We start from the raw sequence: 55400 nt of genomic DNA on the forward strand, positions 1-55400 counted from the left end.
CAGGCCGCCGATGGTGGTGGCCTCGCCGATGCCTTCGACGCCGTCGCTGCAGCGCAGGCGCAGCACCACCAGGGTTTGCTGCTGCATCGTGTGCATCGCCAGCTTGTGCGGGCGGATGGTCGGCAGGTCGACGATGATTGCGTCCAGCCGTTCGATGGTCGGGCTTGTCATGCAAAAAGCTCCAGTTCAGTCAGTAGAAGAGTCAGGCCGTCGCCACTTGCGCCTGGCGCCGGCCACTGGCCAGGTGCACGGCCATGGCAAGCGCGGCGATCGCGCCGGGGATGGCGAAGGCGATGAAATTGAGTTGCAGCGGCAGGTTGATGCCCATCAGCGCACCGCCGAGCAGCGGGCCGACGATGGCGCCGTTGCGGCCTATCCCTGAGGCCCAGCCCAGGCCGGTGGAACGCACCGACAGGCCGTAGAGCTGGGCAGCACCGGCATACAGCAGGATCTGCGTGCCGATGGTGGTGGCGCCGGCGATGAAGATCAGCAGGTAGAGAACGGGCATCGGGCTGTTGACGCCGAGCAGGCTGATCGACAGCGCCGCCGCGATGAAGAAGGCCACCTTGACCTTGACCAGGTTGTAACGGTCGCCCAGCCAGCCACCGAGAATCGCCCCGGCCATGCCGCCGAAGTTCAGCGCCAGCAGGAACGACAAGCTCGAGCCCAGGCTGTAGCCCGCGTTGGCCATCAGCTTTGGCAGCCACGAACTCAGTGCGTAGACCATCAGCAGGCAGCAGAAGAACGCCAGCCACAGGGCCAGGGTGCGGATGGCCAGACCATTGCGGAACAATTCCAGTACCGAGGTGCCGCCACCTTTGCGGTCGGTCGCCAGCAGCAGGTCGTCCGCCTGTACGTCGCAGCCCGGGTCCAGGCGCTTGAGCAGCGAGCGGGCCTCTTCGGTACGCCCCTGGCGCACCAGGAAGCCGATGGACTCAGGCAGGTAATACAGGATGACCGGCAACAGCAGCAGCGGTACCGCTGCGGCAAAGAACATCGATTCCCAGCCAAAGCGCGGCAGCATGAAGATGCCGACACCCGCCGAGAGCATGCCGCCCAGGGAATAGCCGCTGAACATGATCGCCACCAGCGTGCTGCGCAGGCGTTTGGGTGCGTATTCGTTCATCAGCGCCACGGCATTGGGCATCAGGCCGCCACAGCCGAGGCCGGCGATGAAGCGGTAGATGCCGAACTCACTGGGGCTGCTGGCAAAGCCGTTGAGGATGGTCGCCCCGGAGAACAAGGCGAAACAGATGGCGATCCCTTTCTTGCGCCCGATGCGGTCGGCCAGGCTGCCGAACGCCAGGGCGCCGAACATCATGCCGAACAGCGCGTAGCTGCCCAGTGCGCCGGCCTGCAACGGGGTCAGGCCCCACGCTTTCATGATCACCGGCAGCACCACGCCGTAGATGAACAGGTCGTAGCCGTCGAAGATCAGCAGCAGGCCACACAGGGCCATGACCAACCAGTGGAAAGGCGTGAAGCGGGCATTGTCGATGATCGGGTGTACGTCAAGGGTTCGCATGGCATCTGTCTCTCTTGTTGTTGTTTTGGAGGAACGCTTTGCATGGGTAGGGTTCAGCCGAGATCACCGCCCCCCACCGGCAGGGTCACGCCGGTGATGTAGGAGGCCTCGTCGGAAGCCAGGAAGAGGATGGCGCCGACCTGCTCGTCGATGCTGCCGTAGCGGTGCATCAGGCTGCTGTCGAGGGTCTGGTCGACGATCTGCTGGTACCAGGCCTTGTCCTGCTCGCTCTGCTCGCTGTTGTTGCGCGGCACCCGCCGCGGTGGCGCCTCGGTGCCACCGGGGGCGGTGGCATTGACGCGGATGCCGCGGCCAGCGGTTTCGAAGGCCAGGCACGCGGTGAGCGCGTTGACCCCGCCCTTGGCCGCGCCGTAGGGCACGCGGTTGACGCCACGGGTGGCGATCGACGAGACGTTGACGATGGCCCCGCTGCCACGTTCGAGCATGTAAGGCAGCGCCGCGTGGCAGCACCACAGGGTCGGGAACAGCGAGCGGCGCACTTCGGCCTCGATCTGGTCCACCTCATAGTGCTCGAAGGGTTTGGCCCAGATGGTGCCGCCGACGTTGTTGACCAGGATGTCGAGGCGGCCGAAGGTGTCCACCGCCGTGGCCATGACCCGGGCGCAATCGGCATGCAGCTCGAGGTCGGCGGTGAGGGTCAGCATGCCCTCCCCGGCCAGTTCGTGGACCAGCTCGGAACGGTCCACCGCCACCACCTGCGCACCTTCGGCCTTGAGCCGCCAACACACGCCGCGGCCAATGCCCTGGGCGGCGCCGGTGACCAATGCGATCTTGCCTTGGAATCTTGAGTTCATGTGCATCTCTCCAGTTCACCACGCCATCTGAGGGAGGGGCTTGTCGGGTCGCCGAACCGCCGCGAATGCGTCCGACCAGGCACAGTTGTTGAACCTGCTGGCCTCTTCGCGGGCATGCCCGCTCCCACAGGGACGGTGTTTCACTTCGGAATAAAAGGAGGCCGCCGTCACCCGCACGATGCCGGCAGCCCCGAGGAAACTCAGGCCGCAGCCGCCGCGAACTTCTCGTAGTAGAAATTCGCCGGGGTGATGCCCTGCTCGCGGATGTACTGGCTCACGGCCTCGACCATCGGCGGCGGCCCGCACAGGTACACATCGACATCGCCGTCGTTGAGGTGCTGCGGCGCAATGTGCTGGGTCACGTAGCCCTTCTGCGGGTACTGGCTGTCGGGGTTGGCCACGCAGGCGCTGAAGGTGAAGTTGGCGATGCGCGCGGCCAGTGCCTGCAGGCGGTCCAGCTCGACCAGGTCGAAATCGTTGGTGACCCCGTAGATCAGGTGCAGTGGGTGCTCGCTGCCCTGTTCGGCGATCTTCTCCAGCATCGCCGTGAACGGCGCCAGGCCCGTACCTCCGGCCAGCAGCAACAGCGGGCGCTGGATCGGCCGCAGGTAGAAGCTGCCCAGCGGGCCGGCCAGGCTCAGGCTGTCGCCGGCCTTGGCCAGGCTGGTAAGGAAGCTGCTCATCAGCCCGCCCGGTACATTGCGGATCAGGAAGCTGACCTCGCCGTCCTTCTGCAGCGAGCTGAAGGAATAGGCACGGCTCTGGTCGCTGCCCGGCACCTTGAGGTTGACGTATTGCCCCGGCAGGAACGCCAGGCGATTCAGTGCCTCGCCCTTGATCGACAAGGCGATGGTGCTGGCCGACAGCTGGCGCACATCGCTGATGGCCGCTTCGAAACTGGCCTGTTCGGTCTTGCACAGTTGCGACGATGCCGGAATGCGCACCACGCAATCGCTTTCGGCGCGCATCTGGCAGGTCAGCACGTAGCCTTCGGCGATCTCGTCTTCGCTCAGGGCGTCTTCGATGAAGTTGTCGCCCAGGTCGTAACGCCCGGACTCGGCCTTGCACTTGCAGGTGCCGCAGGCACCGTCGCGGCAGTCCAGCGGAATGTTGATGCCCTGGCGGTAGGCGGCGTCGGCCACGGTTTCATGGCCGCTGGCCTCGATGAAGCGGGTGACCCCGTCTTCGAAATTAAGTGCGATCTGGAAGCTCATGTTGCACCTCGCGGGCGAGCCTGCCCGCAGCGCGCCAGTTGGCACACCGAGCGGCTCGCGTTACCTCGTATCAGATGTGGTAGATGTCGATGACCTGACGCACGTAGTCGTTCTTCAGCACCACCTTCTTGGCCTTGATCAGCGGCTGCTCACCGCGCAGGTCGAGGGTGTAGATGCTGGTGCCGAAGTAGCTGTCGGTGGTCTTGTAGCGGAAGCTCAGGGTTTGCCAGTTGAAGCGCACCTGGCAGCTGCCTTCGCCCTGTTCGACGATCTCGATGTTGCTGATGTTGTGCGAGGTGCGGGTGTCCGGCACGGTCGCACTGGAGCGCTCGGTCTTGATGCGGAACACGCGGTCTTCGAGGCCGCCACGGTTGCCGTACCAGATCAGCGAGATTTCGCTCTGGGGGTCTTCGGTCAGGGTGTCGTCATCGTCCCAGGACGGCATCCAGAAGGTCGCATCGCTGGCATACAGCTCCAGCCACTGGTCCCACTGGGCATCGTCCAGGTAGCGCGCCTCGCGGTAGAGGAAGTCGCGCACGGTGTCATGCAGGCTCATTGCACGGCCTCCACGGGGATCAGTTGCTGTTCCTGTTCGAGGGCTTTGATCATGGTGTCCTGCCAGTACTTGTGCTGCAGCACGAACAGGCCTTCGTCCTCGGTGCGTACGCCCGACAGCAGCGGCTTGAGTTCGATTTCCTTGGCGGCCTCATCGGCCCCTTCGACCCAGTGCTGCGCGCCACGGGACATGTCGTTCCAGCCGGTGCCGCCGCCGTAGCCGGTCTGGCACGAGCGGAACTCTTCCAGGTCATCCGGGGTGGCCATGCCGCTGACGTTGAAGAAGTCTTCGTACTGGCGGATGCGCTTGGCCCGGGCATCGGCGCTCTCGCCTTTCGGCGCGATGCAGTAGATGGTGATTTCGGTCTTGTTCACCGAAATTGGCCGGGCGATGCGGATCTGCGAGCTGAACTGGTCCATCAGGTAGACGTTGGGGTACAGGCACAGGTTGCGCGAGTTCTCGATCATCCAGTCGGCGCGGGCCTGGCCGAAATCGGCGGCCAGCTGGTCGCGGCGCTCGAAGGCCGGGCGGTCTTCGGGGTTGGCCCAGCGGGTCCACAGCAGCAGGTGGCCGTGGTCGAAGGAATAGAAGCCACCGCCCTGCTTGGCCCAGGCGCCGGCGCTCATGGTCTTGATCTCGTCACCCGCTTCGCGCTGCTTGCGCTGGTTCTGGGTGGCGGCGTAGTTCCAGTGCACGGAGCTGACGTGGTAGCCGTCGGCGCCGTTCTCGGCGGTGAGCTTCCAGTTGCCCTCGTAGATGTACGAGCTGGCACCGCGCAGCACCTCCAGGCCTTCAGGGGACTGGTCGACGATCATGTCGATGATCTTCGCCGACTCGCCAAGGTGCTCGACCAGCGGCTTGACGTCGGCATTCAGGCTGCCGAACAGGAAGCCACGGTACGACTCGAAACGGGCGACCTTGGTCAGGTCGTGGGAGCCGTCACAGTTGAAGCTGTCGGGGTAGCCGGCATTGCTCGGGTCTTTGACCTTGAGCAGCTTGCCGCTGTTGTTGAAGGTCCAGCCGTGGAACGGGCAGGTGTAGCTTGCGCGGTTGCCGCGCTTGTGCCGGCACAGCATGGCGCCGCGGTGGCTGCAGGCATTGAGGAAGGCATTGAGCTCCCCGTCCTTGTTGCGCGCGATGAAGATCGGCTGGCGCCCCATGGTCAGGGTGAGGAAGTCGTTCTTTTCGGGGATCTGGCTTTCATGGGCCAGGTAGATCCAGTTGCCCTCGAAGATGTGCTTCATCTCCAGGTCGAACAGGCGCGGGTCGGTGAACATCTCGCGTTTGCAGCGATAGACGCCGGTTTCACGGTCGTCCTCAAGCATGGCATTGAGGTAGTCGAATCCCAGGGACATGGCCAGGGTCTCCATTGTTATTGTTCAGACCGGGTCAGGTTAGGGGCTGCCCTGGGGCGGCAATATCCATCGTGTGCAGAGTGCTATCCGTTTTGTGCAAATATCGGCTCGATAGCATTTATCCATTGAACAGTGCGCAGTGCCTGAAGTAAGCTCGGGCTCATTCACTGGAGAGCAACATGCCGAACCACACCTGCAACCCCGCCAACCACACCGGTCGCACCCTGCGCCCTGTGCTGGCCGTTGCCGGCTGCCAGGCTGCTGCCAGCTATTACTTTGGGTATTGGTTTAGCCACTAGGCGCCGATACCCACACGGCGCCCACCTTCGAGGGGCCGCCGAACATGAGAATACTCAAACCCCCGGTCGGCTCCCCGACCGGGGGTTTTGCTTTTCAGGCCATTGCACTTTTACCGATTCGAACCGAGGACAGATTCATGAACTACGCCACTTATTACTACGCAAGCACCTATGCCTGGCGATTTAGCCAATCCCGTTCGGGCCAGCCTGCCGCCTCCGATCGGTCCCTTTCCGGTGGCAATGCTGCAGACAATCAATCAACGAATAGTCGAACACCTCGATAGGGCCGACCGCGCGGGCGAGAACCCGCCGTCCGCCCAGGGAACATACGCCATGCAAGCCTCGAACCTCGCCCTGCCCCTGACCCAACCGCACGCTGCCAACACCACCGTCAGCCAGCGCCTGCCCAGCCCGCACCTGCTCAAGCAGCAGATGCCGCTGGCCAGCGAACTCGCCCACCAGGTCCATAGCCACCGCCAGGCCATCCGCGCCATCCTCGAAGGCCGCGATGAGCGCCTGCTGGTGATCGTCGGCCCCTGCTCGATCCACGACCCCCGCTCGGCCCTGGAATACGCCGACCGCCTGGCCGCCCTCAGCCGCGAAGTCGATGACAAGCTGCTGCTGGTGATGCGCGCCTACGTGGAAAAACCCCGTACCACGGTGGGCTGGAAAGGCCTGGCCTACGACCCGCACCTGGACGGCAGCGACGACATGCATGCCGGCATCGCCCTGTCCCGTGGCTTGATGCTGAGCATGATCGAACGCGGCCTGCCGATCGCCACCGAGTTGCTGCAACCGATGGCCGCCGGCTACTTCGACGACCTGCTGGGCTGGGCGGCGATTGGCGCACGCACCACCGAATCGCAGATTCACCGGGAAATGGTCAGCGGCCTGGAACTGCCGGTCGGCTTCAAGAATGGCACCGACGGCGGCGTCGGCATCGCCTGTGACGCCATGCGCAGCGCTGCGGCGCCACACCGCCACTTCGGCATGGATGCGCAGGGCTACCCGGCAATCATCGAAACCCTGGGCAACCCGGACACCCACCTGGTGCTGCGCGGCGGCCACAAGGGCCCGAACTACGATGCCAACAGCATCGCCCAGGCTCGCCAGGGCTTGGCCAAGGCCGGGCTGGCAGCACGCATCATGGTCGACTGCAGCCACGCCAACAGCGGCAAGGACCCAACTCGCCAGCCGGCCGTGTTCGAGGACGTACTCGCCCAGCGCCTTGCCGGTGACCGTTCGATTGTCGGCGTAATGCTCGAAGGCCACCTGTTCGACGGCTGCCAGGCCCTGGGCAAGGGCGCGCTGAAATACGGCGTGTCGATCACCGATGGCTGCCTGGGCTGGAGCGCGACCGAAGCCCTGCTGCGCGAGGCCGCGGCACGTCTGTGAAGTGCCTGCAGCAAGCCTGGCGAGACATGACCCGATCAAGTGCGCTAGGCTTGCCGTTTTCACCCCCCAAGGAGTAGTACCCATGGCACGCGCCACTGCCCGTCACATCCTCGTTGCCAGCGAAGACAAGTGCAACGAACTCAAAGCCCAGATCGAAGCCGGTGCCGACTTCGCTGAAATCGCCAAGGCCAACTCCACCTGCCCGTCCAGCCGCCAGGGCGGTGACCTGGGCTCGTTCGGCCCAGGCCAGATGGTCAAGGAATTCGACACCGTGGTGTTCAGCGCCCCGGTCAACACCGTACAGGGCCCGGTGAAGACCCAGTTCGGCTACCACCTGCTGGAAGTGACCAGCCGCCAGGACTAAGTCATCGCATCCGATGACTATCCCTGTGGGAGCGGGCTTGCCCGCGAATAGGCCTGAGCAGACAACAAGGTTGCCTGGGCGGGCCTATTCGCGGGCAAGCCCGCTCCCACAGTTTATTTCAGGGATCTTGCTTTTTTGTGTGGGCTGGATGGCCCAAGCCGCGCCCACTCACGCGTTGACCGTCTACGGCGAAGCCCCTCGCTACGGCGAAAGCTTCCGCCACTTCGACTATGCCAACCCCGACGCCCCCAAGGGTGGCCTGATGCGCCGCTCGGCCATCGAAATCGGCCAGTTCGACCATATCCTGCCGTACATCGACAAAGGCATCGGCGTCAGTGAGGTCGATGGCTGGCTGTACGCACCGCTGGCGCAACGCTCGTTCGACGAGCCTTATACCGTTTATGGCCTGATTGCCCAGCGTATGGAACGTGGCCCGGATGACGCCTGGCTGCGCTTCGAGATCGACCCGAAGGCGACCTTCGCCGATGGCAAGCCGGTGCGCGCCGAAGACGTGCGTTTCAGCTTCGACAAGCTGATGGCAGAAGGCAGCCTCAAGTACCGCACCCAGTTCGCCGATGTCGCCGGGGTCACGGTCGAAGGCCCACAGCGGGTACGCTTCGACTTCAAGCAGCCCCACGGCCGCACCCTGGCCCTGGACCTGGCCAGCCTGCCGGTACTGCCCGAGCACGACTGGGCCAACCGCGACTTCGTCAACGGCGCCGGCTTCGACAAGCCGGTCGGCAGCGGCCCGTACCGTATCGGGCGCATCGACAACGGGCGCAGCATCACCTTCGAACGCGACCCTAACTGGTGGGCCAAAGACCTGCCCGTCAACCGCGGGCGCTACAACTTCGAACACATCCGCATCGAGTACTTCGGCGACACCGAAGTGGCGCGCCAGGTGCTCAAGGGTGGTGGTTACGACTACAATCGCGAGTTTTCCGCCACCGCCTACACCCTGGGCTACAACGGCGTGCCGCTGGACGATGGCCGCCTGCAGCGCGCGCACCTCGGCCCGGCCAAGCCACAGGCGGCCCAGGGCTTCGTGTTCAACCTGGACAAGCCGCAGTTCAAGGACCGCCGTGTGCGTCAGGCGCTGGCCATGCTCTGGGACTTCGAGTGGAGCAACCGGCAGATGATGCGCAACATGTACATCCGCCAGCAGAGCGTGTTCTCCAACACGCCACTCGCCGCCCGCGCCCTGCCGGATGCAGGCGAACTCAAGCTGCTCGGACCGCTGCGCGGCCGGGTGCCGGACGAAGTCTTCAACCAGGTGTTCACCGCGCCGGTTACCGATGGCTCGGGCATCATCCGCCCACAACAGTTGCAGGCGCTGGCCTTGTTGCAACAGGCCGGTTGGCACCCCGACGGCGATCGCCTGGTCAATGCCCAGGGCGAGCCGCTGGCATTCACCTTCCTCAACGGCCAGTCCGGCATGGAGCGCTTGCTGCTGCCGTGGAAACGCAACCTGGCACAGATAGGCATCACCTTGAACATCCGCAACGTCGACTCGGCGCAGTACGTGAACCGGCTGATGGCCCGCGACTACGACATGATCGTCACTGGCTATTCGGTCACCCTGTCGCCAGGCGCCGAGCTGTACAACTACTTTGGTTCGGCCGCCGCCAACGACCCGGGCTCGAACAACCTGATGGTACTCAAGGACCCGGTGGTGGACCAGTTGATCGATGGCCTGGTACGCGCCGACACCCAGGCCGACATGCTGCACCACGCCCATGCCCTGGACCGGGTACTGCAATGGAACTACTACTGGATCCCCAACTATTACCCACCGGGCAGCTCGACGGTGTGGTGGAACCGCTTCGGCCTGCCGAAAACCCAGCCCGCCTATGACGAAGGCCTGGACAGCTGGTGGGAAGTCAGCCCGACGGCGCTGACCAACGCGCAGATGGCCGAACGGCAGAAGGCCCAGCCATGACGAGTTACATCCTGCGGCGCCTGCTGCTGATCATCCCGACCTTGCTGGCGATCCTGCTGGTCAACTTCGCCATCGTTCAGGCTGCCCCCGGTGGCCCGGTGGAGCAGGCAGTGGCCAAGCTGCAGGGCCTGGGCGGTGGCGCGCCCGGTTCGCGGGTCGAGGTGGTGCACGGCGAGTCCCGTGCCACCCGCGGCCTGGACCCGAAGCTGATCGAGGAAATCAAGCGCCAGTACGGCTTCGACAAGACGGCGCCAGAGCGGCTGTGGCTGATGCTCGGCCAGTACGCCCGGCTGGACTTCGGCCAAAGCTTCTTCCGCGGCGCCAAGGTCACCGACCTGATCCTCGACAAGCTGCCGGTGACCCTGTCGCTGGGCTTCTGGGCCACGCTGATCACCTACCTGGTGTCAATCCCGCTGGGCATCCGCAAGGCGGTACGCCACGGCAGCCGCTTCGATGCCTGGAGCAGCGCGCTGATCGTGGTCGGCTATGCCCTGCCCTCGTTCCTGTTCGCGTTGCTGCTGATCGTATTGTTCGCCGGTGGCACTTCGCTGAACTGGTTCCCGGTACGTGGCCTGGTATCGGACGACTTCGACCAGCTCAGCCTGCTGGGCAAGGTTGCCGACTACTTCTGGCATCTGGTGCTGCCGGTCGGCGCCCTGGTGATCGGCGGCTTTGCCACCCTCACCCTGCTGACCAAGAACGCCTTCCTCGATGAAATCTCCCGCCAGTACGTGGTCACCGCGCGCGCCAAGGGCCTCAGCGAACGCCGCGTGCTTTACGGGCACGTGTTGCGCAACGCCATGCTGCTGGTGCTGGCCGGGCTGCCGCAGGCGTTGATCACCGTGTTCTTCGCAGGTTCCTTGCTGATCGAGGTGATCTTCTCCCTCGACGGCCTTGGCCGCCTGAGCTACGAGGCGGCCGTGTCACGCGACTACCCGGTGGTGTTCGGCACGCTGTTCATCTTCACCCTGGCCGGCCTGCTGTTCCGCCTGATCGGTGACCTGGCCTTCACCGTGCTCGATCCACGCATCGACTTCGACTCGAGGGCGCACTGATGCTGTCGCCAGTCTCGCGTCGTCGCCTGCTGCGCTTTCGCCGCAACCGCCTGGGCTGGGTATCGCTGTGGCTGTTTGCCGGCGTGCTGCTGCTGAGCCTGTGCGCCGAACTGGTGGCCAACGACAAACCCCTGCTGCTGAGCTACAAAGGCGACCTGTACCTGCCGGCGCTCAAGCGCTACAGCGAGCAGCAGTTCGGCGGCCAGCTGCCGTTCCAGCCGGACTACCGCAGCGCCTACGTGCGCCAGCTGATCGAAGGCCAGGGCGGCTGGATGCTGTTCGCCCCCATCCCGTTCAGCGCCGACACCCCCAACTACGACCTGCTGGTGCCGACCCCCAGCCCACCCAGCGCGAGCAACTGGCTAGGCACCGACGATCAGGGCCGCGACGTGCTGGCGCGGGTGCTGTATGGCACCCGCACCTCGCTGCTGTTCGCCTTTGCCCTGACGTTGATCAGCGTGCTGATCGGTGTCGGCGCTGGCGCACTGCAAGGCTATTACGGCGGCTGGGTGGACCTGTTCGGGCAACGCCTGCTGGAGGTGTGGTCGGGGCTGCCGGTGCTGTACCTGCTGATCATCCTCAGCGGCTTCGTCGAGCCGGATTTCTGGTGGCTGCTGGGGATCATGGCGCTGTTTTCGTGGTTGACCCTGGTCGATGTGGTGCGCGCCGAATTTCTCCGTGGGCGCAACCTTGAATACGTGAAGGCGGCCCGCGCACTGGGGCTGCCGGATACCCAGGTGATGCTGCGCCACGTGTTGCCCAACGCGATGAATGCGACGCTGACCTATGTGCCCTTCATGCTGACCGGGGCGATCACCACCTTGACCGCTCTGGACTTCCTCGGCTTCGGCATGCCGGCCGGGAGCGCTTCGCTGGGTGAGCTGGTGACCCAGGGCAAGCAGCACCTGGAGGCGCCCTGGCTGGGCTTTACCGCGTTCTTTGCGCTGGCGGTGATCCTGTCGCTGCTGGTGTTCATCGGGGATGCCCTGCGCGAAGCGTTCGACCCCAGAGGATAGGTTTTCAGGCCCGGCCTCTTCGCGGGCAAGCCCGCTCCCACAGCGTCGCCACAAAGCTGAAAAGTGTGGAATACCTGTGGGAGCGGGCTTGCCCGCGAAAAGGCCGGGCCTGCACTCACAAGATTCAGGTAGAAGAAGATGCACGACAGCGACAGCCTCAAGGACTACCCCCAGGTACGGCAACTGGCGATCCGCTCGCTGTTCGAGATCATCGAGCAGTCCAGCGAAGGCACGGTGATCGTCGACCGCGACGCTCGCATCGTCTGGATGAACGAGCGCTACGCCAGGCGTTTCGGCCTCACCGACGCCGCCAGCGCAATCGGCCAGCCCTGCGAGGCGGTCATCCCCGGCAGCCTGATGCGCCAGGTGGTGAGCAATGGCCGGCCGATCCTGCTGGATATGCTCGACACCCCCAACGAGCCGCTGGTGGTGATGCGCCTGCCGATCCACGATGCCCAGGGCGCACTGATCGGCGCCATCGGCTTTGCCCTGTTCGAGGAGCTGCGCAGCCTGTCGCCCTTGCTCAAGCGCTATTCGAGCATGCAACAGGAATTGGCCAGCACCCGCTCGCAATTGCGCGCCCGCCAGGCCAAGTACAGCTTCGCCCAGTTCGTCGGCAGCAGCCCGGCCAGCCTCGAGGCCAAGCGCCGCGCACGGCGCGGTGCAGGCAGCGATTCGCCGGTGCTGCTGCTGGGCGAGACCGGCACCGGCAAGGAGTTGCTGGCCCATGCCATCCACGCCGCTTCTGCGCGGGCGCACAAGGCCTTCGTCAGTGTCAACAGCGCGGCGATCCCCGAGACCTTGCTGGAAGCCGAATTTTTCGGTACCGCGCCCGGCGCCTTTACCGGTGCCGACCGCAAGGGCCGCAGCGGCAAGCTGCAACTGGCCGAGGGCGGCACGCTGTTCCTCGACGAAATCGGTGATATGCCGTTGGCGCTGCAGAGCAAGCTGCTACGCGTGCTGCAGGAAAAGGAGTACGAACCGGTCGGCTCGAACCAGATGCTGCGCAGCGATGTGCGCATCATTGCCGCCACCTCCATCGACCTGCAGGCCGCCATGGCTCGGGGGGCGTTCCGTGCCGACCTGTACTACCGGCTGAATGTGCTGCCGATCGCGGTACCGCCGCTGCGCGAGCGGGTCGAGGACCTGCCGGCGCTGTGCGAAGCGATCCTGGCCGAACTGGGCAGCCAGTACGAGCTGGAGCTCGATGCCCAGGCCTTGTTGGCGCGGCACGCGTGGCCGGGGAATATTCGCGAGCTGCGCAATGTGCTGGAGCGGGCGACATTGCTGGCTGACCAGCCACGCCTTGGCGTGGCCGAGCTGACGGCGGCGCTGGGGCCGTTGAGCCCGGTTGCGGGTCAGGAACAGCGGATGAGCTATCGTGAGGCGTGTGAACAGTTCGAGCGGCGGCTGATTGCCGGGGCGTTGGCCGAGTATGCGGGGAATGTTCCAGAAGCTGCCAGAGCCCTGGGGTTGGGGCGCTCGACGTTGTACAAGAAGATGGTTGCATTGGGTCTCTAGTTTGAGACATGTGTTTCTTTTTGGAGACAGCTGCGAGGGCTACGCCCTCGATCGCGGCTGAAGCCGCTCCTACAGCGTATCGCGGTCTCCTGTAGGAGCGGCTTCAGCCGCGATGGGCTGCAAAGCAGCCCCATGCAATCTCAAAATGTAGACACCGCTCATCACCAAACTCATTAATTCCTTTAAATTCAACTAGTTACAGATTTGGCACGATTCCCGCTATCTCCCGGTCACCCCATAACAACAAGACTCATCCAGGAGATCCATCCCGATGACCGTGCTCATCGCCCTCGCCGCCTTGGCCCTGCTGATGCTGGCCGCCTACCGCGGTTACAGCGTAATCCTCTTCGCCCCCATCGCCGCGCTCGGCGCCGTCCTGCTCACCGACCCGGCCGCCGTGGCCCCCGCGTTCACCGGGGTGTTCATGGAGAAGATGGTCGGCTTCATCAAGCTCTACTTTCCGGTGTTCTTGCTCGGCGCCGTGTTCGGCAAGCTGATCGAACTGTCCGGCTTCTCGCGCTCGATCGTCGCCGCCGCCATCCGCCTGCTCGGTACCCGCCAGGCGATGCTGGTGATCGTACTGGTCTGCGCCCTGCTCACCTACGGCGGCGTGTCGCTGTTCGTGGTGGTGTTCGCGGTGTACCCGTTCGCCGCCGAAATGTTTCGCCAGAGCAACATCCCCAAGCGCCTGATCCCGGCGACCATCGCCCTGGGCGCATTCTCGTTCACCATGGATGCCCTGCCCGGCACCCCGCAGATCCAGAACATCATCCCCAGCACCTTCTTCAACACCACCGCCTGGGCCGCGCCGTGGCTGGGGCTGATCGGCACGCTGTTCGTGTTCTGCAGCGGCATGCTTTACCTGCAGCGCCAACGCAACAAGGCCCAGCGCGCTGGCGAAGGCTATGGCAACAACCTGCGCAACGAGCCTGAGACGGCTGCCGACCTGACCCTGCCCAACCCTTGGCTGGCCCTGTCGCCGCTCGTGCTGGTGGGCGTGATGAACCTGCTGTTCACCCACTGGATCCCGCAGTGGTACGGCCCAAGCCACACCTTGCAACTGCCGGGCATGAGCGCGCCGGTAAACAGTGACGTGGCCAAGCTCACGGCGATCTGGGCAGTGCAGGCCGCGCTGCTGGTGGGCATCCTGATGGTGCTGGTCTGCGCCTTCGGGGTGATCCGCGAACGCCTGGCCGAAGGCACCAAGAGTGCAGTCGGCGGCGCCCTGCTGGCGGCCATGAACACGGCGTCCGAATATGGCTTTGGCGCGGTGATCGCCTCGCTGCCGGGCTTCCTGGTCCTGGCCGATGCCTTGCGCGGCATCCCCAACCCGTTGGTCAACGAAGCGATCACCGTGACCTTGCTGGCTGGTATCACCGGCTCCGCCTCGGGCGGCATGAGCATCGCCCTGGCGGCCATGAGCGACAGCTTCATCGCCGCAGCCCACGCCGCCAACATTCCCCTCGAAGTGCTGCACCGGGTGGCCGCGATGGCCAGCGGCGGCATGGACACCCTGCCGCACAACGGCGCGGTGATCACCTTGCTGGCGGTGACCGGGCTGACCCACCGCGAAGCCTACAAGGACATTTTCGGTATTACCCTGATCAAGACCCTGGCGGTATTCGTGGTCATCGCCACCTTCTACGCCACCGGCATCGTCTAAGGAGTTTCTGCATGACTTTGAAAGGCAAGACTGCACTCGTCACCGGCTCCACCAGCGGCATCGGCCTAGGCATCGCCCAGGTGCTGGCCCGCGCTGGCGCCAACATCCTGCTCAATGGTTTCGGCGACCCGGCAGCGGCACTGGCGCAAATCACCAGCCATGGCGTCAAGGTTGCGCACCACCCGGCGGACCTGTCCGATGTGGCGCAGATCGAGGCACTGTTCGCGATGGCCGAGCGCGAGTTCGGCGGAGTGGACATCCTGGTCAGCAACGCCGGCATCCAGCACGTGGCGCCGGTGGAGCAGTTCCCGATCGAAAGCTGGGACAAGATCATCGCCCTCAACCTCTCCGCCGTGTTCCATGGCACCCGCCTGGCCCTGCCCGGCATGCGCGCGCGCAACTGGGGGCGGATCATCAATATCGCGTCGGTGCACGGGTTGGTCGGTTCCATCGGCAAGGCGGCCTATGTGGCGGCCAAGCACGGCGTGGTCGGGCTGACCAAGGTGGTCGGGCTGGAAACCGCCACCAGCAACGTCACCTGCAATGCCATCTGCCCCGGCTGGGTGCTGACCCCGCTGGTGCAGAAGCAAATTGACGATCGTGCCGCCAACGGCGTCGAACCGCAGCAAGCACAGCACGATCTGCTGGCCGAGAAACAACCCTCACTGGCCTTCGTCACCCCCGAGCACTTGGGCGAGCTGGTACTATTCCTGTGCAGCGAGGCCGGTAGCCAGGTTCGCGGCGCCGCCTGGAACGTCGATGGTGGCTGGTTGGCCCAGTGACGGGCGGCCTGGGCCTGGCAACGGTCTTGCACTCGTTCATCTGCAAGGAGGCCCTATGCGCCCAAACCCAATGACCGCGATCTTTGCCCTGGCCCTGGCCGCCGCCGCTCCGGCGATGGCTGCCAGCCTCAAGGACGTCGCGCCCTATCCCGAGGCGGAAAAAGGCTTCACCCGGCAGGTCATCCACCTGCCCGCGCAAACCGATGAATCGGCCCACAAGCTGGAAATCCTGGCGGGCAAGACGCTGCAAGTGGACTGCAACCGCCAGCGCCTGGCCGGCAGCCTGGAGGAACACACCCTCGAAGGCTGGGGCTACAGCTACTACCGCCTGGACAAGGTCGGTGGCCCGGCCAGCACCCTGATGGCCTGCCCGGATGGCAAGAAGACCCAGGCCTTCGTGCCGGTGGTCGGTGAAGGCTTCATGCTGCGCTACAACAGCAAGCTGCCGGTCGTGGTGTACGTGCCCCAGGGTGTCGAAGTGCGTTATCGCGTGTGGTCGGCATCGCCTGACGTGCAAAGCGCTAAAGTGGAATAAGTAACCCCGAGGGCCTCGTCGTGGGGCCCTCGACCTCAAGCAGTATCGGGAGGTTCGGCATGAACGACGTGCTCTGGCGCCCCTCCACGGCGCAGATCGAAGCCAGCCGGATGGATGCCTTCCGCCGCCGGGTCAACCTGCGCTACAACTTGCAGCTCAACGACTATGCGGCCTTGCACCGCTGGAGCATCGAGCAGCGCGCGGCCTTCTGGCAAACCCTTGCCGACTATTTCCAGGTGGCCTGGCACACCCCGCCCAGCCAGGTCCTCAGCGAAGGCGCGCAGATGCCTGAAGCCCGCTGGTTCAGCGGGGCCACCCTGAATTTCGCCGAGCACCTGCTGCGCCGGCGCGACGACCGACCTGCACTGGTTTCGGTTCGCGAAGATGGCCAACGGGTAGTCTTCACCCATGCGCAACTGGCCGCCGAAGTCGCGGGCCTGCAGAAGGCGTTCAAGGCCGCCGGCATCGAGCCCGGAGACCGCATCGCCGCAGTCATGCCCAACACCTGGCAAACCCTGGTGGCGATGCTCGCCTGCAGCAGCCTTGGCGCGGTCTGGTCGACGTCTTCGCCAGAGTTCGGCCTGCACGGCATCATCGACCGGTTTGGCCAGATCGAACCGAAACTGCTGCTGGTCTGTGCCGGTTATGAATACGCCGGCAAGTCGATCGACCAGGTCGACAAGATCAACCAGGTCTGCGCCCAGCTCCCTGCGCTGCAGCAGTTGATTGTGGTGCCCCATACCCGCCCGCAGACACAGGCGTCTGAATTCAGCGCCTCCAGGGTCAGCCTGTGGGACAACTTCTACACCGCCGGCGGTGAACCGGTGTTTGCCTCGCTGCCGTTCGACCACCCGCTGTACATCCTCTATTCCAGCGGCACCACCGGTGTGCCCAAGTGCATCGTCCACCGCGCCGGTGGCGTGCTGCTGCAACACCTCAAGGAACACGGCCTGCACAATGACCTGAAGGCCGACGACGTGTTGTTCTACTACACCACCTGTGGCTGGATGATGTGGAACTGGCTGGCCAGCGGCCTGGCCGTCGGCGCCACCCTGGTGCTGTACGACGGCTCCCCCTTCCACCCCGGCCCCGAGCGCCTGCTCGACCTGATCGACGCCGAACGCATCCAGGCCTTCGGCACCAGTGCCAAGTACCTCGCCGCGCTGGAGCAGGAAGGCCTGGTACCGGCGCACAGCCATCGGCTGGACAGCCTGCGGCTGATCCTGTCCACCGGTTCGCCCCTGTCGCCACACAGCTACGACTATATATACGGCAAGATCAAGGCCGACCTGTGCCTGGCGTCGATGTCCGGCGGCACCGATATCGTCTCGTGCTTCGTGCTCGGCAACCCGACCCTGCCGGTGCGCCGCGGCGAGATGGCCTGCAAGGGCCTGGGCATGGCGGTGGAAGTGTGGAACGAACAGGGCCAGCCGGTGCTCGATGAAAAAGGCGAGCTGGTCTGCACCCGCAACTTCCCGTCGATGCCCCTGGGCTTCTGGCACGACGACGACGGCAGCCGCTACCACGATGCTTATTTCAGCCAGTTCCCCGGGGTCTGGGCCCAGGGCGACTATGCCGAGCAGCGCAGCAGCGGCGGCCTGCTGATACATGGCCGCTCCGATGCCGTGCTCAACCCGGGCGGCGTGCGCATCGGCACGGCCGAGATCTACCGCCAGGTGGAAAAGGTCGAAGAGGTGCTGGAAAGCGTGGCCATCGGCCAGGACTGGCACGGCGATGTGCGCGTGGTGCTGTTCGTGCGCCTGCGCGATGGCCTGCACCTGGACGACGCCCTGCGCCAGCGCATTCGCCAGGTGATCCGCCAGTACACCACGCCACGCCATGTGCCGGCGGTGATCGCCCAAGTCAGCGACATCCCGCGCACCCTCAGCGGCAAGCTGGTGGAATTGGCCATCCGCAACGTGGTGCACGGGCTGCCGGTGAAAAATACCGATGCCCTGGCCAACCCCCAGGCGCTGGAGCAGTTTCGTGACCGCACGGAGCTGCGCGATCAGGCATAATGGCGCCCTTTTTTCGCCCCGAAGCACAGGTGTCCCATGAAAGCTCAAGCCCGCCACATCCTGGTCAAGACCGCTGACGAAGCCGAAAAGCTCAAGCAGCGCATCGCCAACGGCGAAGCTTTCGATGTGCTGGCCAAGAAGTTTTCCATCTGCCCTTCGGGCAAACGTGGCGGCGACCTGGGTGAAATCCGCCCCGGGCAGATGGTCGGCGCGATCGACCAGGTGATCTTCAAGAAGCCCCTGCGCGTGGTCCACGGCCCGATCAAGAGCAAGTTCGGCTACCACCTGGTGCAGACCTTCTATCGCGACTGATAGCCACGGGCCACCTGACATTTTTGCCAGTTGTCCCTTGTTCGCACTTTACCTACAAATCTGGCAGGGCCGAAGCGGCAACACTGATACCGCTTCAGGTAGTGGTCCGTTCATGGACACGGAGACCTGCCTATGCGTTGCCCTCTCTTGCTGTTGCCTGCTGCCTTTTCCCTTCTGACCCTGCCACTGCTAGGTCACGCTCAATCGATGACGGTTTCGCCTGGTGACAACCTGGGCCCTAGCGTGCAAACCGCGGGGATTGACGATTTCACTATAAGCGGCGGAACAGTTGAGTCATTGCAACAAGGTGATGGCGAAGACAAATTTACAATGACTGGCGGGACACTGGGCTCATTGAACCAAGGCGGCGATCGCGACACCTTCACAATGCAAGGCGGGCGCATCTTCGGCGCCTTTGAAGATGGTGACGAGGCCTATTTCCAAGGCGGCCGGATTGGCCGGGTGGACCTGAAGCTCGCTGACAACGTGTTCGAAATGTCCCAGGAACTCGGGGTTGAAACCCGCATCGATGGCAATCTGGTCAGCGGCTTCGGCAACGACATCATCACCCTCAAAGGTGGCACTATTGGCGGCAACATCAGCACCAGTGGCGGCGTGGACGTCATCACCATCAGCGGCGGCGTACTGCAAGGCGAGGTTCGGGCAGGCCCCGGTAACGATACCTTCAACTGGTCAGGAGGCACCATTGTCGGAAGAGTCGACCTGAACACCGGCGACGATAAAGCGCAGATAAGCAACCTCACCGCGCAAATACTGACCATCGACATTGACGGGGGCACTGGCAAAGACACCTTGCAGCTCAGCAACAGTGAAGTCACCGGCGGTGCCCCCTACCTGAACTTCGAGACAGTCAACCTGCAGAACAGCCTGCTCATGCTGGACACCCCCCTGACACTGGGAGACACCAACAGCGGCACGGGAATGCTGAGCATTGATGCCAGCAGCAGGTTGACCTCCCTGCAGGGCAGGGTCTCGCCATTCACTGCGGGGCAACCTGCAACCGTGAGCAACAGCGGTACCATCGACCTCTCTTCTGGCAATGACGCCCAAGGCCGACTGACCATCGATGGCAATTACTTGGGTAACAATGGCAAGCTGCAGGTGAACAGCGTGCTCGCCGGCGACGACGGGCCATCCGACAAGCTGGTGGTCAGCCGAGGCAGCCTCACCGGAATCACGCGCCTGGAGGTCAATAACCTGGGTGGCACCGGTGCCGCCACGCACCAGGACGGCATCCAGGTCGTCGAAGCCCGCGATGGCGCCACCAGCACTGCCACGGCTTTTGTGCAGACCCAGACACTGTCGGTCGGTGCCTACGATTACCGGCTGTTCAAAGGCGGTGTGACCGCTGGTAGCGAGAACAGCTGGTACCTGCGCTCGACACTGGTGGCCGCACCTGCCCCGAATGCCCAAGCGCCAGAAACACCTGGTGAGCCCCCGGTCGAGCCTGCGGCAACCCCGCCCGTGGCCGCCCCGGCCCCCGGCCAGGCCGAGCTGCCAGCCCCTGTGGCAGGTGTCAGCGTGCCCCTGTATCGCCCAGAAGTTCCGGTGTATGCCGCTGCCCCACGGGGAGCGGCGATCATTGCCCGTCAGGCCTTGGGCACCTTCCACCAACGCCAGGGTGACCAGCAGCTGCTGACCGGCCAAGGCGGCTTGTCGGCCAGCTGGGGCCAGGCCTACGGCGGCGCGCTGCGCCAGCAGTGGAGCGGCACCGTCAGCCCGAGCCTGGACGGCAATCTGTCTGGGTTCAAGGTGGGCCAGGACCTGTATGCCAAGGTAAGCGATAACGGCTATCGCCAGCACCTGGGCCTGTATGTCAGCCACAGCCGGCTGGATGCCGACGTCAATGGCTTTGCGTTGGCCATGGAGGACCGCAGCGTTGGTGACCTCAAACTCGATGGCGACAGTGTCGGCGGCTACTGGACGCTGGTTGGCCCACAAGGCGGGTACCTCGACAGCGTGCTGCAGTATACGAAACTCGATGGCCGCGCCCGTTCCGACCGGGGCGACAAGCTGAACATCGACGGTCACGCCTGGACCGCTTCGCTGGAAACCGGCTACCCGTTCAACGTGTCCGAACGCTGGACCCTGGAGCCTCAAGCGCAGCTGATTGCCCAGAAAGTTTCGCTGGACAGCGCCAACGACAGTGTCTCGCACGTCAGCCACAAGGCCCAGGTCGAGCTGACCGGCCGGCTCGGCGTGCGCCTTGAAGGTGCCTTCAGCGGCAGCGGCGGCCGTCTGATGCAACCTTATGCGCAGCTCAACCTGTGGCACGCCGACGGCGGCCGCGACACCGTGACGTTCGATGGAGTGGATAAGATCAAGACCAACTACCGCTACACCTCGCTGCAACTAGAAACCGGCTTGGTCGCCCAGGTAAGCGAGGCGCTGAGCCTGCACGGTGGCGTGCAGTACACGAGCAATCTGGACAGCCGCCAGCAGGAAAGCAGCGCCGCCAACGTGGGCCTGCGCTTCAATTTCTAACGGCGCGCTGCCAGCAGGCCGAGGCCGGCGCAACCGAGCAGCGAGGCGCTGACCCGGTTGAACAGCCGGCGCGGCCCTGGCTGGCTGAACCAGCGTTGCATATAGGCACCCAGGCCCGAATAGATGGCGATCGCCGCCCACTCCAGCAGCAGGAACAGCACGCCGAGCCAGAGGAACTGCTCGCTTACCGGGGTGGCACTGCCGACCGTCACGAACTGCGGCAGGAAAGCGGTAAAGATCAGGATGGCTTTCGGGTTGCCCGCCGCGACCCAGAATTCCTGGCGCGCCAGGCGCCAGGTGCCGCGCGGGTGATCGCTGGCCACCACGGCCTCGCCGACCGGGGCGCGCCACAGCTGCCAGGCGATGTAGAACAGGTAGGCCGCACCCACCACCTTGATCGCCAGGAACAGGTATTCGCTGGTGTGCAGCACCACCGCCAGGCCCATGGCGGCCAGGGCGATCATGCCGCTGAAGGCGAGAATCCGCCCGCCACCGGCCACGCAGGCGGTGCGCAGGCCGTAGCGGCTGGCGTTGTGCAGCGACAACAGGTTGTTCGGCCCCGGCGCCATGTTCAGGGCAAAGCAGGCAGGGATGAATAGCAACAGGCTCGACAGGTCCATTTTGTTCTCCAGGCAATCAGACGCTACTGTCGATGCCAGCTCGGTGTCGGGTCAAGGTACAGCCAACGGCAAAAACTGTACGGCCGCGCGCCCGGCGCTGCTAAGCTGCCCCGCTGATCGAGGAACCTGTCATGCCCACTGCCCGCTCCCTGCTCTGGCACGACCCGGCACTGCCCTGGGTGGAAAGCCGCCGCGCCTGCCATAGCCGCGCCTGCTACAAGGCGCACAGTCACCCGACCTTCTCCATCGGCGCGGTGGATGCCGGCAGCAGCTGTTTCACCGGCGCTGGCGACGGGCAGGAGCGACTGACACCGGGCACCCTGGTGCTGGTGCCGGCGCAACGGGTACATGCCTGCAACCCCGAACCTGGCCAAGCCTGGAGCTACCAGATGCTGCATGTGGATGCCGGCTGGCTGGCACAGTTGCGCCTGGAGTCCGGGCTTGCAGCCGCCAGGCCAGGTGCCCCTGCGCGGATCAGCCGGGAACCGGCGCTGTACCGTGAATTCTGCGTACTGAACGACCTGCTGTTCTCGGCCGCGAGCAGCTGCGAAAAGGAAGCGGCGCTGGTGGCATTCCTCGGCGATCACGACTTTTCGGCGCAACCGACATCGCTCGCAGCCCCCGCGCCTGTGCTGGGGATGCCGACCTTGCGCGGGCTGATCGAACACATCGAAGCGCAAGACCTGGCGCAACTGAGCCTTGACCAGCTGGCCGGGCAAGCGGGCCTGGGCCGCTACCAGCTGATCCGTGCATTTCGCGCCGCCACCGGGCTGACACCCCATGCCTATCTGCTCAACGCGCGGGTCAACCGTGGCCGGCTGCTGCTGCGTGATGGGCTGGCGTTGGCCGACATTGCCTACCAGCTGGGGTTCGCCGACCAGAGCCACTTCCAACGGGTGTTCAAAGCCCATGTCGGAGTGACGCCGGGGCAGTACCGGCACGCGCAATAATCTTCAATACCGGCGCCAGGTCAGCAGCCCAGACTGCGGCTTTCCCCCCGAGAAAGCCCACCATGGAGCAGTTCCTGATCGTCGCCCTCGCCCACTTCCTCGCCCTGCTGTCGCCGGGGCCCGACTTTTTCCTGGTCGCCCGCACGTCGGTAGCGGCGGGTTGGCGCGTGGCCAGTGGCGCCTGCCTGGGCATCGCCCTGGCCAATGGCCTGTTCATTGCCATGGCCTTCGCCGGCCTGGTCATCCTGCGCGAAGGCAGTGTGCTGTTCATTAGCCTGCAACTGGCCGGTGCCGGCTACCTGCTGTACATCGGCCTGCTGTTCCTGCGCCATGCGGGTAGCAGTGAACTGACGGCCGTTGCTGCGCAGGGTTCGATCAGCAGTTGGTGGCGTGGCCTGGGCATGGGTTTCGTGTCCGGCGTGCTGAACCCGAAAAACGCGCTGTTCTACGCCAGCCTCGCCGGCATGGTGGCCAGCAGCAGCGCAGGTTGGAAGTGGCTCTACAGTGCCTGGATGTTCAGCATCGTGCTGCTGTGGGACCTGCTGGTGGCTGCGGCCATCGGCAACAAACGACTGCTGCGCCGCTTCGTGCGCGCCCTGCCGTGGCTTGAGCGGGCCTGCGGGGTCATGCTGATGGGGCTGGCCGGGGCCCTGTTGATTCATCTGCTGCCGGGCTGACCAGGCGCAGGCTGGCCAGGTCCATCAGGCTGAAGTGGCCACTGGCCCAGCCGCCGGTGTCGAGGTGCCAGACATTGCCCAGCTGCTTGGCCCGCAACACAGGCGTGTGGCCAACCAGCAAGGCACGCAGCCCTGCCACGACCTCGGTGTTGCCGTCTTTGAGGCGCTGACGCGACCACTGGCAAACCTCGCGAACACCGGCGTCGTCATCGAACAGCAGGCTATCGCGCAATGCCTGCCAGTCATTGAACGGGCTGTCGGCATGCAGCAGGCCGATCAGGCCCGCGTTGGTCTGTACTTCCAGGGCAATCGGCAACTGCAGAAACTGTTCGACAAAGACCGCCTGCTCTTCCTTGGGCTTGTCGATGAACCAGCCACCGCCCGCAGCGCGGTACATGTCCAGATCCAGGCGCCCGCCATGCAGGCACGTGATCGCCAGCGACTCATGGTTGCCCTGCACCGCTTGGAACCACGGCTGATCCAGCCACCACAGGCACTCTTCGCTGTGCGGCCCGCGGTCGACCAGGTCGCCGACGCTGAACAGCCGGTCCACACCGGGGTCGAAACCCACCGCATCCAGGCATTGCTCAAGCCGCCGGAAATGCCCGTGGATATCGCCCACGGCCAGGTCACGCCCCTTGTTGTTGGCGGTTACCCGCCGAAACCGGCTCATTACAATGTTCCTCTGCTGGCGCGCCCGGGCCGGCGTAAAATGGAGCGACACGCAGCCCGCCCCGGAGGTGCATCATGCGTAACGCTCTTGTGTGTGCCGTGCTCATGGCGCTGTCATTCAACAGCATGGCACAAGGCACCCCGCCTGCGCAGGTCGAGGTGCGTTTCGACCACCCGGAAAAGTACCGCGACGCCAGCCTCGATGGCCCAGGCTATGAACGCGGCGCCGACCCGTACGTGATGAAAACCCTGACCGAGTACCTGCAGAAACTCGGCCAGCGCTACCTGCAGCCCGGCCAGCAGTTGGTCATCGACATCCGCGACATCGACCTGGCCGGCCGCTACGAGCCGTGGCACCGCGAGGCCTACGATGTGCGCTTCATGCGTGACATCACTTGGCCGACCATCGACCTGAGCTACACCCTGACCCAGCCCGGCAAGCCCGACCAGCAGGCCAAGGAGCGGGTCAGCGACAAGATGTACCTGAGCCGGCCGGGCCGCGCTTCCCACAGCAGCGACCGCCTGTATGCGGAAAAGGCCATGCTCGACGACTGGTTCCGCCAACGTTTCGGGCCGCACGCGACGTCCTGAAGCCACCCTTTGCTGGTACAGGCGAGGGTGTCGGGGGTATGCTCGGCCCTTCGACCTGTACCAGGGATGGGACGCACCATGAAACTCTGTGCCGTACAACTGGCGTCGCGCAAGGGCGACCTGGCGGTCAACCTGGCTCGCCATCTGCGCTGCATCGAGCAAGCCGCGGCACTGGGCGCCGAGCTGGTGGTGTTCCCGGAACTGTCGTTGACCGGTTACGAACCGACCGTTGCACGCCAGGTGGCCCTGCCGGTGACGTCTGCCCGCCTCGAGCCCTTGCAGGTGCTTTGCGATGAGTTGGCTATCAGCGTGGCCGTGGGGCTGCCGCTGCCAACCGCCGAGGGCATTCGCATCGGCATGCCCATCCTGCGCCCAGGCCTGCCACCCCTGACGTATGCCAAGCAGCGTCTGCATGACGATGAACGGCCGTTCTTCACCGCCGGGGATCAACCCTTGGTGTTCGAAGCTGGGCCGCTGCAGATCGCCCCGGCCATCTGCTACGAGTCGATGTTCATCGAACATGCCACCCAGGCCCATGCGCTGGGTGCCGAGCTGTACCTGGTCAGCGTGGCCAAGACCGCCAAAGGCATGCGCGAAGGCAACGAGCATTACCCGGAGTTGGCACGCACCCTGGGCGTGCCGGTCTTGCTGGCCAACTGCGTCGGCCCGGCCGACAACTTCATTGGCGCCGGTGGTTCCGCAGCCTGGGACAGCCAGGGCAACCTGCTGGCAGCGCTGGATGACAAGGCTGAAGGCCTGATTCTGCTGGATACCGCCAGCAACCTGGCGCTCGGCATGCCACTGGCTGCTTCTGCTACCTGAAGTCATTGCCTGTACTGGCCCTTTCGCGGGCAAGCCCGCTCCCACAGGAGTACCACAGGTTTGAAGGGGTGGTGATCCTGTGGGAGCGGGCTTGCCCGCGAAGAGGCCGGTGCAGGCAAATCACAGGTCCAGGGCCAGACTTTGCCGCCCCTCCAGCGCCAGCAGATACTGCTTGGCCGTCAAGCCCCCGGCAAACCCGGTCAGGCTCCCGGACGCACCAATCACCCGGTGACACGGGGCAATGATCGAAATCGGGTTGCGCCCGTTGGCCGCGCCCACTGCCCGCACGGCACTGGGGTTGCCGATCTGCCGGGCGATGTCGCTGTAGCTGCGGGTCTGGCCAAAGGGAATGGTCAGCAAGGCCGCCCACACCTGGCGCTGGAATTCGGTTCCCGCAAAGTCCAGTTCCAGCTCGAAACGCTGGCGCGTGCCGGCGAAGTACTCGCCCAGCTGGCGGGCCGTTTCGCACAGCATCGGGTGGCGGTCATCGCGGTGCAGCTCGCCAAGCCGCACGCGGTTCTCGCGCTCCTCCTCCCACAGCACGGCGGCGAGCCGCTCACCGCGTGCCACCAGGGTCAGGGTGCCGACCGGGGACGACATGAACGTAAAGGCGCTGGACATCGGAATTCCCTACGGCAAACCAGTTTCAGCGCACTTTAACGTCGCCCGCTCCCCACCGCACCCGCTTTCTTGCGCAGGTTATTCGGTGAGCAGCGAGTGCCGGATCAACTTCTTGTCGACCTTGCCCACACTGGTTTTCGGGATTTGCTCCACACAACGTACCTGCCGCGGAATCGCCCACTTGTTCAGGTGGCCGCTGGCGACAAAAGGCTGCAGATGCTCGGCCAGTGCTGCCGCCTCCAGCTGCCGGCCGTCGCGGCACACCAGCAATGCCAGCGGCTGCTCACCCCACTGTGGGTCCGGCACGCCGATCACCGCCACCGCCTCGACGGCCGGGTGCTGGCTGATCAGGCTTTCCAGCTCGACCGAGCTGATCCACTCGCCACCGGTCTTGATCACATCCTTGATCCGGTCGCGGATGCGCACCACGCCGCCGGCGTCGATGCAGGCCAGGTCACCGGTATGCAGCCAGCCACTGCGCCACAGGGCGGCGCCCTGCTCTGGCTCCTTGAGGTAACCCTGGGTCAACCACGGTGCGCGAACCACCACTTCACCCAGGCGTTCACCATCGTGAGGCACGTCATTGCCTGCGTCATCGACGATACGCAGGTCCACCAGCATGATCGGCACGCCGGCGTTTATGCGCAGCGGCACCTGCTCGGCCACCGGCAAGGTCAGGTCCTGGGCGCTCAGGCGGGTGACGCTGAGCAGCGGGCAGCTTTCCGACATGCCGTAGCCGCAATGCACACGGATGCCGCGATGGCTGGCCCGTTGCGCCAGCCCGACGGTCAGTGCGCTGCCGCCGAGCAGCATCTTCCAGCCGACCAGGTCGGTACGCCGGCCCTCGTCACTGTCGAGCATCATCTGCAGCACGGTCGGCACGCAATGCGAGAAGGTCACGCCCTCCTCCCGGTACAGCCGCACCAGGCGGTTGGGCTCGTAGCGCCCCGGGTAGACCTGCTTGATGCCCAGCGCCGTGGCCACATAGGGCACGCCCCAGGCATGCACATGGAACATCGGCGTGATCGGCATGTACACGTCGCCCTCACGCAACAGTGGCTCGGCGCCGCAGGCAGCCAGGGTTGCCTGCTCGGCCAAGGTGTGCAGCACCAGCTGGCGATGGCTGAAATACACCCCCTTCGGGTGACCGGTGGTACCGGTGGTGTAGAACAGCGTCGCCAGGGAATGCTCGTCGAAGTCGGGGAAGTCGAAGCGGGCGTCAGCCGCACCCAGCAGCGCCTCGTACTCGCCCAGCGTGGGCAGTGTCGGCTGGTCACAGGCGCCATCGCTGAGGCGGATGAAGCCTTGCACGGTTGGCAGCTCGTCGCGCAGCTGTGCCATCAGCGGCAGGAAGTCGTCATGCACCAGCACCAGCCGGTCTTCGGCATGGTTCATGGTGTAGCGGACCTGCTCGGCGGACAGCCGCACGTTGACGGTGTGCAGCACCGCGCCGAGCATCGGCACGGCGAAGAAACACTCCAGGGCGCGGTGGCTGTCCCAGTCGAGCAAGGCGACGGTGTCGCCAGGCCTGACCCCGGCCTCGGTGAGCACGTTGGCCAGGCGCTGGATGCGTTCGACCAGCGTCGTGTAGCTGTAGCGCAACTGGTCGGCGTAGACGATTTCCTGGTTTGGCTGGTAGCGCACGCCAGACATCAGCAGGCGCTTGATCAGCAGCGGGTAGCCGTAGGCCTGTTCGGCGGCAGGCATGATACGGGTGGTGGTCATCGTGGCATCCTTCACAGCAGGTCGGCATCGAGCAGGTACAGGCTGTGGCTACCTGCCTTGACGCTGGCACTCAGCGAGTGAATGCGCGGCAGCAGGCGCGCGAAGTAGAACCGCGCGGTGGCCAGCTTGCTCTGGTGGAACGGCTCGGGCTGCGCCGTGTTCAGGGCGACTTCGGCCATGCGGGCCCACAGGTAGGCATAGAGCGTGTAGCCGAACACGTGCAGGTATTCCACCGAGGCAGCACCGATCTCACGGGGGTCGCCCTGGCCACGGTCGAGGACCCAGGCGGTCAGTTGGTCGAGGTTGTCCATGGCCGCCAGCAACGGCGCGCCGAACTCGGCCGGCAACGTTGCGGCGTACACGCTGATCTCTGCCGCCAGCAGGCGATACGCCTGGCCACCGTCGCCCAAAAGCTTGCGCCCCACCAGGTCGAGGGCCTGGATGCCGTTGGCACCTTCGTAGATCTGGGTGATGCGGCAATCACGAATCAGCTGTTCCTGGCCCCATTCACGGATGTAACCGTGGCCACCGAACACCTGCTGGCCATGCACGGTGGTCTCCAGCCCCATGTCGGTGAGAAAGGCCTTGGCCACCGGGGTCAGCAACGCCACCTTGGCCTCGGCCAGGCGGCGGGCGCTGGCATCCTCGCTGTACTTGGCCAGGTCCAGCTGCAGCGCCACGTAGGTGGAGAATGCCCGCCCGCCTTCGTTCAGGGCCTTCATGGTCAGCAGCATGCGCCGCACATCCGGGTGCACGACGATCGGGTCGGCAGCCTGCCCGGGCGCCTCGGCGCCGGTCGGGGCACGGCCCTGCTGGCGGTCGCGGGCATAGGCGATGGCGTTCTGGTAGGAGCGCTCGCCCAGGGCCAGGCCCTGGATACCCACGCCCAAACGCTCGTAGTTCATCATGGTGAACATGGCATTGAGGCCCTTGTTCGGCTCACCGACCAGGTAGCCGATGGCGCTGTCGAAGTTCATCACGCAGGTGGCCGAGGCCTTGATACCCATCTTGTGCTCGATCGAGCCGCAGCTGACGGCATTGGCCTCGCCCAGCGCGCCATCGTCGTCGACCAGCACTTTGGGCACCAGGAACAGGGAAATGCCCTTGGCACCGGCGGGTGCGTCGGGCAAGCGGGCCAGCACCAGGTGGATGATGTTCTCGGTCAGGTCCTGCTCACCGCCGGTGATGAAGATCTTGGTGCCGCTGACCCGGTAACGGCCATCGGCCGCCGGTTCCGCGCGGGTGCGCAGCAGGCCCAGGTCGGTGCCGCAGTGCGGCTCGGTCAGGCACATCGAGCCGGTCCAGCGCCCTTCGTACATCGGCGGCAGGTAACGGGCCTTGAGCGGTTCGCTGGCGTGGTTGAGCAGCGACAGGCAAGCGCCTGCGGTAAGCATCGGGTACAGGCCAAACGACAGGTTGGCGGCGTTGAGCATCTCTTCGAGCTGGGCGCCGATCACTTTCGGCATGCCCATGCCGCCGTACTCCGGCCCGCCAGCCACACCTACCCAGCCATCTTCGGCGAACGCCCGGTAGGCGTCGGCAAAGCCATCCGGGGTGATCACACGGCCGTCTTCCCAGCGGCAACCCTGTTCGTCACCGGTGCGGTTGAGCGGTGCCACCACCTCGGCAATCAGCTTGCCGGCCTGTTCGAGCACGGCCCGGGCAGTGTCGGCGTCGACCTGCTCGGCCAGTGCCGGGGTCTGCGCCCACCAGGCCGGGATATCGAACACTTCGTTGAACAGGAAATCCATGTCGCGCAGTGGCGGAAGGTAATCAGACATGAGGCGAACACTCGGTTTCTTGGGTTGACGAACGTGACGCGGCACGGGCCCGGCTCGCCGCCGGGGCGCCATGGCCGCGCAGGAGGAAGTGCGACAGCGCCGGGATCAGCACCAGCGCGCCGAGCATGTTCCACAGGAACATGAAGGTCAGCAGCAGGCCCATGTCGGCCTGGAACTTGATCGGCGACCAGGCCCAACCGACCACGCCTGCAGCCAGGGTGATGCCCACCAGGCCGACCACGCGCCCGGTGAAGGCCACGGCCTTCTGGTAAGCCTCGGCCAGCGGTAGGCCGGCACGCTGGTGATGCAGCTGCACGCTGAGCAGGTACAACGCGTAGTCGACGCCAATGCCCACGCCCAGGGCGATCACCGGCAAGGTGGCGACCTTGACGCCGATGCCCATGGCCACCATCAGCGCTTCGCACAGCAGCGAGGTGAGCATCAGTGGCAGGATCGCCACCAGGGTCGCGCGCCAACTGCGGAAGGTGAACAGGCAGAACACTGTTACCGCCAGGTACACCAGCAACAGCATGCGGTGGTTGGCCTCGCGCACGACGATATTGGTGGCGGCCTCGATGCCGGCGCTGCCGGCGGCCAGCAGGAACTGGCGGTCCTCGCCGCTGTTGTCCTGGGCGAAGCGCTCGGCGGTGGCGGCGACCTGCGCCAGGGTGTCGGCGCGGTGGTCCTTGAGGTAGGCGATCACCGGCATCAGCGAACAGTCATTGTTGAACAGCTCCGGGGTGTTGACCGAGGCCTGCTGGGCCGCGTAGTTGAGCACGTCCTGGTTGCGCTGCAGGCTGTTCAGGCGCGGGTTGCCCTCGTAGGTGCCGGCGGTGATCTGGCGCACCGCGTTGGCCAGCGACAAGGTGGTCTGTACCCCGGGCAGCTGCTGCAGCTCCCAGGCCAGGCGGTCGGCCAGCACCAGCGTCTGGTAGCGCAGGCAGCCTTCAGGCGGCGTCTTGACCATTACCGCGAAGGTGTCGCTGCTCAGGGCGTAGTGGCTGGTGATGAAGGCGTTGTCGCGGTTGTAGCGCGAGTCGGCGCGCAGCTCCGGGGCACCGCTGTCGAGGTCGCCGATCTTCAGTTGCAGGCTGCCCCACACGCCGATGGCGGCCAAGGCCACGGCCACCAGCAAGGCGCCCGTGGCCCACTTGCGCTCGGTGAAACGGTCGAGCAGGTCCCACAGGCGGCCAAAGCCACGGTGCTGCGCCGCGCGGGCATCAATGTACAACGCGCGCTCGGCAGCCTTGCGGCCCACGCCGACATACGACAGCGCCACCGGCATCAGCAGCAGCGAGGTGAAGATCAGCACCGCCACGCCAATGCTGGCGGTGATGGCCAGGTCCTGGATCACCGGGATATCGATCAGCATCAGCACGGCAAAGCCCACGGCGTCCGCCAGCAACGCGGTGACCCCGGCCACGAACAGGCGGCGGAAGGTGTAGCGCGCGGCGATCTGCCGGTGGGTGCCACGGCCGATGTCCTGGAGGATGCCGTTCATCTTCTGCGCGGCGTGCGATACACCGATGGCGAAGATCAGGAACGGCACCAGGATCGAATACGGGTCGATGGCATAGCCCAGCCAGGCGACGATGCCCAGTTGCCAGACCACCGCCGTCAGCGAACACAGCACCACCAGCAAGGTGCTGCGTACGCAGCGGGTGTACAGGTAGATGATCACCAGGCTGGTGACCACGGCCAGGGCAAAGAACGCCATCACCTGGATCAGGCCATCGATCAGGTCACCCATCAACTTGGCGAAGCCGATCACGTGGATCTGGTACTGGCCGCTGGCCTGGTACTGGTTGCGCAGCTGTTCGAGCTTTTGCGAGAAGGCGTGGTAGTCGATGCCTTTGCCGGTGGCCGAGTCCTGATCCAGCAGCGGCACGATCAGCATGCTCGACTTGAAGTCCCGGGCCACCAGGCTGCCGACGATGTTGGCGCGCTCGATGTTCTGGCGCAGCTGCTCGATGTCGGCGGCCCCGCCCTGGTAGCCATCGGGCATCACCGGCCCGCCCTGGAAGCCCTCTTCGGTGACCTCGGTCCAGCGCACGGCGGGGCTCCACAGCGATTTCATCCAGGCGCGGTCGACACCGTCACTGAGGAACAGCTCGTCGTTGATCTGGCGCAGGGTCTGCAGGTAGTCGGGGTCGAAGATGTCGCCACGGGTGTTTTCCAGCACCACCCGCACCGAGTTGCCCAGGCCGCGCAGCGATTGGCGGTTTGCCAGGTAGTGCTGGATGTAGGGGTGGCTCTGCGGCAGCATCTTCTCGAAGCTGGGGCGCAGCTCCAGGCGGGTGAACGCCATGTAGCCCAGCACCAGGGTGGTCAGGAGCATGCACAGCACGAAGCCCAGGCGATGGTTGAACACCAGGCGCTCCAGGCGATTGCCCGAACGGGGGTCGAAGTCGGCGAGGTTGTGAATCACCGGCAGTGGGTCTTGGCGGATATCGGCCATCAGGGTCTTCTCTCGTCGAAGGTGCGCACGCCCCGCTCGCCCACCAGCACCAGCCCGGTAGCGGCGGTGCTGGCAAGCGCGGTCACCGGGCCGCGGGTGGCTTGTGGCTGCGGGCTGAAGCTGGCGCCGCCATCGCGGCTGAGCAGCAGGTCGCCGGCCTGGCTGGCCAGCCAGACATCGCCGGAGGCCGTCAGGCTGGCTGCCGTCAGGCTGGTCTGCACGCCACTGCTGACCGGCTGCCATTGCTGGCCGCCGTCGGTGCTGCGGTAGGCATTGCCACGCAAGCCGTAGATCAGCAGCAGCCCGGGTTTGCCCACCGCGCCGAACAAGGTGCCGGCATAGGGCGTCGACACCTGGGTGAAGCGTTCACCCGCGGCATCCAGCTTGAGCAACAGGCCCTGTTCGCCGGTGATGTACAGTGCATCACCCACCGGCGCCAGGCTGGTCAGGTGCAAGCCTTGCGGGTTGTCGCTGTGGTCCTGCCAGGGCAACCAGTGCTGGCCGCCGTCATCGGTGCGCAGCAGCAGGTTGAACAGGCCTACGGCATAGCCATGCTGGGCATCGCTGAACCACACATCGAGCAAGGTGCTGTCGGTGCCATCGGCGAGCGCACGGCCATCGAGCTGCTTTTCCCAGTGCTGGCCACCGTCGCGACTGTGCAACACCACGCCGTCGTTGCCCACCGCCCAACCGTGCTCGGCAGTGGCGAAGCTGACGGCGTTGAGGTCGGCGCTGACCGGCACCTGGGCCTGCTGCCAGTGCGCGCCATGGTCGTCGGAATACAGGATGTGCCCACGCGGGCCCACCGCCACCAGGCGCTCACCGGCCCGGGTCACATCCCGCAGCGCACTGCTGGCGGCCAGTGCACTGGGCATCGCCGGCAGGTCCAGCACGTCGGTGAAAGGCGCTGCCTGGGCCGCGCCTTGCAGCGCAACCCAGCACAGCATCGCCACGCTGCATCGTTTGAAGACAGACATTGCGAACCTCTGCGCCATGCGCTCAGCGGATGCCGTTGCCGGCCAGCGATTCAGGCGACCACTGGGCCTTGGACAGCGGGTCGATGTAGCGGATGCCGCCATAGGCACCGACCACGCCGTTGAGGTTGTAGGTGCCGCCGACCAGGTCGTAGATCATGAACGGCGTGGCATCCGGGGTCTGCTTGTCGTAGCTCTGGGTGAGGAAGGCGAACGAGCCACGGTACAGCTGGCCACGGGCGTCGTACTGGTCGGAGGCCAGGGCTACCCAGCTGTCTTCGTCGAGGTAGAAGCGGCGCTTGTGGTAGATGTGCCGCGCACCGTCCTTGAGCTTGCCTTCCACCACCCACACGCGGTGTTTTTCCCAGCGCACGAACTGCGGAGCGAGGTGGTTGGGGGTGATCAGCTGCTTGACGTCGGTGTTGTAGGTCAGCTGGTAGGTGTTGTACGGCACGTACATTTCCTGCTTGCCGACCAGGGCCCAGTCGTAGCGGTCGAGGGCGCCGTTGAAGACGAACACGTCATCGTAGGTGCCGGAACCCGAGGTGCCCGGGTTGGGCGTGTCGTAGGCCAGGTTCGGCGCCAGCTTGACCCGCCGCTGCCCAGGCAGGTACTGCCAGGCGCTGCGCGGCTGCACCAGCGGGTTGGCGGCATCGCGCAGCATCATCGCTTCACCGGCACGGCGGGCGGGGCCGGTGTACACCAGTTTCATCTGGTAGTAGGTGTCCTTGGCGCCGATCGGCTTGTTCATGTCTTCATAGATCGGGTAGCTGATGTTGGCCTGGCCGGTGGTCGACAGCGTGGGCTTGCCGGCCGCGTCGACGTTCCACGAATCGTACTTGGCGGTCATGCTCACGCCCTGGTAGCGCAGCAGGAAGTTCCACATGGCCTCGGCGCCGTTCTGCGGGATCGGGAACGGGATGCCCGGCAGTACGTTGTCCACCGCGGTGCCGCCCTCCTGGCTCTTGGCACCGGTGGCGTTCTTCAGGGTGTTGTCCAGCACCGCCTGGGGCAGCGCGACGCTGCGGTGGGTCGGGTAGACATCGACGCGCATGGTCGGGAAGCGCTTGAGCAGTTCAAGGGTGGTGGCCGTCAGCTGGGCCTTGTACTGCTCGGCGTTCTTGCCATCGATGACCAGCAGCGGCTTCTCGTTGGCGAACGGGTCGGGGCGCATGCTGGCGCCGCTCTGGTAGCCGGCGGGCGGCGTCTGCAGGCCGCCCTGGTAGGCCGGGATCGAACCATCGGCATTGGCGGCCTTTTCCGCACCCAGGGTGGTCAGGCTCTTGCCCAGCTTGGCAGCCTGGTCAGGGGATACTGCGGCGTGGGCCGCGTTGAGGGCAGCCAGCGACAGGCACGTGGCCAACAGGGTGTTCACGTAGTTCATGATTGTTGTTTTCCTGTGAAGTCTGTGGGGTCGGGTCTCAGAACGTGGTCTTGAGGGTCAGGTACAGGGCGCCACGGTCTTCGGTGGTGGCACCACCGCCGGAGAAGGAGGCGTAGCCGCCGCCGTAGCAGGTGTAGTCCTGTTCGCCGTCGAGGGCGTTCGGCGTGCTGCCGTCGGTCTGGCCATCCTTGCAGGACTGGGTCTTGCCGAAGCTGTCGACGTACTTGAGGTCGACGAAGTACTGGTTGTAGATGGCGGCGCTGACGCCAACCGCATAGTTGCCGGTGTCCTTGGCCCCGCCGCCCTGCACCGGCGACACGCCGTCGATGCCGACGTTGACCGACAGCGGCAGGCTCAGGTCCATGCCGGGCAGCACCTGGTACCAGGTGGGCGTGAAGTTGACGGCGATGCCCCAGTTGTCACGGGTCGGCTGGTCGATGCCGCGGTAGCTGCCCTTGCCCTTGTACAAGGCCTCGTTGTGGCCATCGAGCTTGAGCAGGTTGCTGTAGAACAGCTCGCCGAGCAGCGTCGCCGAGTCGAACAGCGGCGTATTGCCGATGGTCATCAGGCCGTTGAGGGTCCAGTGCAGGGTTTCGCCGGTGGCGCTCAGGCTGTCGCCGTCCTTGGGCACATCGTAGATCACCCCGCTGCTCGCCAGGCGTGGCGGCAGCAGGCCGAAGCCGCCACCCAGGCCCGCGGTGCCGGGGGCACTGACGATGGCCGGGATGCTCGCCAGGGGCATGTGATGACGAATGTTCAGGTCGCTGCCGACGCTGACGCCGCCGATGTCCTTGGACAGGCTCAGGCCATAGATGTCGATGTCGTCGGCATAGGCGAACTGGTAGGTGGTGCTCTGCAGCGAGTTGTACAGGTTGCCGACCGCCCCCTGGCGGCTGCCGGGCGGGTTGCCGAACGGGCCCCTGGCCACGGTCATGCCACGGGCATCGAGCCAGGCCTGGGGCAGGATCTCGGAGGTCTTGCGGTAGTAGAAGCCCAGGGTGCCGCCGAGCCACTCGGGCGACCACTTGGCCATGACGCCCCAGTCGCCGCTGTTGCGCGGGGTCAGATCGTCGCCACGGCGGATGGTGGTGAGCGCACCGCGCACCGGGATCAGCCCTGGGGTGCCGGTGTGGCCGAGCAGGAAGCTCTGGGCGCCCTCGCCCACCACGTCGGAGCCGCCATAGTAAGTACCAGCCTCCGGCAGGCGCGCGGCATCCCAGTCGAAGAAGTACTGGGCGCCCAGGGTCAGTTCGGGGTTGACCATGAACGAGGTGGACAACTGGTTGCGCGGTACGAACAGCTCCTTGGCTTCGGTGCCGGGTGAGGCCGCCAGCTTGGCCAGGTCCAGCCCGGACTGGCCGTAGCTCAGCGAGTGCACCGGGTTGAGCAGGGTTTCACCCCAGAACAGGTTGTGCTGGCCGACCTTGGCACTGACTTGCGACTGCTCGCCCACGTCGCGGCTGAAGAACACGAAGGCATCCAGCACTTCACCGGACGGGCCGCTGTAGTAGCGCTGGGCATAGTTGCTCAGGTGCGGGCTGCCCAGCGGCACGCCGGTGCCCGGCAGGCCGTTGAGGCTGGGGTTGATGCCGGACTGGTCACCGTTGCCGTTGACGAACGGGTTGCTGTTGGAGCCGGTGTTGTCATACGCCTTGTCGTACCAGCTGGCGGTGCTGACGCGAAAGCCGGTTTTGCCTTGGTAAACCACGTCCAGTTCGGTCAGCAGGTCGACCCGGTTGGTGACCGTGGTACCGGCCTTGCGGAAGTTGTAGTCACCGTCGTTGCTGTTGGGCGTGCCCAGCATGCGTTTGTCGGCACTTTCGGTGCGCACGCCGTAGTTGTACTTGACCGTGTTGTCGAAGCGCACGGCCCAGTCTTCGCTGCCGGTGGTGACTTCGATGGCGTGCGCGCCGGGCAGGCTGAGCAGGCTGATGGCGCAGGCGAGCAGGCAGCGCTGTGGTTTCACAGCACGGTGAATGCGGTGTTCTGGCATTGCGATGACTCCACTTATTGTTCTTGTTGTATTGGGCCGCCCGTCATCTGCGGGCTTGGCCTGGGCATCCGTGCGCGGTTGGCGGATCAGTGGTCCAGGCGGCGAATCAGGTTTTCGGCCAGCGGCCAGGGGCCGAAGCCGGCTGCCGGGTTGAGGTGGCCGACCGCGCCCAGGGCGACCAACTCGCTGCCCCAGGCCTGGGCCATGGCTCCGGCGGCGTCGAAACTGGCCAGGTGGTCGTTGCTGCTGGCAGCGACGATGCTGGGGAACGGCAGCGGCGCCATCGGCAAGGGCGACCAGCCCTGCTCGGCGAGGCTTTGCGGGCTGGGGTAATGGGCCGGCCACTGGCTGTGCAGGTCAGGTGGTGCGGCCAGCAAGGCGCCCTTGATCGGCCGTTCGTAGCGGGCCGCCCAGTGAGCCACCATCAACACGCCTGCGCTGTGCGCCACCAGCACCACCTCACCGTCGATCTGTTCCAGCTCGCGCTGGATGGCTTCGACACGGGCGTTGCAGCTGAGCCCGTCGACCTGCAGCGGTGGTACGCTGCGGACCTTGGCCAGGCGCGCTTCAAGCAGGGTTTGCCAATGCTCGCTGACATGCTCGCGCAGGCCAGGGATGATCAGCACGGTGGCGGCGGTTTGCAGTTTTTCCACGTCGGAACCTCGTTTTGCATCGGGGCTTGGATCGGGTACGAGGTTCACAGTAATCAGGGGGCACGACGGGTGCTTCACATTGCGCGTCAGTGACTTTTCATTTGATGACAAGGCGCGGTTGCGGGCTTGTGCTTCTCAATTGATGACACACAGGCTATAACTCACCGACCGCCTGACGGAAAACAATAAAAATGCCCGCCCTCGTCCGTGCCGCCAGCCTGACCAATTACCTTGAAGTGTCCCGCCATGTGGGCCTGAACCCCAACGCCCTGCTCGCCCAGGTCGGCCTCAGCGCCGCCCTGCTCGACGACCCCAACCGGCGTATCCCGGCGGCCAACGTGATTACCCTGCTGGAAGAGTCGGCCCGTGCCAGCGGTTGCGAAACCTTTGGCCTGCGCATGGCCGAATCGCGCCAGCTCTCGGACTTCGGCGAGATCAGCTTGCTGCTCAGCCACCAGCGCAACCTGCGTGATGCCCTGGAAGTGATCGTGCAGTATCGCCACCTGCTCAACGATGCGCTGGCCATCCATGTCGAGGAAGCCGGCAAGACCGTCATCATTCGCGAAGAAGTGATCAACGACCGGGCGCCGTGCAGCCGCCAGGCCACGGAGCTTGCCATCGGCGTGATGCTGCGCCTGTGTGCGGCGCTGCTGGGTGCCCAGTGGCACCCGATCAGCGCCAACTTCACCCACGCCGCCCCCGCCGACCTGGCCATCCACCGGCGTATCTTCGGCTGCAAGCTGGTGTTCGGCAGCGAGTTCAACGGCATCGTCTGCCCCGCCGCCGACCTCGACAGCGCCAGCCCCCAGGCCAACGAGGCCATGGCGCGCCTGGCGCGGCGCTACCTGGACACCTTGCCGGCCGGTGGCACACCGTCACTGGAACTGGAGCTGCGCAAGACCATCTACCTGCTGCTGCCCATGGGCCGCGCCACCATCGAGCAGGTGGCGCAGACCCAGGGCATGAATGTGCGCACGCTGCAACGGCGCCTGGAAGAAGACGGGCTGACGTTCAAGGACATGATCAACAACGTGCGCCGCGACCTGGTGATGCGCTACCTGGAAAACCCCAGCTATTCGCTGGGGCGCATCGCCGACATGCTCGGTTACTCGATGCCCAGCTCGTTCACCCGCTGGTTCATCGCCCAGTTCGGCATGCCCCCGGCCACCTGGCGGGCCCGGCATGCCGAACAGGCGCCTTAAAGGCCCCAGTGCATCAGGGCCAGCACCAACAGCACGAGGAACACGCTTTCCCCCACCATCAGCGCGATGGGCTTGAGCCCCACCGACGCCAAGGCCTTGAGCTGGGTCTTCATGCCCAGGGCGCTGATCGCCACCACCAGGCAGCCACGCGACAGGTCATTGATGCCGCCCTGCACTGCCGCAGGCACCCAGCCAGTGCTGTTGACGCAGGCCAGCAGCACGAAGCCGACGGCGAACCACGGCAGCAACGGTGGGCGCTGGCCACTGGCATCCAGGCCCTGACGGCGGGTGATCATCGCCGCACAGACGATCACCGGCAGCAACATGGCCACGCGCATCAGCTTGACCACCGTGGCGATGTCGCCGGTTTCTGTGGACATGCTGTAACCGGCGCCGACCACCTGGGCCACATCGTGGATGGTGGCGCCGAGGAATACGCCGGCCTGCCCCGGCGACAGATGGAACCCATTGGCAATCATCGGGTAGAGGATCATCGCCAGGGTCGACAACGCCGACACGCCAATCACCGTGAACAGTGTGGCGTGTTCCTTGCGCGGGTGCTGGGGCAACGCCGCCGCCAGCGCCAACGCCGCAGAGGCACCGCAAATGGCCGTGGCACCTCCGGTCAACAGGCCGAACAAGCGGGAGAAACCCAGCGCCTTGGCTGCGATCACCGACACCACGATGGTCACCAGCACCAGGATGACCACCAGCGCCACCGGCTTCCAGCCAAGGCTGGCGATCTGGCCGAGGGTAATGCGCATGCCCAGCAGGGCAACACCCAGGCGCAGCACGCTGCGGGCAGTGAACTCGATGCCAGCCTTGCACGGCCCATCGACGGCCAGGAAGTTCAGGGCCATGCCCAGCAACAAGGCGAACAGCATGACCGGTGCCGCGTAGTGCTCACTGAGAAAGCTCGCCGCCGCGCCCACGATCAGGCTGACCGCGACGCCAGGGGCCAAGGCGCGAATGCGGTGCTGCGCCGCGGTGATAGCCAGCGTGCTCATTGCCCGCCCTCCTCGTTGCCCAGCACGATGTAGACCTGCTGGCCCTGGCATTCGACCGGGTAGCTGTTGACCTTCAGCGCTGTGGAGTTGAGCAGGTAGCCGCTGGCCAGGTCGAAGCGCAGGCCGTGGGCGCAGCACTGGATGACCCGGCCCTCCAGGCGCCCGCCGCACAGCGAGGCGCCCTGGTGCGGGCAACTGTCGTCGATCGCGTACAGAGTATCGGCCACATTGAACACGGCCAGGCTCTTACCGTGGCTCTCCACCAGCACACGCCCGTTGCGCTCGGGGACCTGGCTCGCGGCCAGGGCGATCCGCCGGCTCATGCCGGCACCTGTGCTTGCAGGGCTTCGAGCATGGCCGCGAACAGCACTTCGGCCGGCTGAGCGCCGGCGATCAGGCGGCCCTCGTTGAAGCGAAAACGCGGCACCGCGCTGCCTGCGCGCCCGGCACCGTCGAGGAACGGGCTGCCATCGTCACGCAGGCAGCCGGCCACTTGCGCTGCCTCCAATCCGCAGGACTGGGCAATGGCAAGCAGTGTCCGGCTATCGCCCAGGTCGCGCCCCTGATGGAAGTAGGCAATGAACAGCTGCGCCAGCAAGGTTTCAAGCCGCCTGGCGCTGAGCAGGCCGGCCGCACGTTGCAGCAAGCGGTGGGCATTGGCGGTATTGGGCATGCGGCGGATGCGCGTGAAATCGATGTCCTCACCGACCACGCTGGCCGCTGCCCGCACCTGCGCCTGGCGCTCGCGCACGGCCTGCTCGCTGCCCAGGCGCTGTACATAGAACGCGTGGAATGGCACGCCATTGGCCGGCAGGCCAGGCAGCAGCTGCACGCCGCGCCACTGCAGCTCCACCTGCACCTGCGGCTGCTCGCGTTGCAACAGCAACAGGGCGGCCTGCAATTGCCGCTGGCCGATCAGGCACCACGGGCAAACGAAATCGAACAACACTTCGACGGACAACGTCTGTTTCACGAACTCAACTCCTCGGTGCGGCTGACCGATGCTTGCAGACGCTCCATGTCGCGGTGGTAATGGCGTTTGCCGATGAAGAACACCGCAGCGGCGGCGATGCTCACCAGCGGCACCAGCTGGAACGCGGCGTGCAAACCGATCAGGTCGGACACCCGCCCGGTGATCAGCGGGCCGGTCGCCAGGCCCAGCAGGTTGTTGGCCAGGGTCAGGGTGGCGAACGCCGTGCCATGCACGGCGGCGTGGGTCAGGTTGGCGACCATGGCGCTGGACGGGCCGTTGGTGCCGACGGCGATCATCATGCCCAGGCAGATCAGCACCAGTTGCGCGGTGCCCGCCGGCAGCGCAAAGGCCAGCGACAGAAGCAGGCAGCTGCCCAGGCAATAACCGATGGCCAGGCTGATCTTGCGGTCCGGGCGCTGCCGGCCCAGGCGGTCGCAGAGCATCGCGCAGAGGATCGTGCCGATACCGCTGCACAGCACGATCACTGCGGCAATGGCCCCGGCACGATCGGTGCCCATGGCGTAGTAACGGTTGAGGTAGCTGGGCATCCAGACGATCACCGTGCCGCCGACGAACAGTTGCAGGCCGCTGCCGATGTAGGCGGCGATCACCGAGCGCGAGCCATACAGGGTGCGCAGCGGGTGGCTCGCCTTCTCCTGGGCCTGTGCGGTGCATTGGGCGGTGATGCGGGCTTCCTTGACGATCAGCGGGTACAGCAGCGCCAGCACCAGGCCGAACAGGGCCATGCCGGCGAACGCCCAACGCCAGCCCAGGTGCTGGGCCAGCACACCGCCCAGGGCCATGCCCAGCACCGAGCCGAACATGCCACCGGCCATGAATGCGCCGGCCAGGGTCGAGCGCATGTCGCGAGGAAACACCGCCACCACCACGGCAATGCCGACGCTGCCGTAGGCGGCCTCGCCGACGCCTACCAGGAAGCGCGCGATGAACATCTGCGGGTAGTTTTCGGCCAGGGCGCAGCCCAGGGTCGCCAGGCTCCACAGCACGGCCATCAGCACCAGGCTGCGGACCCGGCCGAAGCGGTCGGCCAGCAATGACAACGGGAAGGTCAGCAGGCCGACCATCAGCGCGACGATGCCACTGAGCAGGCCGAGCTGGCTGTCGCTCAGGGCCCACTCGCCCTTGAGCAGCGGGAACACGGCGTTGAGCACCTGGCGCGACATGTAGTCGGAGATCAACAGGCCGAAGGTCAGGGCGAAGACGACCCAGGCATAGCGCCGGGGGACGCTGTGCGCACAGTCGGTGCCGGGTGCCTGGGCACTGGCGAGATAGGTGGCCATGGTGCCTCCTCGGAGTATCTGGCGTGGGGTTGTTCTTGTTTTTATGGATACAGCCAAAAATCTTTACTGCCTGTTCCGGCCTCTTCGCGGGCGAGCCCGCTCCCACAGGTACTGCACAGGCCTGAGTGATGTGCAGCGCCTGTGGGAGCGGGCGTGCCCGCGAAGAGGCCAGGCCTGCTTGTCAGGCCCTTTGCGGCACGCCCTTCTGCCCCGGCTGGCGGTTCGGCGCCATGCCGTTGGCCTTGAGGGTCTGCTCGATGCTGGTGTACTGCTCGCCAATGCGGTAAATGGCCCGGGCCTCTTTGCCGTTGGCCACTTCACGGCCCAGTTCATGGGCCACACGCACGGTCTGCCGGATCTGCTGCACCGAGCCGAAGCGCTTGCCGTGCTGGTCGATGATGGTGTCTTCGTTGCCGCAGCGTGGGTGCAGGCCCATGGCCAGGGCCATGGTGTTGAACGGCAGCACGTTCTTGAGCAGCGACTCGGCGGTCAGCGTGCAGCCATCCGGCGCGCGGTGGATGAAGTTGAAGAAGTTGAACGGGTTAGGCCCGTCGAAACCGCCACCGATGCCGATCCAGGTCAGGTTCAGCGGGCCCATGTAGTCGCCACGGCGGACAATGCGCTCGAGGGTTTCCAGAGCATGCATGCCGGTCAGCTGGAAGTGCGGCTGGATGCCACTGGCCTGCAAGCGGCGCAGGTGCTCGCGGACCCAGGCCGGGCCGGCAGGCACGGTCATCTCGCTGTAGGCGGCGTGGATCGCCGGGTGGGCCAGGGAGGTGCCTTCCAGGTACTCCGGGTACAGCAGCTCCATGATGTTCATCTGCGTGGTGTTGATCGCCACGGTCACCTGGTCGGGGCGCGGGGTCAGCTCGGCGAGCATGTGCCGGGTGTCGTCGGACAGCCACTTGGCTGCCTCGCCTTCGCCCTCGGGGGCAAAGGAAATCGAACCGCCGACCTGGATGATCATGTCCGGCACCGCTTCACGCACACCGGCGATCAGCTCGTTGAACTTGGACAGGCGCTTGGAGCCCTTGCCGTCCAGCTCGCGCACATGCAGGTGGAGCACGGTGGCACCGGCTTCGTAGCACTCGACGGCCTTCTGCACCTGCTCATCCATGGTCAGCGGGATGTCTTCGGGGAAGTCCTCGGGCATCCATTCGGGGCCATACGGGGCGACGGTGATCACCACCTTTTCCATGTTTTCCGGGTGCAACGAATCATCGAAGAATTGCATGCAGTAGTCCTCGCTATTGTTATTGTGCTGTGCGCCGCGCGCGTGAGTGTGTGGGCGGCGGGTGCCTCAGAAGGTGCGGCTGCCCTTGATCCCCGCGCGCTCCATCTTGCGGTGGCACGGTGGGTAATCCATGACCGCGTAATGCTGGGTGCTGCGGTTGTCCCAGATCGCCACGCTGTTGGGCTTCCAGCGCCAGCGCACCTGGTACTCGGGCAGGTAAGCCTGGCTGACCAGGTAGCGCAGCAGGTCGGCGGCGCCGGGGTTGGCGTCCTGGCCGAAGCGCACGCGCTGGGGCGTGTGGTAGTTGCTGAAGTGGGTGGTGAAGGCGTTGACGAACAGCACCTGCTCACCGGTTTCCGGGTGGGTGCGCACCACCGGGTGCTCGGCGTCGGGGAACTGCGCCTTGAGCGCCAGGCGCTTGTCGATCGGCATGGCGGCACCGAAGCTGGCTTCGATGCTGTGGCGTGCGCGCAGGCCTTCGATCTTGGCTTTCACGTCGGCGGGCAGGTTCTCATAGGCCAGCACCATGTTCGCCCACATCGTGTCGCCGCCCACCGGCGGGCACTCGACACAGCGCAGCACGCAGCCCATGGGCGGTGCTTCGCGCCAGGTGGCGTCGGTGTGCCAGGCGTTTTCGTAGCGGTCGTTGGGCTGGTCGGGGCGCTTGTAGATCTGCACCAGGCCAGGGTGCTCCGGGTCGCTGCCGGCCACCGGGTGGTCTTCCAGCTCGCCAAAGCGCCGGGCAAAGGCCACGTGTTCGGCACGGCTGAAGTGCTGGTCACGCAGGAACAGCACACGGTGCCTGAGCAACTGCGCGCGCAGCTGCTCGAACAGGTCGTCGTCGTGGATCGCGTCAGCCAGGTTGACGCCGCTGATCTCGGCGCCGATCGCACAGGTCAGTTGTTCGATGTGCATGCTGTTGCCCTCTTCAGATGACGAAGATCGACGAGCCGGTGGTCCTGCGCGCTTCCAGGTCACGGTGGGCCTGGACGGCGTCCTGCAGGGCATAGTGCTGGTTGATCTCGATGCGGATGCGGCCGCTGCTGACGTGGTCGAACAGCTCGCCGGCCAGGTCGGCCTTTTCCGCCGGGTCGGCAATGAAGTCGGCCAGTGCCGGGCGGGTCAGCTGCAGCGAGCCCTTGATCGCCAGCAACTGTGGGTCGAACGGCGGGATGGTGCCGGAGGCGGTGCCCACGCAGACCATCAGGCCACGGCGCTTGAGCGAATCGAGCGAGCCCATGAAGGTGTTCTTGCCGACACTGTCGAACACCACGTTGACGCCGACGCCATCGGTGAGCTCACGCACGCGGCTGGCCACGTCCTCGACGCTGTAGTTGATGATCTGGTTGCAGCCATGGGCGCGGGCGACCTCGGCCTTGGCCTCGGTGGACACCGTGCCGATCACGTTCAGCCCCAGCAGCCGCGCCCATTGCGCGACGATCAGGCCAACGCCGCCGGCTGCGGCATGCAGCAGCACGGTGTCGCCGGGCTTGAAGGCGTACAGCCGGCGCATCAGGTAGGCTGCGGTCAGGCCGCGCATGGTCATGGCGGCGGCGGTCTCGAAGGCGATGGTTTCCGGCAGCTTGATCAGCGCCGCGGCGGGGATCAGGCGCTCGGTGCAATAGGCACCGAGGGTGTTGAGGAAGCCGGTGTAGGTCACCCGGTCACCCACCGCCACCTGGTTCACGCCCTCGCCTACCGCCTGCACCACGCCGGACGCTTCCACGCCGATGCCATTGGGCAGCGGGATCGGGTAGGTACCGTTGCGAAAGTAGGTGTCGGCGTAGTTCAGGCCAACCGCCACCTGACGCAGGCGCACCTGCCCCGGACCGGGCTCACCGACCTCGGCATCCTCGTAGCGCAGCACTTCGGGGCCACCGGTCTGATGGAAACGTACGACTTTGGACATGCTTGTCTCTCCAATCATCGATCTGGACGCAAGGCGTCAGTTCTGGGTAATTGGAATGTAAGCGCTCGGGGTGCGGGACGCTTCGCATCGGGCGACAGCGGGTTTTCATTTGATGACAGATCGAGCGGCGGGGAGCTGCAATCTTTTCTTCATGAGCCGCCTTGATGGCTAGCAAAGGCCCGACTAATACTTAGGTCTCTGCCTGGGGAGGCACGAAACATGCAACCGAGATTCGTTATCGTTCCGGCTGTGCCCATCGAAAAGCAATCGTTCCGCATCGGCAGCCGCTACTACGCGGCAACCGTGTGTGGTGGTTTCGATATCTATGACAATCAGGAAAAGGAGCGGCTCAAACCCAGTTACCCCAGCAAGACCGACGCCGAGGTCCAGTGTCGAAGCCTGAACATGGCGCAGCGCGCCAGATAGCAAGCTACCTGCCCCGCCATGTGTGAAGTGGTGCACGCTGCGCCGGGTGACGCAATACAGGCGTATGATGAATAGCCGAGTGGATTGATGCTGTCTGGTAACGGCGTTCTCTGACGGGAGCACGGTCATGAACCATTCAACATGTGCGCTGACCCTGCTATTGGCAGCGCTGACGGGCTGTTCAAGCAACGCATCCCTCTATCATGACCAGCCGCTGGTAGCCAAAGTCGATACCGGGATGAGCAAAGCGCAAGTGCTGCAAATTGGCGGCAAGCCGGGCGCCGAGTCCGAGCGCACGGCAGTGCCGGGTACTTGCTTCGACTACATGCTCACCCAGCCGGGGCAAAAGCAACAGCCCTACATGGTCAGCTTCGACCAGGCCGGGAAGGTCGACAAGACCAGCTTCATGACCTGCGCCGAATGGAGCAATGCGCAGCTCAAGTCCCGGCAAGCATTGCCCAGCATGGGCGGCATGGGCGGTTCAGGCTATTGATGCCAAGGGCTGCCGGTTACTCCAGGCACTCTCTGGCGGCCAGGCGCAACTTGTCACTCGACAGGAAACTGCCTTTATAGAACGTTGCCCGGCTGCCGTCGTGATATTCAACGACTTCCAGCACTTCGTCCGAAGTCACGGCGCTGGGCGCGGTCAGCCGATAACCGTGGTTGATGGATTTTTGCGTGGTCTGGGGGGACAACGCCTGCCACTTTGGCAGTACGCAGGCGGCGTAATCTTCAGGGGATTTTGCAGTCAGCTTGCTGGCGGTAGGCTTGCCTGGGTTTGCGCACGCGGCAAGGCTGGCAGCAACTACGGAACATAAAAGGATGCGAAACGTTGGCATTTGCAATTAACCAGAATGGAACGTGCGCCATTCTAGCCGGGATCGAGCCGCAGAAGTAATCCACCAAGGTCGTGTCTTTGCCTGAAATGCAATAGCGCAAGACTTCCGTCGAATGGGGCAAGCCAGTGGCTTCCCTTAGAATCAAAAACGCTGAGGGATCGGCACCCATCGCAAAAAGCCCGCGCTCATGTGCGGGCTTTTTGCACTTGCAGATCAACACATCAGGCTTTTTTGCACATCAATGCAGCGTCAAGCAGCCTGCCATGGTCGTACCAGGCGTCGCGCTGATAGGCGGTGAACTGGCGCTGGGTTCCCGTGCCGCGTAGTTCGACCAGGCCATCAGCCTTATTGGGGTCGGTACTTTCGACGTACAGTTTTACCGAGTTGTCGCCGTCCACTTCATAGGTTTTCACGTTGCCTTGAAGTTCACCTTTGACGCACCCCAGATAGGCTGGCGTACTTCTCCCGGTGGTGCCAGACGTATAATCATGGCTCTCCCGCACATCCGGGTTCTGGGCGCACCCGGCCATGAACAGCGTGGCGAAAGTGGTTAACAGTACTGCGCCTGCGACCGATCTTGAACTCTTCACGCGACACGCTCCTGCTGCCCCCTCTGGAACTTGGGAAAGCGTTGCCAAGCACTACGCCCTTTTTTGGTTTTCATTGGCCCATGGTACTGCGCAACCTGCGTAGCACTATAGGCTTGTTCGCTATATGCGCGAGGGTCGATGGCCGGCCGCTCATGTGGCTTTCGCGTTATTTCTTTAGCCGAGCGGAACGATTTCAACTGGCCATGATTCTCATGGGAACCGACCCGGTGCACCGTTCAGGAGAAAACCATGGTGTGGTGGCTGGAAGTACTCGCGCAGTTCGTGACGTCCACCGGCCTTGCCGTGTTGAGCATCTTTGTCTTCTGGGCCTACACGCTGGCGTTTGGCAGGGCGTATATCAGGCTGTTGTCGGCTGCGCTGGCGGTGGCATTGCTGGGCATTGCCGCCTTTCCCCACGGGGCAAGCTTCGCCGTCAGCCATAAGGCGCTGCTGGGAGATGGCAGTGAATTCCTGTTGCTGATCGCGGACGCGTTGGGCGTGATAAGCGCCGTGATCATTGCATCGTTCTTTTTCAACCCTGAGCGCTTGCTCGATGAAGCATGACGCCCCTGCAAGCTATCCGCCCTATCCTCTGGTGATGGGCGAATAGCTGATGGCTAGAGTGCTGCTTGCTGACTGGCGTCAGTAGCGACGATAGTCCTGGTGCCCCCCACGATCGTTATCGTAGTAATGCCGGTGATGATGGCCTCCGTCGTGCCAGTACGGCCAGCAGCCACTGAGCAACAACAACCCTGACAACACGACAACCCATGCAGTCTTGCGTTTCATGTGCATACCTCCGGCCAGGCGAAGCAAGGCCTTGCATACGTTGGACTGCGCAAAGGCCGGAGGTTCGGGCCGGGGGGCGGCCGCTGATCGTGTTTCATGCAGCCAGGTGTGGGTTGACTTGGCTGGCCACCCATCCAGCGTGGATAAACATTCAGATTACAAAGTGTTTTCAGCGGTAGTACCGTCAAGTGGCCCCTTACAAGGAGAGAGACATGAGCATACGCAGCCTGGCCAAAAACCTTCCGCCCGACCCTGACAACAAGGGCTGGGTACTGGGATGGGGGGTGTTACGCGCCATGCATCCCTGGCACTTTGTCGACGTCTATGCCGACCAGAAGACTGCCAAGGCAGAGGCACAGCGCCGAGGTGACGGCTACGTCGTGGAATTCGGCTCGCACCGGCTTGGCTCGGATGAGTTTGTCTGTGGTGTGAACCCGCCGGAAGGCTGACGAGGCGCTCGCCCAATGCGAGCGCCTTGCCACGTAACCGATCTCAAGACTTTGGCAGGTAGTAGTGAGGGTATAACGCCATGTCGCGTTCCAGTTTTTCAGCGTCAGTCACGCGCTTGCGAACCTCGGCATAGAATCGCTGACTCTGGTTCTGAAAATGCCTGAAGTGTTGGTCAGCAAGCTCAAGGGCACCCTTCAGGGCGTTCCCCCTCAACCCTTCGGCAAGTCGCTGCGATGAGATATACCTCTGCCAGCAGGCCTCGACCTGCAACAGCCCTTGCGCGAAGACTTCAGTATCGATGGTCGCCATTGGTGCACCCTCTTTGAGCCATTGAAGGCCCGTCGGTGTGAATCGCCAGAGCGACGATAGCTTGATGAAGCCCGGTCACAATCAGCTTCGGCTCGAAGTGTAGTCCATCTCGGGCCAGGCACCGGCGCGCACTTGCGCGCCTGTGAAGCAGGACACTGTCAAATCGCTGCATGGCGTGTACCAGGGCGCCGCGGAATCTATACGAACGTGTTTCTGCTTGTCCGGCGAGGCTGATTATCTGGTACTCGGGTGCTTGCTGGCCTCCAAACGCTGCGCATCTCGGGCGAACCACATACCCACCGCAATCACCATCAGGCAAATGAACACCACATCCCATGCCCTATGCTCGATGGCCGCCAGGATCGCGAAAAACTGCAAGGCGCCAGCCCACCAGAGAAACGGCCTGATCTTTGAGTAGCGCATGACTCACCTCGCAGTCCCCTCTGTTCCAATTCTAGTCGACACGGCGAACTGGAACAGCGTACGGCCGTTGCAATGAGAACCGTTGCAGCACTACAGCCGCCTAATGGATGACTTTGCGGATTGCCAGCACTTCAAGAGCCCTGCTCCTTCACCTGACAAACGCCATTGGCCCGATTCCTTCCGGTGTATGAAACGCTCGGAGAGCCGTCTGGATTGATCGACAGAGAAATGGTCACTCCGCTGGCCTTGGCTTCGAAGTAGTTGTCGTTGACCTTCTTCAGCTTGCCCTCTTTGCCATTGATGTAGATCGGGCCGCCCTTGCCTGCATGGACTTCGATTTTCCCGGGGCATGTTGCGTTGAACAGTGGAATCCCAGCCTGAGCGGCGCCTGACGCTGCCAGCAAAGCCACCAGCACTAATTGCTTCATCTCATGCTCCTTAGATCAATGCCGGCATCGCCTGGCCCACGTTGGTTTTACCTCGGTACATTCGTTAACGTGCGCCGCCATATTTCGGCCGAAATGGCAATCCTGACGGGAGTACACATGCACGCCGGCCAGCTCTTATCCCTCTCCAGCAGGGGTGCACCCATCAGCAACTCGACGCGCTTGACCAATACCCCAGGCTAGCGACCGGTACATCGATTCGCCGGGCCTGGAGTCGTAGGCCTCTTCATGCAGTGCCATGCCGGAGCGTGCGTAGACACCTAGAAAAAGTTGCGTTCCACCGGTGCGCGAAAGTCTCACCTGCACATCGATGAGGGTGCCGTCGTGCAGCGTTTCTTCGTGGGATCGATGGTGAAGCGTGGGGTCTGACCACGCCCAGTACACGCCGCCTCTTCTTCGCATCGTGTTCTCCTCCACCGTCGGTGGCTTGTTGGTGAAACCAGGACGGGCAGGCCATTCATTTGTAATTAGGCCTATCCAACTAGCTTGACCACCGGTCACGAACAAAAGCTCCATTTTTCTTTAGCCCGTCTTCCCTCCTTCCACTGCCGCGACAGGGCTGCCAAGGCCATCCATCACGGGAAATGCCGACGGGCAGTGGATGCCAATGCTCAACGATTTGAGGATCAGGCGCGGCGCCCCATACAAACGCTGCCCCACCTATGCGACAATGCACGCAATGTTCGGCCTCACCCCCCGCATTTATCGCCCAACAGCTCGGGCATAGCGTGCAGATGCTCTTATCGACTCATGCGCGCTGGATTAACTCGTCCAACGACTGGCAGGAGCTGGAAAAGCTCCAGATTGGTCCGAAATGGGTCCGCAGCTGCGAAGAAGCCACGTAAGTTATTGATAGGTAAGCTCCTTGATCTCCACCGCCAACATCACCATGCAGTATTTTAGGGGTGTTGAGCGGTGCTAAGGGGTTGATTTTATTGGGCGAAATCCCCCTCCTCCACCCCTCATTTTCGTATCAGTGGTATCAAAATTGGTATCACCTGGTGGCTGCCGTTGGCGGTCCGCTTTCGACCCATTGCGGCCATTCGTGATACCACACCGGGGGCGATTCAAGAACCACATCCACACTTGGGCAATTGCAATTGCAATTGCTCTTGACCCGCCGTCGCCTCTCCCTAGAATAACGATCCCAAATCAAGGAACGATTTCATGATCACCTGCCATGTCCGGTACGTCATAGATCCCTATCAGATCAATGCGTTCGAACGCTATTCTCGCGCTTGGATTCCAGTAGTCACCCGAATGGGTGGACAGCATCACGGCTACTTCCTCCCAGCTGAAGGAGCAAATAACGTCGCGTATTGCCTCTTTAGCTTCTCCAGCCTTGCCGACTACGAACGGTATCGACAAGAAGCCGCAGTCGATCCTGAATGTTTGCGTTTGGTTGAGGAAGCGTCCGAATTGAAGTTCATCGTGAGCTACGAGAGAAGCTTCCTTCGCCCTTTGCTTGCGTAATACTAAGGTAACCTCCCGACCATGGAGTCGATCTGGTCTACCCATCGTCACGACCCTGCGGGTGTCCTCAATGGGTCGAAAGCAGTCGTACGCAGAGGCTGATGTCGAGCCGCCCAACGGGTGCGCCTAGGCGTAGGTTCTACTCAACGGTTTTCAAGACCGTGGTATAAGCGCCCAATCCATGCCGCATCAGGGGCAAATTCGATTCCAAAACAGAGACGAAACGGCACGGCTACAAGCCGCACACCGCAAGGGTCGACGCTTAAGTTTTGGAATCGATTTTTTCTTAAGCAGGAGGTAAAAAATCGTTATGCTCAGGGCTCCCAACACCAAATGGAATTTGATCATTGGACGTAATAGCGCTGCAGACGTTTCTGCTACCGTGGCTCCGCGTTAGAACCTGGCACACTCGCCACCCACAGGATGAGGAGCGGTTTCACCAAGCGCTCAATGTGGCTTTTGCACAGCTGGGCTATTCGATCCCTTACGAGCGTTTTTACGACGCCATCCACAGTGTGCTTGTGGAATTGGAAGCCGGGGATGAGCTGCTGAGGAGCAAGGCCATCGAACAATTTGCACGTCGGGCCGAAGTAATCGGGTCATACCTCTTCGACGTGCGCAACTGCCAGTAATGCAGCAGTAGTGTGGAAAATAGACCTCAGGCCGCGCCAGCAGCGGCCTATGCGTCGACCCTGTCAAATATGCATTGGCGATTTTGGGCGAGTTTCGCCCAGTAAAACCGAGAAGCTGCAGCGCGGTTTTAGACAGTCGAAGCCTCCTCCTCCGGCGTTCTGCCGACGGCCTACCTATCCTTGGGTGGGGCCTTGCCAACTCCCTTGAAGAACTGATTTCCCCATTCCGGCAACGGCTCATGATGGCCAAATATCCCTAGCTCGTACCACTCATCAACTTCATTCAATCCGAAGTATCGCGCAGCCTCGACGAACTCCAGCATGTCAGACAGCTGATCTGAATCGATCTCTCGGCGCCGGTGAGCAGCGAATGCCATCTCGGCCAGGACGATTGCGCGGCCATCTGGGTCGTTGATCAGTTCGGCTTGGTCGTTGAGCTCATCCAGCCAAGCTCTTGGCAATGTGCTCATCATTCGGCCCTGCACCACCAGGACTGCGCATACAGCACGCCGTCGATGTCCTCGACCCCGTTGATGTTCATGCCGAGCTGGGCCATGCCGTTGACCTTGGCGTCGTGCAGGCGCGGGATTCGGAGGGGATAGCCAGGCCATTCACACGGCGGCGGACGAGAAGGAAGTACATAGGGCACCAACACTGTATATCGATACAGTATCGTAGCCACAGATCAAGCCCGACGGCAACTCGGTCAGCTGGGCGGCGTCAGGGAGTCGCGCTCTCGCTCGCACTGTTGCCCAGCAATCCGGGCGAGATCATAAGCTTTCGCCAGCTCTCCCGCTCTAGCATCAGCCCGTGCGAACAGGTCGGAGAGCACCATGGCGGCGCGGGTGGCTGCCTGGCCTCGGGCGACAGCGGCGGTATCCGTGCCGGGGCAACTGACGGCGGCGGCGAAATTGGCTGCGTCACCGCGCACCCGCTGACCAGCAGGATCAGCGCCAGCGGCACCAAGAACAGCAATCGTTCGTTCTTCCTGAGCATTGGCTCTCGCCTCCTCCTGCGCCTGGGCGCGTCGTTGCTCTTCCTGTCGAGCGCCGCGCTCGCCGATTACTTCGGCCAGACGGTCGCCGCTGTCCCGTTTCGCCGATGCAGCGGCGGCCTCGGCCCGCTCCACCGATCGCCCGTGCTGGTAGACGCCCCAGTACGAAGCCAGCAGCGCCAGCAGCACTGCCACCCTGATGGCCCAAGACTTCATGCCAGCGCCCTCCGCACACCCTCGTCGATGATCGCCGCCGCGTAAGGATTGCTGCCGTTCTCGTGGATGATGATGCTGACCACCATTCCGCGCAGCGTGGCAGGGTCCTTGATGTTGATCGGCTCAGTGGTGCGCACGCCGATGCGCTTGGCCACGGCCGAGGCATAGGCCTGGGTGTCGTTCTCGTTGCTCGGCGCCCAGCGATTGATGGTTTCGAGCACTGTGTCGATGCCCTTCCCGCCCACACCGGGCATGCCGTCCTTGCCCCGGTAGTTGATGAGCAGCTTGCCCAGGGCGCGGATGCCGTTCTCGGGCGTGTCGAAGATGGCGAAGCGGCCACCAGGTTCCTTGCCGATCTGGCCCTGCCAGTCGTTGCGCGGGTTGAAATCGATGTTGCCGGGGTTTCGGTTGCGGATGCCGCGAGGAGTGCTCATTGTGCAGCCTCCTCTGCCACCACGGCCTCAGGCAAAACGTCCTGCGCTTCTTCGGCAGTGATCTGCACCTGCGCGCTGTAGCGCTTGATCACCTGGGCCGTTCGAACAATGGCCGTAGGTTGCGCCTTCAGCAGTTCGCGGGCGGCAGCGTCGGCGTCTGCCTCTGTAGGGTGCTCAACCAGGTTGGCGGGGTCGTAGAAGTTGCTCGAGTTGATGACGATGTAAGGCATGAGGCTTTCTCCGGGCATAAAAAAACCCGCCGAAGCGGGTGGATTGGATGGCATGTGGGTTATTTCCAGCGGCCTGTCGCTCTGAACGACCAGCGGGTAGGGTTGGCGGTTGCACTTCGGTACGAGTAGGAGTTGAGCGTGAACTGGGTTTGAGTGACCGCGATGAACGTGCCGTTCATGTTCACCAGCCCCACGTCGTTCTGGGCACCGGTGCCCGACGCGCCATCACAGGAGTACACCACGGTAGGGATGCCCACGAAGGGCGCAGCGAACACACGGGTGGCCGACACGCCGATGCTGATCACCTGGGCCGGCAGAATCACGAAGCCGGTAACCTCCATGGTGCCGTCAGGGTACTTTACGAAATAGCCGTTGCTATTGGCCTGGCTCTGCAGCCCGTCCATAAATTGATAGATTTCGTCGAAATTCGCGATGGCCTTCAGCCAGGCGCTGCGTCGATCATCTCCGCCGGCGCCGCTCGGCGCGGTACCCAGGTTGATTACTTGTTTGGTCATTTGGGCTCCTTAAATTGGCTTCATGGGGCGAGAAGCGAACAGCGTTCGCCCGTTGACACTTACCGGGTTGACCCCGTCGAAGTTCTCGCAGTACATCTGCAGGACACCTCTATTCCCGGAAAGGAATCCGCCGAAGTTGGCTCGGATCGGCTGCGTCGTTTGCCCCACGTTGGTGTTTGAAAACAGAGCGTTCCCCAACACGTAATCCTCGAAACTGCCAGTCCACGGCATCTGCGCGGGCGAGGCGTAATACCCTGCTCCAGTGATCGGCGTGCCGGCGGTGACAAACTGCGTGGTCGCGGGCTGGCTGTTGAGCAGGGACAGGTTTGCCGTGGTGACGAAAATCCGGCTCCCCACAGCATCACGAACCGAGGCGCCGTATTCGCCCACAGGAGTACTTGGCGCCAGGTAGCTCGCGCAAAACCACTTGATTGCCATGGGGTAGAGGGCAATGTCCCCGTGGGCCGCCCGGGAGGGAAAGGACTTGATCCGGAATCCGGTCCAGTTTCCAGGCCCTCCCTTGACGGAAAGGTTGCCGATCATCATGTAGTCGGCGGCATTGAAGAAGATCAAAGGCCGCTCAACCGTCGTGATTGGCGCAGGAAATGTGACATCTCCCCACTGAATGACGCTCCCTGACCCTGGCCCCTGCTGGCCCAGGTTGAGCGCGCCGTTGTACCGGACGTTCAGCAGCTTGTTGACGGCGTCAATCTGCGTGCGCACAGAGTTGTTCTTCGCCCGAATCCCATAGCTCCCGGGGGCGGCGAATGGCTCACCGCCCTGCGAGAGAATCATCACCTGCCATTGCAAACTCATGGGGCGGCGAAGTTGCAGCTGGCCCTGCGAGTACCAGGCTTGGGGGCTGTACGTGTTCTCACCAGAATCGAACAACGCGTCCACCACCACGAACGACGCCGCCTGAATCTCAGGTATGGCGATGTACTGGTCCTGCGCGCCATTCCCCACCACCTGCATCATCTTCAGGGAGCGGATCGGGGTAATAGTGGTATCCAGGGTAATGGCCCCGACCGCATCCCGCGTGCGGAGCCCGTACAAATCGGCCATCAGGTCAACCTCCCCACAGCGGCCCGCTCAATACCGTTGATGTCGTAGACGTACAGGCCGCCGTTGTTCAGCAGCGTTGAGCCGTTGGCATCCTGCCCGCGAATGCTCACTGCGCCCGTGACAAAGTTCATCTCCAGCAACGGCAGGCCTTGGGCGTTCAAAGCAGCGGATCGAATAGTCATGCCTGCGACGATTTCCTGAATGAAGGCCTTGTTGATCACCGCCTGGTTGATGAACACCTCGCCGTTCTGCACCACAAACGGCAGAACCGTCTGACCATTAACCCCGTCGATGATCGCCACGCGCTGCGCCGAGAGCAGGATCTCTCCCTCGACACCGTCACTGCCGATGGCGATGCCCGTGGCAACGTGCCTGCCCTGAGAATTCGTCTCGACCTTCCATGTGGATTTCGCGGAGACCTCGCCATCCAGGCTGACCACCACCTCGCTCAATTGCTGAATCGATGCGTTGGTCTGCCCCATCTGTGCCTGAACGGTGTCCACGCGCCGGCCCTGGGCGATATCGCCCTCGACGCGAGCGGACTGCTCTGTCCACACCCCGACCAATCCACCCGTAGCGCCAGCCAGACCGGAGGCATCACCCTCCAGCTCGGGGTTGACCTGGACATAGAGGCCATCAAGGCGTGTTGCCTGCGCAGTAATCGTCGCCCCTTGCTGCGTGACCTGCGTGCTAAGTTGGCTGATGGCGGTTGCCTGCCCCGCCAAGGCTCGCGCCGACGGGCCGGCCACGAACGGCGATGGCGCATTGTTCTCACCAATGCGCTTCTCGACCATCACCGAGTCGATCACCACCGACAGGTTGGCGACTGAAGTCCGGTTGAAGTAGATCGTCACCGCCACCCGAGCGCTGTCGGTGACCGTTACCGGGAACGTCAGGCGCTGACGGGTGGTAGTGAAGGCTACGTCAGGCGACACACGGGAGGTGCCATTGAACAGCGATACCCGCGCGGTCCCGGCGGCGCTGCCCTGGACATACATCGACACCAGGTAGGTGCCTGGCTCGATCCGCAGGTTGAACCCTGTGTCACCGTATACCGGGCACAGCATCAGGTACTCGACCGCAGAGTTTGCCGTCACCTGGTAGCCGAAGCCTGAGTCTGCGGCAGCCACTGCAACGCCGACACGCGTGGTGT

Annotated in this window: 58 protein-coding genes and 1 pseudogene (1 of these 59 running past the window's edge); 22 read left to right on the forward strand and 37 right to left on the reverse strand. The window is 64.1% G+C overall.

What is annotated here, in order from left to right; genetic code table 11:
• From CAF78_RS21940 to benA, 6 genes and pseudogenes are all read right to left on the reverse strand, one after another.
• Positions 1 to 171, reverse strand: a pseudogene (locus tag CAF78_RS21940) (muconate cycloisomerase); the annotation flags it as partial.
• Between the two features lie 31 nt (positions 172 to 202).
• Positions 203 to 1525, reverse strand: a complete 1323-nt coding sequence (locus tag CAF78_RS21945; RefSeq protein ID WP_085678000.1) for an aromatic acid/H+ symport family MFS transporter — start codon at positions 1523 to 1525, stop codon at positions 203 to 205.
• Positions 1526 to 1578: 53 nt separating this feature from the next.
• Positions 1579 to 2340: a 1,6-dihydroxycyclohexa-2,4-diene-1-carboxylate dehydrogenase gene (locus CAF78_RS21950; RefSeq protein WP_085678001.1), complete on the reverse strand. Its 762-nt coding sequence runs from the start codon at positions 2338 to 2340 to the stop codon at positions 1579 to 1581.
• Between the two features lie 200 nt (positions 2341 to 2540).
• Positions 2541 to 3554: a benzoate 1,2-dioxygenase electron transfer component BenC gene (benC, locus tag CAF78_RS21955; RefSeq protein WP_085678002.1), complete on the reverse strand. Its 1014-nt coding sequence runs from the start codon at positions 3552 to 3554 to the stop codon at positions 2541 to 2543.
• Positions 3555 to 3624: 70 nt separating this feature from the next.
• Positions 3625 to 4110: a benzoate 1,2-dioxygenase small subunit gene (benB, locus tag CAF78_RS21960; protein ID WP_085678003.1), complete on the reverse strand. Its 486-nt coding sequence runs from the start codon at positions 4108 to 4110 to the stop codon at positions 3625 to 3627.
• Positions 4107 to 5465, reverse strand: a complete 1359-nt coding sequence (benA, locus tag CAF78_RS21965; protein ID WP_085678369.1) for a benzoate 1,2-dioxygenase large subunit — start codon at positions 5463 to 5465, stop codon at positions 4107 to 4109. The genes benB and benA overlap by 4 nt, the downstream gene beginning before the upstream one ends.
• 632 nt (positions 5466 to 6097) lie before the next feature.
• Here benA and CAF78_RS21970 point away from each other — a divergent pair.
• The 12 genes from CAF78_RS21970 to CAF78_RS22025 all read left to right on the forward strand — a co-directional run bounded on the left by CAF78_RS21970 (position 6098) and on the right by CAF78_RS22025 (position 20869).
• Entirely contained in the window at positions 6098 to 7159 is a 1062-nt protein-coding gene (locus CAF78_RS21970; protein ID WP_085678004.1) for a 3-deoxy-7-phosphoheptulonate synthase, read from the forward strand.
• Between the two features lie 82 nt (positions 7160 to 7241).
• Positions 7242 to 7523, forward strand: coding sequence for a peptidylprolyl isomerase (locus CAF78_RS21975; protein WP_009686645.1), 282 nt, complete (start codon positions 7242 to 7244; stop codon positions 7521 to 7523).
• Positions 7524 to 7536: 13 nt separating this feature from the next.
• Positions 7537 to 9462, forward strand: a complete 1926-nt coding sequence (locus CAF78_RS21980; RefSeq protein ID WP_085678005.1) for an extracellular solute-binding protein — start codon at positions 7537 to 7539, stop codon at positions 9460 to 9462.
• A complete protein-coding gene (locus CAF78_RS21985; RefSeq protein WP_085678006.1) occupies positions 9459 to 10517 on the forward strand; it encodes a microcin C ABC transporter permease YejB in 1059 nt (352 codons plus the stop codon). The genes CAF78_RS21980 and CAF78_RS21985 overlap by 4 nt, the downstream gene beginning before the upstream one ends.
• Entirely contained in the window at positions 10517 to 11533 is a 1017-nt protein-coding gene (locus CAF78_RS21990) for an ABC transporter permease (RefSeq protein ID WP_085678007.1), read from the forward strand. The genes CAF78_RS21985 and CAF78_RS21990 overlap by 1 nt, the downstream gene beginning before the upstream one ends.
• A 138-nt stretch (positions 11534 to 11671) precedes the next feature.
• Complete coding sequence (locus CAF78_RS21995) at positions 11672 to 13054, forward strand: sigma-54-dependent Fis family transcriptional regulator (RefSeq protein WP_085678008.1); 1383 nt, start codon at positions 11672 to 11674, stop codon at positions 13052 to 13054.
• A gap of 271 nt (positions 13055 to 13325) precedes the next feature.
• Positions 13326 to 14717 carry a GntP family permease gene (locus tag CAF78_RS22000; protein ID WP_085678009.1) on the forward strand — a complete coding sequence of 464 codons (1392 nt, stop codon included), beginning with the start codon at positions 13326 to 13328 and terminating at the stop codon, positions 14715 to 14717.
• Positions 14718 to 14728: 11 nt separating this feature from the next.
• Positions 14729 to 15499 (forward strand): 3-hydroxybutyrate dehydrogenase, encoded by a 771-nt coding sequence (gene hbdH / locus CAF78_RS22005; RefSeq protein WP_085678010.1) that lies wholly within the window; start codon positions 14729 to 14731, stop codon positions 15497 to 15499.
• A gap of 55 nt (positions 15500 to 15554) precedes the next feature.
• Positions 15555 to 16034 carry a serine protease inhibitor ecotin gene (gene eco, locus CAF78_RS22010; protein WP_085678011.1) on the forward strand — a complete coding sequence of 160 codons (480 nt, stop codon included), beginning with the start codon at positions 15555 to 15557 and terminating at the stop codon, positions 16032 to 16034.
• A gap of 59 nt (positions 16035 to 16093) precedes the next feature.
• Positions 16094 to 18052: an acetoacetate--CoA ligase gene (locus CAF78_RS22015; protein WP_085678012.1), complete on the forward strand. Its 1959-nt coding sequence runs from the start codon at positions 16094 to 16096 to the stop codon at positions 18050 to 18052.
• Between the two features lie 36 nt (positions 18053 to 18088).
• Positions 18089 to 18364: a peptidylprolyl isomerase gene (locus CAF78_RS22020; RefSeq protein WP_016715601.1), complete on the forward strand. Its 276-nt coding sequence runs from the start codon at positions 18089 to 18091 to the stop codon at positions 18362 to 18364.
• Positions 18365 to 18496: 132 nt separating this feature from the next.
• Positions 18497 to 20869 carry an autotransporter outer membrane beta-barrel domain-containing protein gene (locus tag CAF78_RS22025; protein WP_085678013.1) on the forward strand — a complete coding sequence of 791 codons (2373 nt, stop codon included), beginning with the start codon at positions 18497 to 18499 and terminating at the stop codon, positions 20867 to 20869.
• Here the strand turns inward: CAF78_RS22025 and CAF78_RS22030 are convergent.
• Complete coding sequence (locus CAF78_RS22030; RefSeq protein WP_027919217.1) at positions 20866 to 21489, reverse strand: LysE family translocator; 624 nt, start codon at positions 21487 to 21489, stop codon at positions 20866 to 20868. The genes CAF78_RS22025 and CAF78_RS22030 overlap by 4 nt on opposite strands.
• 131 nt (positions 21490 to 21620) lie before the next feature.
• Here CAF78_RS22030 and CAF78_RS22035 point away from each other — a divergent pair, with 131 nt between their 5' ends.
• Positions 21621 to 22439 carry an AraC family transcriptional regulator gene (locus CAF78_RS22035; protein WP_085678014.1) on the forward strand — a complete coding sequence of 273 codons (819 nt, stop codon included), beginning with the start codon at positions 21621 to 21623 and terminating at the stop codon, positions 22437 to 22439.
• 62 nt (positions 22440 to 22501) lie between these two features.
• Entirely contained in the window at positions 22502 to 23116 is a 615-nt protein-coding gene (locus tag CAF78_RS22040) for a LysE family translocator (protein ID WP_085678015.1), read from the forward strand.
• Here CAF78_RS22040 and CAF78_RS22045 read toward each other — a convergent pair.
• Positions 23064 to 23789, reverse strand: a complete 726-nt coding sequence (locus tag CAF78_RS22045) for a metallophosphoesterase (protein WP_085678016.1) — start codon at positions 23787 to 23789, stop codon at positions 23064 to 23066. The genes CAF78_RS22040 and CAF78_RS22045 overlap by 53 nt on opposite strands.
• Positions 23790 to 23863: 74 nt before the next feature.
• On the opposite strand from CAF78_RS22045, the gene CAF78_RS22050 reads away from it, so the two are divergent.
• Both CAF78_RS22050 and CAF78_RS22055 read left to right on the forward strand, forming a co-directional pair.
• The gene (locus CAF78_RS22050) at positions 23864 to 24379 is read left to right on the forward strand and encodes a DUF3016 domain-containing protein (protein ID WP_085678017.1); all 516 of its coding nucleotides are present in this window, start codon (positions 23864 to 23866) and stop codon (positions 24377 to 24379) included.
• Positions 24380 to 24457: 78 nt separating this feature from the next.
• On the forward strand, positions 24458 to 25201 hold the full coding sequence (locus tag CAF78_RS22055) for a carbon-nitrogen hydrolase family protein (protein WP_085678018.1): 744 nt from the start codon (positions 24458 to 24460) through the stop codon (positions 25199 to 25201).
• 120 nt (positions 25202 to 25321) lie between these two features.
• Here CAF78_RS22055 and CAF78_RS22060 read toward each other — a convergent pair whose 3' ends face one another.
• From CAF78_RS22060 to CAF78_RS22095, 8 genes are all read right to left on the reverse strand, one after another.
• A complete protein-coding gene (locus tag CAF78_RS22060; RefSeq protein ID WP_085678019.1) occupies positions 25322 to 25822 on the reverse strand; it encodes a methylated-DNA--[protein]-cysteine S-methyltransferase in 501 nt (166 codons plus the stop codon).
• Between the two features lie 78 nt (positions 25823 to 25900).
• Positions 25901 to 27547 carry a fatty acid--CoA ligase gene (locus tag CAF78_RS22065; RefSeq protein ID WP_085678020.1) on the reverse strand — a complete coding sequence of 549 codons (1647 nt, stop codon included), beginning with the start codon at positions 27545 to 27547 and terminating at the stop codon, positions 25901 to 25903.
• 11 nt (positions 27548 to 27558) lie between these two features.
• Positions 27559 to 29328, reverse strand: coding sequence for an acyl-CoA dehydrogenase C-terminal domain-containing protein (locus CAF78_RS22070; protein ID WP_085678021.1), 1770 nt, complete (start codon positions 29326 to 29328; stop codon positions 27559 to 27561).
• The gene (locus CAF78_RS22075; RefSeq protein WP_085678023.1) at positions 29321 to 31786 is read right to left on the reverse strand and encodes an RND family transporter; all 2466 of its coding nucleotides are present in this window, start codon (positions 31784 to 31786) and stop codon (positions 29321 to 29323) included. Before CAF78_RS22075 ends, CAF78_RS22070 begins: the two co-directional genes overlap by 8 nt.
• A complete protein-coding gene (locus tag CAF78_RS22080; protein WP_085678025.1) occupies positions 31786 to 32763 on the reverse strand; it encodes a YCF48-related protein in 978 nt (325 codons plus the stop codon). Before CAF78_RS22080 ends, CAF78_RS22075 begins: the two co-directional genes overlap by 1 nt.
• Before the next feature lie 22 nt (positions 32764 to 32785).
• The gene (locus CAF78_RS22085) at positions 32786 to 34144 is read right to left on the reverse strand and encodes a DUF1329 domain-containing protein (protein ID WP_085678026.1); all 1359 of its coding nucleotides are present in this window, start codon (positions 34142 to 34144) and stop codon (positions 32786 to 32788) included.
• A 37-nt stretch (positions 34145 to 34181) separates the two neighbouring features.
• On the reverse strand, positions 34182 to 36137 hold the full coding sequence (locus CAF78_RS22090) for a DUF1302 domain-containing protein (protein ID WP_085678028.1): 1956 nt from the start codon (positions 36135 to 36137) through the stop codon (positions 34182 to 34184).
• Positions 36138 to 36223: 86 nt separating this feature from the next.
• Positions 36224 to 36790 carry an alpha/beta hydrolase gene (locus CAF78_RS22095; RefSeq protein ID WP_085678029.1) on the reverse strand — a complete coding sequence of 189 codons (567 nt, stop codon included), beginning with the start codon at positions 36788 to 36790 and terminating at the stop codon, positions 36224 to 36226.
• Between the two features lie 191 nt (positions 36791 to 36981).
• On the opposite strand from CAF78_RS22095, the gene CAF78_RS22100 reads away from it, so the two are divergent.
• Positions 36982 to 37992: an AraC family transcriptional regulator gene (locus CAF78_RS22100; protein ID WP_085678031.1), complete on the forward strand. Its 1011-nt coding sequence runs from the start codon at positions 36982 to 36984 to the stop codon at positions 37990 to 37992.
• Here CAF78_RS22100 and CAF78_RS22105 read toward each other — a convergent pair.
• From CAF78_RS22105 to CAF78_RS22135, 7 genes are all read right to left on the reverse strand, one after another.
• Positions 37989 to 38999 (reverse strand): YeiH family protein, encoded by a 1011-nt coding sequence (locus CAF78_RS22105; protein ID WP_085678033.1) that lies wholly within the window; start codon positions 38997 to 38999, stop codon positions 37989 to 37991. The genes CAF78_RS22100 and CAF78_RS22105 overlap by 4 nt on opposite strands.
• Positions 38996 to 39322 carry a Rieske 2Fe-2S domain-containing protein gene (locus CAF78_RS22110; RefSeq protein WP_085678034.1) on the reverse strand — a complete coding sequence of 109 codons (327 nt, stop codon included), beginning with the start codon at positions 39320 to 39322 and terminating at the stop codon, positions 38996 to 38998. The genes CAF78_RS22105 and CAF78_RS22110 overlap by 4 nt, the downstream gene beginning before the upstream one ends.
• The gene (locus CAF78_RS22115) at positions 39319 to 39972 is read right to left on the reverse strand and encodes a DsbA family protein (RefSeq protein ID WP_085678037.1); all 654 of its coding nucleotides are present in this window, start codon (positions 39970 to 39972) and stop codon (positions 39319 to 39321) included. Before CAF78_RS22115 ends, CAF78_RS22110 begins: the two co-directional genes overlap by 4 nt.
• A complete protein-coding gene (locus CAF78_RS22120) occupies positions 39969 to 41273 on the reverse strand; it encodes an MFS transporter (RefSeq protein WP_085678039.1) in 1305 nt (434 codons plus the stop codon). The genes CAF78_RS22115 and CAF78_RS22120 overlap by 4 nt, the downstream gene beginning before the upstream one ends.
• A 181-nt stretch (positions 41274 to 41454) precedes the next feature.
• A complete protein-coding gene (locus tag CAF78_RS22125; RefSeq protein WP_085678040.1) occupies positions 41455 to 42507 on the reverse strand; it encodes a 3-keto-5-aminohexanoate cleavage protein in 1053 nt (350 codons plus the stop codon).
• A gap of 66 nt (positions 42508 to 42573) precedes the next feature.
• Positions 42574 to 43422, reverse strand: coding sequence for a TauD/TfdA family dioxygenase (locus CAF78_RS22130; RefSeq protein ID WP_085678041.1), 849 nt, complete (start codon positions 43420 to 43422; stop codon positions 42574 to 42576).
• A 13-nt stretch (positions 43423 to 43435) separates the two neighbouring features.
• Positions 43436 to 44416: a quinone oxidoreductase gene (locus CAF78_RS22135; protein ID WP_085678043.1), complete on the reverse strand. Its 981-nt coding sequence runs from the start codon at positions 44414 to 44416 to the stop codon at positions 43436 to 43438.
• A gap of 219 nt (positions 44417 to 44635) precedes the next feature.
• On the opposite strand from CAF78_RS22135, the gene CAF78_RS22140 reads away from it, so the two are divergent.
• Positions 44636 to 44842 carry a hypothetical protein gene (locus CAF78_RS22140; RefSeq protein ID WP_085678045.1) on the forward strand — a complete coding sequence of 69 codons (207 nt, stop codon included), beginning with the start codon at positions 44636 to 44638 and terminating at the stop codon, positions 44840 to 44842.
• 127 nt (positions 44843 to 44969) lie between these two features.
• On the forward strand, positions 44970 to 45335 hold the full coding sequence (osmE, locus tag CAF78_RS22145) for an osmotically-inducible lipoprotein OsmE (RefSeq protein WP_085678047.1): 366 nt from the start codon (positions 44970 to 44972) through the stop codon (positions 45333 to 45335).
• 16 nt (positions 45336 to 45351) lie between these two features.
• Here osmE and CAF78_RS22150 read toward each other — a convergent pair whose 3' ends face one another.
• Positions 45352 to 45681, reverse strand: a complete 330-nt coding sequence (locus CAF78_RS22150; RefSeq protein ID WP_085678049.1) for a hypothetical protein — start codon at positions 45679 to 45681, stop codon at positions 45352 to 45354.
• Between the two features lie 221 nt (positions 45682 to 45902).
• Complete coding sequence (locus CAF78_RS22155; RefSeq protein ID WP_085678051.1) at positions 45903 to 46271, reverse strand: hypothetical protein; 369 nt, start codon at positions 46269 to 46271, stop codon at positions 45903 to 45905.
• 249 nt (positions 46272 to 46520) lie between these two features.
• Between CAF78_RS22155 and CAF78_RS22160 the strand changes: the two genes are divergently transcribed.
• Entirely contained in the window at positions 46521 to 46835 is a 315-nt protein-coding gene (locus tag CAF78_RS22160) for a hypothetical protein (RefSeq protein WP_085678053.1), read from the forward strand.
• A 437-nt stretch (positions 46836 to 47272) separates the two neighbouring features.
• Positions 47273 to 47509, forward strand: coding sequence for a hypothetical protein (locus CAF78_RS22165; protein ID WP_085678055.1), 237 nt, complete (start codon positions 47273 to 47275; stop codon positions 47507 to 47509).
• 43 nt (positions 47510 to 47552) lie between these two features.
• Here the strand turns inward: CAF78_RS22165 and CAF78_RS22170 are convergent, their stop codons facing one another.
• The 4 genes from CAF78_RS22170 to CAF78_RS28785 form a co-directional block, all read right to left on the reverse strand.
• A complete protein-coding gene (locus tag CAF78_RS22170) occupies positions 47553 to 47819 on the reverse strand; it encodes a hypothetical protein (RefSeq protein WP_085678057.1) in 267 nt (88 codons plus the stop codon).
• A 234-nt stretch (positions 47820 to 48053) separates the two neighbouring features.
• Positions 48054 to 48242 (reverse strand): hypothetical protein, encoded by a 189-nt coding sequence (locus CAF78_RS22175; RefSeq protein WP_085678059.1) that lies wholly within the window; start codon positions 48240 to 48242, stop codon positions 48054 to 48056.
• 131 nt (positions 48243 to 48373) lie between these two features.
• Positions 48374 to 48670, reverse strand: a complete 297-nt coding sequence (locus tag CAF78_RS22180; protein ID WP_085678061.1) for a hypothetical protein — start codon at positions 48668 to 48670, stop codon at positions 48374 to 48376.
• Between the two features lie 135 nt (positions 48671 to 48805).
• Positions 48806 to 49090, reverse strand: a complete 285-nt coding sequence (locus tag CAF78_RS28785) for a hypothetical protein (RefSeq protein WP_085678372.1) — start codon at positions 49088 to 49090, stop codon at positions 48806 to 48808.
• Between the two features lie 765 nt (positions 49091 to 49855).
• Here CAF78_RS28785 and CAF78_RS22195 point away from each other — a divergent pair.
• Entirely contained in the window at positions 49856 to 50161 is a 306-nt protein-coding gene (locus tag CAF78_RS22195) for an NIPSNAP family protein (protein ID WP_085678065.1), read from the forward strand.
• A gap of 802 nt (positions 50162 to 50963) precedes the next feature.
• Here CAF78_RS22195 and CAF78_RS22205 read toward each other — a convergent pair.
• The 8 genes in view from CAF78_RS22205 to CAF78_RS22235 are tightly spaced (at most 59 nt apart) and all read right to left on the reverse strand, a layout consistent with a single transcriptional unit that may run on beyond the window.
• A complete protein-coding gene (locus tag CAF78_RS22205; protein WP_085678069.1) occupies positions 50964 to 51266 on the reverse strand; it encodes a hypothetical protein in 303 nt (100 codons plus the stop codon).
• On the reverse strand, positions 51263 to 51442 hold the full coding sequence (locus tag CAF78_RS28590; protein WP_177408562.1) for a hypothetical protein: 180 nt from the start codon (positions 51440 to 51442) through the stop codon (positions 51263 to 51265). The genes CAF78_RS22205 and CAF78_RS28590 overlap by 4 nt, the downstream gene beginning before the upstream one ends.
• A gap of 57 nt (positions 51443 to 51499) precedes the next feature.
• On the reverse strand, positions 51500 to 52003 hold the full coding sequence (locus tag CAF78_RS22210) for a DUF2514 domain-containing protein (protein WP_085678071.1): 504 nt from the start codon (positions 52001 to 52003) through the stop codon (positions 51500 to 51502).
• On the reverse strand, positions 52000 to 52437 hold the full coding sequence (locus tag CAF78_RS22215; RefSeq protein ID WP_085678073.1) for a structural protein P5: 438 nt from the start codon (positions 52435 to 52437) through the stop codon (positions 52000 to 52002). The genes CAF78_RS22210 and CAF78_RS22215 overlap by 4 nt, the downstream gene beginning before the upstream one ends.
• Complete coding sequence (locus tag CAF78_RS22220; RefSeq protein WP_085678075.1) at positions 52434 to 52667, reverse strand: hypothetical protein; 234 nt, start codon at positions 52665 to 52667, stop codon at positions 52434 to 52436. The genes CAF78_RS22215 and CAF78_RS22220 overlap by 4 nt, the downstream gene beginning before the upstream one ends.
• Before the next feature lie 59 nt (positions 52668 to 52726).
• A complete protein-coding gene (locus tag CAF78_RS22225; RefSeq protein ID WP_085678076.1) occupies positions 52727 to 53182 on the reverse strand; it encodes a hypothetical protein in 456 nt (151 codons plus the stop codon).
• Between the two features lie 9 nt (positions 53183 to 53191).
• Positions 53192 to 54247 carry a hypothetical protein gene (locus CAF78_RS22230; protein WP_085678078.1) on the reverse strand — a complete coding sequence of 352 codons (1056 nt, stop codon included), beginning with the start codon at positions 54245 to 54247 and terminating at the stop codon, positions 53192 to 53194.
• A protein-coding gene (locus tag CAF78_RS22235) for a DUF1983 domain-containing protein (protein WP_085678080.1) crosses the window boundary here: on the reverse strand, positions 54247 to 55400 show its final stretch. Its footprint extends 3421 nt past the window's final position; 1154 of the gene's 4575 nt are visible here — the last part of the coding sequence; the start codon falls outside the window, past its right edge; it ends in the stop codon at positions 54247 to 54249. The genes CAF78_RS22230 and CAF78_RS22235 overlap by 1 nt, the downstream gene beginning before the upstream one ends.

The sequence above is a fragment of the Pseudomonas sp. R28(2017) genome (genome assembly GCF_002112505.1).
Classification (GTDB): Bacteria; Pseudomonadota; Gammaproteobacteria; order Pseudomonadales; family Pseudomonadaceae; genus Aquipseudomonas.

Coding starts and splice junctions, on each gene's coding strand:
- CAF78_RS22165 (WP_085678055.1), top strand. CDS start 47,273: ATGAGCATACGCAGCCTGGCCAAAAACCTTCCGCCCGACCCTGACAAC.
- CAF78_RS22140 (WP_085678045.1), top strand. CDS start 44,636: ATGCAACCGAGATTCGTTATCGTTCCGGCTGTGCCCATCGAAAAGCAA.
- CAF78_RS21970 (WP_085678004.1), top strand. CDS start 6,098: ATGCAAGCCTCGAACCTCGCCCTGCCCCTGACCCAACCGCACGCTGCC.
- CAF78_RS22105 (WP_085678033.1), bottom strand. CDS start 38,999: ATGAGCACGCTGGCTATCACCGCGGCGCAGCACCGCATTCGCGCCTTG.
- CAF78_RS22150 (WP_085678049.1), bottom strand. CDS start 45,681: ATGCCAACGTTTCGCATCCTTTTATGTTCCGTAGTTGCTGCCAGCCTT.
- CAF78_RS22110 (WP_085678034.1), bottom strand. CDS start 39,322: ATGAGCCGGCGGATCGCCCTGGCCGCGAGCCAGGTCCCCGAGCGCAAC.
- CAF78_RS21980 (WP_085678005.1), top strand. CDS start 7,537: ATGACTATCCCTGTGGGAGCGGGCTTGCCCGCGAATAGGCCTGAGCAG.
- benC (WP_085678002.1), bottom strand. CDS start 3,554: ATGAGCTTCCAGATCGCACTTAATTTCGAAGACGGGGTCACCCGCTTC.
- CAF78_RS22195 (WP_085678065.1), top strand. CDS start 49,856: ATGATCACCTGCCATGTCCGGTACGTCATAGATCCCTATCAGATCAAT.
- CAF78_RS22000 (WP_085678009.1), top strand. CDS start 13,326: ATGACCGTGCTCATCGCCCTCGCCGCCTTGGCCCTGCTGATGCTGGCC.
- CAF78_RS22030 (WP_027919217.1), bottom strand. CDS start 21,489: ATGGACCTGTCGAGCCTGTTGCTATTCATCCCTGCCTGCTTTGCCCTG.
- CAF78_RS22100 (WP_085678031.1), top strand. CDS start 36,982: ATGCCCGCCCTCGTCCGTGCCGCCAGCCTGACCAATTACCTTGAAGTG.
- CAF78_RS22035 (WP_085678014.1), top strand. CDS start 21,621: ATGCCCACTGCCCGCTCCCTGCTCTGGCACGACCCGGCACTGCCCTGG.
- CAF78_RS22040 (WP_085678015.1), top strand. CDS start 22,502: ATGGAGCAGTTCCTGATCGTCGCCCTCGCCCACTTCCTCGCCCTGCTG.
- CAF78_RS22055 (WP_085678018.1), top strand. CDS start 24,458: ATGAAACTCTGTGCCGTACAACTGGCGTCGCGCAAGGGCGACCTGGCG.
- CAF78_RS22205 (WP_085678069.1), bottom strand. CDS start 51,266: ATGATGAGCACATTGCCAAGAGCTTGGCTGGATGAGCTCAACGACCAA.
- CAF78_RS22230 (WP_085678078.1), bottom strand. CDS start 54,247: ATGGCCGATTTGTACGGGCTCCGCACGCGGGATGCGGTCGGGGCCATT.
- CAF78_RS22090 (WP_085678028.1), bottom strand. CDS start 36,137: ATGCCAGAACACCGCATTCACCGTGCTGTGAAACCACAGCGCTGCCTG.
- CAF78_RS22060 (WP_085678019.1), bottom strand. CDS start 25,822: ATGTCCAGCGCCTTTACGTTCATGTCGTCCCCGGTCGGCACCCTGACC.
- eco (WP_085678011.1), top strand. CDS start 15,555: ATGCGCCCAAACCCAATGACCGCGATCTTTGCCCTGGCCCTGGCCGCC.
- CAF78_RS22015 (WP_085678012.1), top strand. CDS start 16,094: ATGAACGACGTGCTCTGGCGCCCCTCCACGGCGCAGATCGAAGCCAGC.
- osmE (WP_085678047.1), top strand. CDS start 44,970: ATGAACCATTCAACATGTGCGCTGACCCTGCTATTGGCAGCGCTGACG.
- hbdH (WP_085678010.1), top strand. CDS start 14,729: ATGACTTTGAAAGGCAAGACTGCACTCGTCACCGGCTCCACCAGCGGC.
- CAF78_RS22160 (WP_085678053.1), top strand. CDS start 46,521: ATGGTGTGGTGGCTGGAAGTACTCGCGCAGTTCGTGACGTCCACCGGC.
- CAF78_RS22215 (WP_085678073.1), bottom strand. CDS start 52,437: ATGAGCACTCCTCGCGGCATCCGCAACCGAAACCCCGGCAACATCGAT.
- CAF78_RS22225 (WP_085678076.1), bottom strand. CDS start 53,182: ATGACCAAACAAGTAATCAACCTGGGTACCGCGCCGAGCGGCGCCGGC.
- CAF78_RS22220 (WP_085678075.1), bottom strand. CDS start 52,667: ATGCCTTACATCGTCATCAACTCGAGCAACTTCTACGACCCCGCCAAC.
- CAF78_RS22085 (WP_085678026.1), bottom strand. CDS start 34,144: ATGAACTACGTGAACACCCTGTTGGCCACGTGCCTGTCGCTGGCTGCC.
- CAF78_RS22070 (WP_085678021.1), bottom strand. CDS start 29,328: ATGTCTGATTACCTTCCGCCACTGCGCGACATGGATTTCCTGTTCAAC.
- CAF78_RS22065 (WP_085678020.1), bottom strand. CDS start 27,547: ATGACCACCACCCGTATCATGCCTGCCGCCGAACAGGCCTACGGCTAC.
- CAF78_RS22170 (WP_085678057.1), bottom strand. CDS start 47,819: ATGGCGACCATCGATACTGAAGTCTTCGCGCAAGGGCTGTTGCAGGTC.
- CAF78_RS28785 (WP_085678372.1), bottom strand. CDS start 49,090: ATGCGAAGAAGAGGCGGCGTGTACTGGGCGTGGTCAGACCCCACGCTT.
- CAF78_RS21990 (WP_085678007.1), top strand. CDS start 10,517: ATGCTGTCGCCAGTCTCGCGTCGTCGCCTGCTGCGCTTTCGCCGCAAC.
- CAF78_RS21995 (WP_085678008.1), top strand. CDS start 11,672: ATGCACGACAGCGACAGCCTCAAGGACTACCCCCAGGTACGGCAACTG.
- CAF78_RS22120 (WP_085678039.1), bottom strand. CDS start 41,273: ATGGCCACCTATCTCGCCAGTGCCCAGGCACCCGGCACCGACTGTGCG.
- CAF78_RS22020 (WP_016715601.1), top strand. CDS start 18,089: ATGAAAGCTCAAGCCCGCCACATCCTGGTCAAGACCGCTGACGAAGCC.
- CAF78_RS22050 (WP_085678017.1), top strand. CDS start 23,864: ATGCGTAACGCTCTTGTGTGTGCCGTGCTCATGGCGCTGTCATTCAAC.
- CAF78_RS22175 (WP_085678059.1), bottom strand. CDS start 48,242: ATGCGCTACTCAAAGATCAGGCCGTTTCTCTGGTGGGCTGGCGCCTTG.
- CAF78_RS22080 (WP_085678025.1), bottom strand. CDS start 32,763: ATGTCTGTCTTCAAACGATGCAGCGTGGCGATGCTGTGCTGGGTTGCG.
- benA (WP_085678369.1), bottom strand. CDS start 5,465: ATGTCCCTGGGATTCGACTACCTCAATGCCATGCTTGAGGACGACCGT.
- CAF78_RS21945 (WP_085678000.1), bottom strand. CDS start 1,525: ATGCGAACCCTTGACGTACACCCGATCATCGACAATGCCCGCTTCACG.
- CAF78_RS21950 (WP_085678001.1), bottom strand. CDS start 2,340: ATGAACTCAAGATTCCAAGGCAAGATCGCATTGGTCACCGGCGCCGCC.
- CAF78_RS22210 (WP_085678071.1), bottom strand. CDS start 52,003: ATGAAGTCTTGGGCCATCAGGGTGGCAGTGCTGCTGGCGCTGCTGGCT.
- CAF78_RS21985 (WP_085678006.1), top strand. CDS start 9,459: ATGACGAGTTACATCCTGCGGCGCCTGCTGCTGATCATCCCGACCTTG.
- CAF78_RS21975 (WP_009686645.1), top strand. CDS start 7,242: ATGGCACGCGCCACTGCCCGTCACATCCTCGTTGCCAGCGAAGACAAG.
- CAF78_RS22045 (WP_085678016.1), bottom strand. CDS start 23,789: ATGAGCCGGTTTCGGCGGGTAACCGCCAACAACAAGGGGCGTGACCTG.
- CAF78_RS22025 (WP_085678013.1), top strand. CDS start 18,497: ATGCGTTGCCCTCTCTTGCTGTTGCCTGCTGCCTTTTCCCTTCTGACC.
- CAF78_RS22130 (WP_085678041.1), bottom strand. CDS start 43,422: ATGCACATCGAACAACTGACCTGTGCGATCGGCGCCGAGATCAGCGGC.
- CAF78_RS22180 (WP_085678061.1), bottom strand. CDS start 48,670: ATGAAGCAATTAGTGCTGGTGGCTTTGCTGGCAGCGTCAGGCGCCGCT.
- benB (WP_085678003.1), bottom strand. CDS start 4,110: ATGAGCCTGCATGACACCGTGCGCGACTTCCTCTACCGCGAGGCGCGC.
- CAF78_RS22125 (WP_085678040.1), bottom strand. CDS start 42,507: ATGCAATTCTTCGATGATTCGTTGCACCCGGAAAACATGGAAAAGGTG.
- CAF78_RS22075 (WP_085678023.1), bottom strand. CDS start 31,786: ATGGCCGATATCCGCCAAGACCCACTGCCGGTGATTCACAACCTCGCC.
- CAF78_RS22135 (WP_085678043.1), bottom strand. CDS start 44,416: ATGTCCAAAGTCGTACGTTTCCATCAGACCGGTGGCCCCGAAGTGCTG.